Genomic DNA, 57,199 nt, shown 5'->3' with positions numbered 1-57,199 from the left:
TTGCGCTTGAGGTTACCCTGCGCCACCGCGGTCACCACTTCGGCAATGCCGCGCACCTGGTTGGTGAGGTTGGTCGCCATCAGGTTCACATTGTCGGTGAGGTCTTTCCAGGTGCCGGCAACGCCTTCCACCCGCGCCTGGCCCCCGAGCTTGCCCTCGGTACCCACTTCGCGCGCCACGCGCGTCACTTCGCCGGCAAAGGAGTTGAGCTGGTCCACCATGGTGTTGATGGTGGATTTAAGCTCGAGGATCTCGCCCTTCACGTCCACGGTGATCTTCTTGGACAAGTCACCCGAGGCCACGGCGGTCGTCACCTCAGCGATATTGCGCACCTGACCGGTGAGGTTCGCCGCCATCAGGTTCACGTTGTCGGTCAAATCCTTCCAGGTGCCACCAACGCCGCGCACCTGCGCCTGCCCACCGAGCTTGCCTTCGGTGCCCACTTCACGCGCCACGCGGGTCACTTCCGAGGCAAAGGAATTGAGCTGGTCCACCATGGTATTGATGGTGTCCTTGAGCTCGAGGATTTCCCCGCGCACCGCCACGGTGATCTTCTTGGACAAGTCACCCGAGGCCACGGCGGTGGTCACTTCGGCGATGTTACGCACCTGGCCTGTGAGGTTGGCGGCCATAGCGTTCACATTATCGGTCAGGTCCTTCCAGGTGCCGGCAACGCCGCGCACCTGCGCCTGGCCGCCCAGCTTGCCATCGGTGCCCACTTCGCGCGCCACGCGCGTCACTTCCGAAGCAAAGGAGTTGAGCTGGTCCACCATCGTATTGATGGTGTTCTTGAGCTCGAGGATTTCGCCCTTCACGTCCACCGTGATCTTTTTGCTGAGGTCACCCGAAGCCACAGCGGTGGTCACTTCCGCGATGTTGCGCACCTGGCCGGTCAGGTTCTGCGCCATCGAGTTCACATTGTCGGTCAGATCCTTCCAGGTGCCGGCCACGCCCTCCACATGGGCCTGGCCCCCGAGCTTGCCTTCGGTACCCACTTCGCGCGCCACGCGCGTCACTTCACCGGCGAAGGAATTGAGCTGGTCCACCATGGTGTTGATGGTGTCCTTGAGCTCGAGGATTTCGCCCTTCACATCCACGGTGATCTTTTTGCTGAGGTCGCCGCGCGCCACGGCGGTGGTCACCTCGGCGATATTGCGCACCTGACCGGTCAGGTTCGCCGCCATCAGGTTCACATTGTCGGTCAGATCCTTCCAGGTGCCGCCGACGCCCTTCACATCGGCCTGGCCGCCGAGCTTGCCTTCGGTGCCCACTTCGCGCGCCACGCGCGTCACTTCCCCGGCAAAGGAATTGAGCTGGTCCACCATGGTGTTGATGGTCGACTTCAGCTCGAGGATTTCGCCCTTCACGTCCACGGTGATCTTTTTGGAAAGGTCACCAGAGGCCACGGCGGTGGTCACCTCAGCGATATTGCGCACCTGACCGGTCAGGTTCGCCGCCATCAAATTCACATTGTCGGTGAGATCCTTCCAGGTGCCGCCAACGCCGCGCACCTGCGCCTGGCCGCCCAGCTTGCCCTCGGTACCCACTTCGCGCGCCACGCGCGTCACTTCCGAAGCAAAGGAGTTGAGCTGGTCCACCATGGTGTTGATGGTGGATTTGAGCTCGAGGATTTCCCCCTTCACGTCCACGGTAATCTTTTTGGACAAATCGCCCGAGGCCACGGCGGTGGTCACTTCGGCGATGTTGCGCACCTGACCAGTCAAATTTTCGGCCATCAGGTTCACATTGTCGGTGAGGTCCTTCCAGGTGCCGCCGACGCCTTCCACCCGCGCCTGACCGCCCAGCTTGCCTTCGGTGCCCACTTCGCGCGCCACGCGCGTTACTTCCGAAGCAAAGGCGTTGAGCTGGTCCACCATGGTATTGATGGTGTTCTTGAGCTCGAGCACCTCGCCCTTCACCTCCACGGTGATCTTGCGGCTCAAGTCGCCATTGGCGACGGCCGTGGTCACTTCGGCAATGTTGCGCACCTGGCTGGTCAAGTTGGCCGCCATGGAGTTCACATTGTCGGTGAGGTCCTTCCAGGTGCCGGCCACGCCCTTGACCTGCGCCTGGCCGCCAAGCTTGCCCTCGGTGCCCACTTCACGCGCCACGCGCGTCACTTCCGAGGCAAAGCTGTTAAGCTGATCGACCATGGTGTTGACCACCTTGCCGATGCGCAGGAACTCGCCGCGCAGCGGACGGCCATCGATCTCTTCCATCATCGATTGGCTGAGATCGCCCTTGGCCACCGCCCCGATCACGCGCGCCACTTCCGCCGTGGGCTGCACCATGTCTTCGATCAGCTCGTTCACCGAGCGCACGCTGGCTTCCCAGCTGCCGCTGGCATTGCGCACATGCGCGCGCTCGCCGATGCGCCCATCCTTGCCCACCACGCGCCCCAGACGGGCAAATTCATCGGTCAGCGCCTCGTTGAGCTCAACGATTTCGTTGAAGCTCTGGGCGATCTCGAAGTCGATGCCGTCGAAATCTCCGTCGAGCCGTACCGAAAAATCGCCGCGCCGGAAGGCGCGCAGGGCGTTGAGGATATGACGGCGATCGAGCTGTTGGGTGGGGGCGGTCATGGTCAAGGCAGTGTGCTCCTCATCGCGGCCAGTCAGCCTCTTGCGGGCGGCCAAAACTCTTCTAGCGCAAGCGCAAACAGATGGCATGGATTTGTTAAAAGCGAAACGAAACTCGCTGTGAGGGTTGATCCATGCGTTGACCGCTCCTACACCCCTGTGTAATGAGCCCGCCCGCGCCATCTGAGTCTGACTTTGTCGAGATGATCGAGAGCTGTCTGGACTCCGTCTGGTCGCTCGAGCTCTTGCTGCTGCTGTATTCCCAGCCCGAGCGCAGCTGGACGACGACAAGCCTCGTGACCGAGCTGCGCAGCAGCGAACTTGTCGTGGCCCAATCGGTGCGGGGCCTGGTTGAGGCGGGGCTGGTGGTGCAACTCGAGCCAGGCAAGCTGCGCTTTTCAGCAGCCTCGCCCGACGTCGCCGGCTTTGTGGCACGGCTCGAGCGCGACTATCGCGCGCGCCCCAACTATATTCGCCGAATAATCGTTGGTCGATCCAACGCCAAACTGCAATCCTTTTCCGACGCGTTCCTGCTCAGAAAGCCATCCAAGTGAACGAGGCTATTCCGGTTGCCATTTACGTGCTGTGCATGCTGGCCAGCGCCGCCTGCACCGGGCTGCTGTTGCGCGGGTTCTGGCGCAGCCGCACGCCCCTGCTGTTCTGGGCCGGAATCTGCTTTCTGTTCCTGACTCTCAACAGCGTGATCGTCCTGTTTGACCTCTTGATCTTCCCGCTATACGACCTGCGGGCTTGGCGGCATGCCGCTTCGCTGGCCGCGGTCAGCGTGTTGATCTTCGGTCTGGTCTGGGAATCGGAGTAGGCGATGTTCGACTTCGTTTCCGGCCTGATCACGATGGGCTTTGTGGTTTCCGGGCTGTTTTTCCTGCGCTTCTGGGTGCGCACCCGCCAATTGCTGTTTGCAGCCTTTGCGGCGGCGTTCTGGCTGCTGGCGGCCAACCAGGCGCTGCTGGCGCTGTCCGGCTTGCCGGCCGAAGAACGCAGCTGGCTTTACCTGCTGCGCCTGTCAGCCTTTGTGCTCATCATCATCGCCATCGTCCTCAAGAACCGACGCTAGGCCGGCATCACCCCGCGCTAGGGCCGGTGGAGCGATCGACTGGCGCAACGCCAGCGGGCAATCCATTTTCATGCGCACCGGCCGCTCCGCCTTGATGACGGCCGCATCAAACAGCGCCCCAACCGCCCAGCGCGCCATCTCGTCATGGGGCAGCACCACGCTCGAAAGCGGCGGCTGCAGATAGCGCACCAGATCCTCGTCGTCGTAACCCATCACCGAAAGATCATCGGGCACGCGAAGGCCGCGATTGCGGATAGCGTCGCAAGCACCCACCGCCATCCGGTCATTAAAGCAAAACAAGGCAGTGGGCGGCTCGGGCAGCGCCAATAGCTGCGCGGTGAGATCGCGCCCGCCCGTCACGGTAAATCCGCCCGCAAGGATAAGGTCTGGGTCCACCGGCACATCCCAGCTCGCCAGGGCCCGGCGATAGCCGAGCTCCCGGTCCCGCGCCGCTTCCATCCAGCTTTCCCCCGCCAGATGCGCAATGCGGCGATGCCCGGCCTTGAGCAGGGCTTCGGTGGCCGCAAAGGCGCCCGCCACATCGCCCGGCAACACGGCAGGAAACCTTCGCTCGTCATCGTGGCAGTTCAACAAAATGGTCGGGATAGCTTTCAGCCGCTCGGGCGGGGTCACCCCCTGGGTCACCAGGGCTGCATAAACCACCCCCTGCAATTGCGTCGCTGCCAAGAGATCAAGTGCCGCTTCTTCCAGCGCCTCGTCGCGCCGGGTACAAAACACTGCGACGATGCAATCATGCAGCGCCGCCTCGTCGCGCGCCCCTTCGATGAACTGGGCGGCAAAGGGGGTCGTCGTCACATCGTCGATCAGCAGCCCGATCACCCGGGCCCCGGTTGGTGAGCGGTGCAGGCGCTGCGTCTTGCGGTAGCCCAGCGCATCGGCGGCTTCCAGCACCCGCTGCCGGGTGGCCGCCCCGACCCGGGCATTCTCCACCTCATTGAGCACGAGCGACACGGTGGCTTGCGAAACCCCGGCGTGATTGGCGATGTCGGTCATTGTCGCGCGCTTGCCCATCGCCTTCTCCTTGCCTCAAGCTCCCCCGCACCCAATCTAGGGGTGCGATGGTGCGGCTTGCTTAGCCTCTTGCCGGCGAACTCCGCCAGCGCTAGAGCTGATAATAATATTATCAAACCCCGAGCTGATATTAGCGCAGCCCGGCCGGAGTGCACAACATGACGCAAGCAGCGGTTGAAGCGGGCGAAGGACTGCGGGCAGTTCTGTCGCTTGATGGTGAGTGGAGCTTCACGCACGAGAGCGACGGGCGAACGCGCACCGCTGATGTGCCCAACCCATGGCAGGCCGAGTTCGCCGATCTGCGCTATGCCTCGGGGCGAGCCATTTATGGCCGCAGCTTTTCCGTCCCCGCTGATTGGGACGGCGGCACCCTGGTGCTCTGCTTTGGCGCCGTGAGCTATTTGGCCGAAGTCAGCCTCAATGGCACGCCGCTGGGCAGCCATGAAGGCGGCTACCTGCCCTTTGAGATCGTGCTCCCGCCGGGCACAAGGGGCGAGAACCAGCTCGAGGTCGCGGTCACCCTGCCCTCGGGCGACCGGCGCAACTACCCGGACTTTCCGTTTTCCGAAATCCCTCACGGCAAGCAAAGCTGGTACGGCCCCTCGGGCGGCATCTGGCAGTCAGTCACGCTGGAGCGGCGCGGGGTCGCCCATCTCACCGGCTGCGCCATCACCCCTGATCCAGATACCGGCGCGGTGCTCGCGCGGCTGACCCTGTCCGCCCCGGCACAAGTCGCCCTTTCCGTGCTGGCGAACGATGGCACCGTAGTCGCAACTGCAACGGGCGACGCCACGGCCGGGCAAAGCGAGTTCAGCCTTGCCGTCACGGACCCGCTGCTTTGGTCGCCGGAGCACCCCCATCTCTACCGCCTGCAAGTCGAGCTCAGCAGCCCGGTGGGCGTCAGCGACCGCACCGAGCACAGCTTTGGCTTTCGCAAAGTCGAGTCGCGCGACGGCAAGCTGTTCCTTAATGGGGAGCCGCTTTATATGCGCGGCGCGCTCGACCAGGATTATTATCCCGAAGGCATCTGCACCCCGCCTTCGCTCGAATTCATCGAGGACCATTTCCGCAAATCCAAGGAGCTAGGCCTCAATCTGCTGCGCTGCCACATCAAGGTGCCCGACCCGCGCTACTATGAAGTTGCGGACCGGATGGGCATGCTGATCTGGACCGAAATCCCCAATGTTGCGACCCTGACCCTGGCTTCGGCCGAGCGGCTGCGCCAGACGATGAAGGGCATTCTCGAGCGCGACGGCAACCACCCCTCCATCATCTGCTGGACCATCATCAACGAAGACTGGGGCACGCGGCTGGTGGAAAACGCCGACCACCGCGCCTGGCTCAAGGAAACCTTCGACTGGCTTAAGGCGCTCGATCCCACCCGCCTTGTGGTCGACAACTCGCCCTGCATTCCCAATTTCCACGTCAAGACCGACCTCAACGATTATCATTACTACCGCTCCGTGCCCGAGCGCCGCGCCGAATGGGAGCGCCTGACCGAGGAATTCGCTGGGGGCGCCGACTGGACCTTCTCGCCCCATGGCGATGCCGAGCGCACCGGCGACGAGCCGTTGATCGTGTCCGAATTTGGCGTCTGGGGCCTGCCGCACCCGCAGCAGGTCGCCAATCCCGATGGCTCGGAGCCCTGGTGGATGGAAACCGGCTTTGGCTGGGGCGACAGCTCGGCCTATCCGCATGGGCTGCAGAACCGGTTCGCCGCCTATCATCTCGACGAGGTGTTCGGCAGCTTTGATGCCTTTATCGAAAAGGTGCAGTGGTACCAGTTCGACAATCTCAAATACCAGATCGAGGCGATGCGGGCCCGCCAGCCCATCCAGGGCTATGTGATCACCGAGATCACCGATGTGCATTGGGAAGCCAATGGGCTCCTCGACATCCGGCGCAATCCGCGCGTGTTCCACGAGCGCTTCCCCCAGATCAACGCCGATCTCGTGATCGTGCCCAATATCCTCCATTATTCCGGCTGGGCCGGCGAAAAGTTCAGCTTCGGCCTTTCCATCGCCACCGGGGGCACCCGCCTGCCGGCCGGCGCGATCCTCCACTGGTCGCTCGCCGATGGCCCCTCGGGCACCATCCCCGTCCCCCAGGCGGACGCACTGGAAGTGATCGATCTCACCCCAACCGAGCTGCAACTGCCGGGCTATGACAGCAACCGGATCGCGACGCTGTCTTTCGCCTTGCGCATTGGCGAGCAGGAACTGGCGCGCAACAGCGTCGACCTTTCGGTCTTCACCCCGCGCCAATCCCAGCGCGAGCTGCGCCTTCATACTCGGGACGGCAGTCTTGCTGCTTTCCTGCAGGGCCTTGGCTACAGCATCGTATCGGCCGCCCATGCCGATGTGACCGTTGTTTCCATGCTCGACGCCCAGGACATCGAGGCAATGCGCTTTGGCGCGCGTTATCTGGTGCTAGCCCATCCCAAGCTGCAGGAAAAAAAGAACCTGCGCGCCGATGCCCCCCGGCGCGAACCGCCCAACATGCCGGTTGAGGACGAACAGCCGGGCCTGCATATGGGCTTTGAAACCCAGCTGCCCAATATCGCGCTCCATCCGCGCCAGGGCACGATCTGGCGGGGCGACTGGATCGCCAATTTCAGCTGGATCAAGCGCAATGGTGCCTTTGCGGCCTTGCCCGGCGGCCCCATGCTGGACATCGCCTATGACCGGGTCGTCCCCCGCCATGTGCTCGGGGGCATGCGCGACTGGGAATATGACGGCCTCGTGCATGCCGGGCTGGTCGTGGGCTGGGTGCATAAGCCAGCGGCCACCATCATCGAGCGCCGGATCGGGCGCGGCGCGCTGGTTGCCACCACCTTCCGGGTGATGCAGGACCCGCCCGGCGTTGATCCGGTGGCCGCAACCCTGCTCGATGGCATGCTCGCCACCATCGCCCAGCTGGAGCTAAACTAAGCACAAACAAGGGGCCGCTATCGCCGCGGCCCCAGCCCTCAGCCCGCGAGCATGCTGCCCGTGCTCATGCGGCGCTGATGCCAGGACAGTGCTTCTTCCAGCAGATGGGGCGTATGCCCGCCTCGGGCGCAGGCGCGCGTGAAATAATCCTCGAGCTGCGCCCGGTAGTCGGGGTGCACGCAATTGTCGATGATGGCGCGGGCCCGCTCGCGCGGCGCCAGGTCTCGCAGATCGGCGAGGCCACATTCCGTGATGACGATATCGACGTCATGCTCGCTGTGATCCACATGGCTCACCATCGGCACCACCGAAGAGATCGTGCCGCCCTTGGCCATGGATCGCGTCACAAAGATCGACAGATAGGCATTGCGCGCAAAATCCCCCGAGCCGCCGATGCCATTCATCATCTGGGTGCCGTTCACATGGGTCGAGTTCACATTGCCATAAAGGTCGAACTCGAGCGCGGTGTTGATCGCGATGATCCCGAGCCGCCGCACCACTTCGGGGTGGTTGCTCATTTCCTGGGGCCGCAGCACCAGCCGATCGCGATAGCGGTCAAGATTGGTGAAGACGCGCCCGGCACATTCCGCCGTCAGGGTGATCGACGAGGCCGAGGCAAACACCAGCTTGCCGGTATCAAACAGATCAAAGGTGGAATCCTGCAGCACCTCGGAATACATCTTGAGGTGATGGAACGGCCCATCGCCCAGCCCCGCCAGCACCGCATTGGCGATGGTGCCGATCCCCGCCTGCAGCGGCTGCAATGACAGATCAAGCCGTCCGGCGGCCACTTCGCTTTCCAGCAAGCCGATAAGCTTATCCGCGATGGCGTTGGTATCGGCATCGGGCCGTTCATTGTTGGAGGCGCTGTCGGCAGTATGGGTCAAGACAATCGCCACGATCTTGTCGGGATCGACCGGCACATAAGGCAGGCCCACCCGGCTGTCGACTGCAACGATCGGAATCGGCAGGCGCGTGGGGCGCTTGGAGGGGAAATAGATGTCGTGCAGCCCTTCCAGCGCCAGGGGCTGGGCGAGGTTGATCTCGACGATGAGCTTTTTAGCCAGAACGGCAAAGCTGGCCGAATTGCCCACCGAGGTACTGGGCACGATGCCCCCGGCCTCGGTGATCGCTGCCGCCTCCACAATGGCGTAGTCCATCACCCCAAGTTGCCCCGAGCGCAGATGCTCCACCGTTTCGCTCAAGTGCTGGTCGATAAACATCACCTCGCCCCGGTTGATGGCGGCGCGCAGCGTCGTATCCACCTGAAACGGCATGCGGCGCGCCAAAACGCCCGCTTCGGTCAACACCCGGTCGACGTCATGGCCCAGCGAAGCCCCGGTAATGAGGGTGATCTTGAACGGATCAAGCGCTGCCCGTTCCGCCATGGCCAGCGGCACCGCCTTGGCGTCCCCGGCGCGCGTGAACCCGCTCATGCCCACCAGCATGCCATCCGCCAGCCGGTCGGCCGCTTCGCGCGCCGTGCAAATGCGCTCGAGCAGTTCGGGGCGGCGGATCCGGGCGGCGAGTTCGGCTTGGTTCAACACATCAGCACCAGGGTAGTTGGGGGAAAAGCGGGCGCGCGGCCCGGGCGTGATTTGCCGATGGTTGCCCTAGCGGGACATAAACACCGGGATCACCGCTTCACTCAGCAACACCCGGGTGACGCCGCCCAGCAGGCGCTCGCGCATGCGCGAATGGCTATAAGCCCCGGCAACAATCAGTTGGGCGCGCAGCTTTTCCGCCTCGTTCTGGATCGCTTCGGCGGCATTGCGCCAGCCGGCGATCTCCCGGAGCTCCACCGCCACCCCATGCCGGCTGAGATAGCGGGCAATATCGCCGCCCTCGACCACGCCGCTGGCTTCACCCGGCTCATCGGTGACCATGGCGACGACGACCCGCCCCGCCAGTTTCAGCAGCGGCAGCGCATCCTTGACCGCTCGCGATGATTCACGTGTGTCTTTCCACGCCACCAGCACCATATCGAGCGGGCTCGCGGCAGCTTTCATCGGCGGCAGCCACAAGCAGCCGGTGCCCGATTCAAACAACACGGCTTCCTCAATCTGGGGATCCTGCGCTCCTTTCCCGTAGGGCCTGGTGCCAACGAAAAGGTCGGCGGTCTGCGCTTCGGCCGCCATTTGACTGCCCACCGTCCCGGCAAAACCCGAAACAACGCGCAGCTCGGTGGGCAATCCCATCTTGTCGAGACGATCTTCGAGTGCTGCCTGCCGCTCGCGCGTGAGCCGCTCGGCCTCGTTGATCATTTCCTGCAACATCAAGCCCAGTGACGCTTCGGGCCCGGCAAAAATCTCGGGCCGCATATGCACAAGGAGCCCCGTCAGGTGCGCCTCGAAGCTGCGGGCAATTGTTTCGGCGGTGGTCAGGCGAAACTCGTCCTCGGGGGACCCGGTGAGTTGAACCACAATATCCTTCATCTGCCACTCCCGTTGCCGGCCAGCTCACAGGGCCATCACACCAGACTAGCAAGGCCAAGGCGGGGCGACCTTGACCTCGGTCAAGTCGGCGGGCCACCTCCGTTGCCACGCGGAGCCTTGCTCAAACCATCAAGGCCCGCTAGCGGGTATGCCGATGCAATTGATTCCCGACTTCGACCTGCGACCCTGCAACACCTTTGGCCTGTCAGCCAAGGCGCGCTTTGGCACGACGATCAACACGCCCGAAGACATCCCGGCGCTGCTGGATGCGGCCGAGCGGCTAAACCTGCCGCTCCGCATCCTGGGCCAGGGCAGCAATGTGGTGCTGCGCCCCGTTTTCGAGGGGATCGTGGCGCAGATGGCGATCAAGGGCCGCCAGATCCTGCAAGATACACCCGAGCAAACGATCATCGAAGCCGGCGCCGGGGAAAACTGGCACGACTTCGTCAGCTACACCGTCGCCAACGGCATGCCCGGGCTCGAGAACCTGGCGCTTATTCCCGGCACGGTGGGCGCGGCTCCGGTGCAAAATATCGGCGCCTACGGGCTCGAGTTGGCCGACCGCTTCGCCTCGCTTTCCGCCTATGACACGCACGAGCAGTGCTTCGTGCGATTGGCCCTCGAGGATTGCGCGTTCAGCTACCGGCAAAGCCTGTTCAAGCGCGAGCCCAACCGCTTCATCGTTGCCGCCGTGCGCTTCGCCCTGCCTCGTCCTTGGACACCCAATCTGCGCTATGCCGGATTGTCGGAATTGCCGGCGGACGCCAGCCCCCAGGCGGTCATGGACCGGGTGGTCGAGCTGCGCCGCTCCAAGCTCCCCGACTGGACCCAAACCGGCAATGCCGGCTCGTTCTTTCATAACCCGGTGGTTGATGCCACGACAGTCGATCGTATTCGCGCCTCCTATCCCGGCGCACCCGCTTATGCGCAGCCCGATGGGCGCAGCAAGCTATCGGCGGGCTGGCTGATCGAGCAGAGCGGGTTCAAGGGCCTGCGCATTGGCGGCGCCGGCGTGTCCGAGCGGCACGCCCTCGTCGTGGTCAATCATGGCGGCGCAACCTATGCCGATATCGCCGAGATCAGCGATCGCGTCCGCACGGGCGTCGAAGCGCAATTCGGCGTTATCCTCGTGCAGGAGCCCGAAACCATATGAGCGTCACCATCTACCACAATCCCGATTGCGGTACCTCGCGCAACACCCTTGCCATGATCCTCCAAAGCGGCGTCGAGCCGAACGTGGTGGAATATCTCAAAACCCCACCCGGCCGCGCCACGATCCGCGAACTCGTCGCCGATGCCGGCCTGACGCTGCGCGAGGCGCTGCGCCAGAAGGGCACGCCCTTTGACGCGATGGGACTGGGGGACCCTTCGGTCGATGAGGAGGCCATGCTGGACGCCGTCGCGGCGCACCCGATCCTGCTCAACCGGCCCTTTGTGGTGACTGCCAAAGGCACCCGCCTGTGCCGCCCCTCCGAGCTCGTGCTCGAGATCCTGGAAAACCCCGCGATCGGCCCGTTCACCAAGGAAGATGGCGAAGTGGTGGTCGATGCCGAGGGCCGCCGCGTGGTTTGATCGCGCAGCGCCGGGTTTTGCCCGGCGCCGCAAACTTCAGTTCAGTGCCGCCTGGTAGATCGCCAGCACATCTTCGATGCTCATCGCGCGCGGATTGTTGTCCATCAGCCGGCGAATGGCATGGGCTTCGACGGCCCAGTCGGGCAAGGCCGCGCCCTCAGCACCATGCGCGCCAAGGCCCATCTCGACCCCCAGCTGCCGGCAGAACTGCATTGCCCCGGCCAGCACCGCTCCAGGGCGTTCTGCGGGCGGCAGCCCCAGCATCTCCATGATCTCGGCGGTCTTGTCGGGCCGCGCGGGCTGGTTGAAGGCCAGCACATGCGGAAAGATGATCGCATTGGCGAGGCCGTGGGGCAGCTTGAGCCGCGTGCCCAGTGGATAGGCCAGCGCATGGCCGGCCGCCGTGTTCACGGGCCCAAGGCAAATGCCGCCATAATAGGAGGCGAGCATCATCCCCGCCCGCGCTTCGGTGTCCGAACCATTGGCCACGGCCCGCGCCAGAAAGCGCCCGACCAGTTCGATCCCCAGCCGCGCATAGCCATCGATCAGCGGATGGGCCTTGATATTGGTGAAGGCCTCAACGCAATGGGCCAGCGCATCCACGCCCGTCGCCGCCGTCACCGCCGAAGGCACCGAATAGGTCAGCTCCGGATCGAGAATGGCAAGGTCGGCCAGCATGAACTGGCTTTCGATCGCGAGCTTGGCGAGGGTCTCGGGATTGGTCACGAGCGCGCGGATCCCCGCTTCCGAGCCGGTGCCCGAAGTGGTCGGCACCTGGGCCAGTGCCGTGCGCCGTCCCTTGACCTTGCCCGGCCCCACCACATCAAGAATGGTGTCCGTGCTGTCCCACAGGACGGCCACGAGCTTGGCGACATCCATCACCGAGCCGCCGCCCAACCCGATCACCAGATCGGGCTTGAAGGCGCGCGCCGCCGCCAGCACCCGTTCCACCGCCGGCAGGTCCGGCTCGGGCGGCAGGTCGACAAACAGTTCAACCGCGCCGGCAAGGCCGATGCGCTCGACAAAGCCCTGGGTCGGCGGCATTGCCACAACGAAGACGCGGCTGAACGCGCCGGCCCATTCGCCGAGCTTGCTGATCGCGCCGGCGCCGATTTCCAGCCGCGCCGGCTGCAGCAAGGTAATCGGCCGTGCCATGGAAAGAGTGGCTTCAGCCATTGTCCTGCGCCTCAAGTTCGGCCATCTGGCCCCAAACAGTTTCGAGCTGAGCGGCGTCAAGTTCCACCAGCGGCGGGCGCACCCGCGTCCAGCCGGGATGACCGCGCCGCTTGGCCAGCATCGCCTTGATGGTGGGCAGTTGCACATAGGCATTGGAGAGGTTGCGCCAGGCCTCGATCCGGCTCTGCGCCTGGGCCACCTGCTCGGCTTGCGCCGGATCGTGCCAGCCATCGAAAACGACGCGCAGATGCGCCCCGATCAGATTGGACGAAGAGGTGATGCACCCCGCCCCGCCCGACTGCAGCAGCGGCAGCATGAAGGGATCGGCGCCAGAGAGCACCGAAAAATTCTCGAAGGCGCCAGCGAAAGCCTGCATGCTCTCAAGCTTGCCCGAGCTGTCCTTGATGCCGACGATCAAGCCCGGGAACGCCTCGCGCAACCGGCCGACCAATTCGAGTGACAACCCCACCTGAGCGATAGGGGGAATGTGATACAGCACGACGCGCAGCGCATCGCTGCCCACGGCCTCGATCACCTCGGCGTAAAAGCGAAACAGGCCCTCGTCGCTCACGCCCTTGTAGTAAAAGGGCGGCAGCACCACGACAGCCTTGACCCCGGCATCCACCGCATGGCGCACGAGGGTCACGGTATCGGGCACATTGGTCTGCGAAGTGCCGGGCAGCAGGCGCTGCGGATCGATGCCGCTGCTGATTACCTGCTCGAGCAGCGCCTGGCGCTGGGCAATGGAAAAGCTGTTAGCTTCCCCCGTCGTGCCCAATAGTGCGATGCCGTCGCAACCCTCATCGAGCAGCGCATCGCAGTGGGCGGCAAACGCAGCGTGGTCAGGCGTGCCATCCGCCGCCACCGGCGTGGCCGAAGCGCAGAACACCCCATGGATGGGCAGGTTCAGGGCCGTATTCATGTGTTTTTTCCTGCAACGAGGCGACGCGCATAGGCGATCGCGGCATTCATATTGGTGTGGTTGGCCTTGCCGGTGCCGGCAATGTCGAAGGCCGTGCCATGGTCAACCGAAGTGCGATCGATCGGCAGGCCGAGCGAGACATTGACCGCGGTATCGAAGGCCACGAGCTTGATGGGGATATGCCCCTGGTCGTGATACTGGGCGATCACGAGGTCGAACCCACCATTGTAGGCGCGGTGATAAACCGTATCGGCTGAGATCGGCCCCTGCACCTCGATGCCTTCGGCACGGGCCATGGCGACGGCGGGGGCCACCTGCACATCATCCTCGGTGCCAAACAAACCGCCTTCCCCGCAATGGGGATTGATGCCGGCCACGGCAATGCGCGGCTTGGCGTAGCCGATGCGCTTGAGATGCTCGTTGCCGGCACGGATGGTCGCGAGGATCCGCTCGGGCGTCGCCCGGTCGATCGCTGTTTTGAGCGACACATGGGTGGAGACATGGATAACCTTGAGCCGCTCGGAAGCGAGCAGCATGAAGGCCGACTTTTGCCCCGTCAGCGCCGCGAGCATGCCGGTATGACCATCATAGTGATGCCCGGCCAGGTTGAGCGCTTCCTTGTTGATGGGCGCGGTCACGATGCAGCCGATGCGGCCGGCTTCGGAATCGCGCACTGCCTTTTCGATGAAGCGGAAAGCGGCGTCGCCGCCGCGCGGATCGAGCTTGCCCCAGGGCAGCGGCCCGCCTTCGATAGGCAGGTCTTCCACTACGCCATCAAGATCGAGCGTTACGCCGGTGGCGGCCAGCGCCAGTTCCAGCGTCGCCCGGTCGCCATAGATGCGGGTGCGCGCCCGGTCCTCGGGGCTCATCTCGCTGAGCGCACGCACGCTGATCTCGGGTCCGACCCCGGCGGGGTCGCCCATGGTAATGCCGATTACATCGCTCATGCAGCGCCTCCATCGATCCAGCCCTGGGGCAGCCGGACATATTTGATTGCCCGCCGGAAATAAGTGTAGGCGACATGGATCGCCCCGCCCTCGCCCTCCAGCAGATAGGGATAGGACAATTCCTTGTTGCGGCCGTCTTCCGAATTGTTGGACAGGCACGTGCCGGGGCTGTCATCGATGACGCGACGAAGGGGCCAGGTCAGCCCGCCATCGCTCGAAACGCAGAGGCTCAGCGGCGCGCGCGGCACGCCCCAGATCGGCTGGCAGCCGCCCGTGGCGTCGGGCCGATCGTCGCCCGCTTCGATCTCGTCATAAAGCGAGACGCGCCGATCGCTTGAAGTGGCCGCAGAAGCGGGATTGCACACCATGGCCAGCCGTCCATCGCGCAGGCGCACCACATTGATCGAGGAATTGTTGTTGGGCACATCGGTCGGCGCGGGGGCCGACCAGGTGAGGCCGCCATCAAGGCTTTCCGAGCGGTGCACGAAGTCCGACTGCCGGCGGCGATAAAAGGCCACCATATGCTCGCCATCGAGCGGCACGATGGTCATATGCACCGAGCCGATGGAGCCGGGCACTTCGGTCAGCTGCCAGCTCTCGCCATCGTCATGGCTGACGGCGACGCCCGCGGTATCATGGCTGCCGTTCCAGCGCTGGCCGGGGCGCGGGATGCAGCGGAACACCGGCATCATCCAGGCACCATCGGCGCGGCGCACAAAGCGGGCGCGCACAAACGTACCCAGGGGCAGATCGACCAGCCGCGGCTCGCCACCGGCAAGGAGGCCATTTTCGAGCGTGATCAGGCGGGCCCGCAGCAGGCACTCGTCCTGGTTGCCGGCGGGCTGGGCGGTGTGGAACAGCTGCCACTGGCCGCGCTCGTTACGCGTCAGCACCGGGTTTTGCTCGGAGCGCTCGGGATCATTGCTCAGCTGCACCGGCTCGGACCAGCGCTCGGCGCCGGGCGCCAGCGTGCAGCCGAACACGGAGATGTCGGACTTACCCTCGAGCGTGCCGCCGAACCACAGGCAAGCCAGCGTGCCATCCTCCAGGCGCTCGATGAAGGCGGCATGGTTCTGCACCATGGGCGAAGGCAGATAGGCCTCCAGCAAGCCGTCCTGCCCGGGCAGGATCTCCCCCGTCATGCGAGCGGCGATTTGGTCTGGAGTCATGTCTCTCCCCACGGTTTTGGTTGCCGCAAACTCGGCGGGACGATCCATGTTGTCAAGTTATTATTGCCACATTTCACACGGTCAAGCCAGAGGATAACGGAGATAGATGATTACAATCAGGGGGTTAGTTGAAAGAACGGAATGCCGCAGCGGCACTCGCCCAAATTCGTTTGACAACTGCATGACAGCGCTAGATAGTGCCGGCCAACGGCAAGCCGACTGCTATCGGCACGTCCGGAGGAACGAGCGGGAGCGCTTCGCAGCGGCGTTCATCCATCCGCAAGCTGCCTTAGGGAGGTAGAATTGATCTTCAAACGCATTCTGGTCGGCGTTCTGCTGGCTTCCACCGCGATTGCCCCGGCAATGGCGCAGTCCGATACCGATATCACCGTGGTCTTGAGCGAAGAGCTCGACCTGGTGGATCCCTGCATGGCCACCCGGTCCAATATCGGCCGCGTCGTGCTCCAGAACATCAGCGAAACCCTGACCGAGCTCGATGTGCGCGGCGACAAGGGCCTGATGCCGCGCCTGGCGGAATCGTGGGAAGACAAGGGCGACGGCACCTGGCAGTTCAAGCTGCGTCAGGGTGTGTCCTTCTCGGATGGCACCAGCTTTGACGCTGCCGACGTCAAGCACTCCTTTGACCGCGTGTTCAGCGACCAGTTGACCTGCGAAAGCGCGCGCTATTTCGCCGACACCGACCTGACCTTCACCGTGGTCGATGACCACACCATCGACGTCAAGGCCGAGCCGGCGCAGCCCATTCTGCCGCTGCTGATGTCGCTCGTGACCATCGTGCCCTCCGAAACGCCGATGGAATTTGTGCGTGAGCCGATCGGCACCGGCCCCTATGCCATGACCGACTGGACCGCCGGCCAGCAGATCGTGCTGACCCGCCGCGACGATTACTGGGGCGAGGCTCCGGCCGTGACCTCGGCCACCTATGTATTCCGCTCCGAGCCCGCCGTGCGCGCGGCCATGGTGGAAACCGGCGAAGCCGATATCGCGCCCCAGATCACCGAAGTGGAAGCCACCAACCCGGCGACCGACTTCACCTATCCCAATTCGGAAACCGTCTACCTGCGCATCGACCAGACCGTCGAGCCCATGGGTGACCTGCGCGTCCGCAAGGCACTCAACGCCGCCATCGACCGCGAAGCCTTTATCGGCACCGTGCTCGCCGCCGGCACTGAACTCGCGACCGCCATGGTCCCGCCGACGACGCTCGGCTGGAACGCCGATCTCGAGCTCCCCGCCTATGACCCCGAACAGGCCAAGGCCTGGCTCGCCGAAGCCGAAGCCGAAGGCGTCAACGTCAAGGCCCCGGTGGAAGTGATCGCGCGCACCGAGAACTTCCCCCATGTCACCGAAGTCGGCGAAGCCCTGGTGCAGATGCTCAACGAAGTGGGCTTCAATGCCAGCCTGCGCATGGTGGAAGTGGCCGAGCACGAGCAGTACTACTCCAAGCCCTATCCCGAAGGCCGTCCTGCCCAGCTGGTTGTCGCCCAGCACGACAATTCGCGCGGCGACCCGGTATTCTCGATGTACTTCAAGTACCACAGCAACGGCACCCAGTCGGGCGTCAGCGACCCCAAGGTCGATGAGCTGATCGAAAAGGCCACGGCTGCGACCGGCGATGAACGCGCTGCCCTCTGGTCCGAGCTCTTTGCCTATGTGCATGACGAGATCGTCGCCGACGCCCTCCTCTTCCACATGGTTGGCCATAGCCGCGTCAGTGAGCGTCTCGACTTCACGCCCACCATCGCCACCAACCAGCAGCTGCAGCTCTCGGAAATCGGCTTCAAGTAAGCCGCCCCGATTACCAAACTTCGCGATGCCGGGTCCAAACCCCGGCATCGTCTTTCGCTTCCAACCGGATGATCGGCCATGACCAAACTGATCTCGCAGCGCGCCATCGCCAGCTTGCTGTCGCTCCTGGGCCTGCTCGTGCTGGTCTTTTTCCTGTCCCGCCTCACCGGTGATCCGGCGGCCCTGTTCCTGCCCATCGATGCGACCGAGGAAATGAAGGCGCAGTTCCGCGCCATCAATGGCCTGGACCTGCCGCTGATGGAACAGTTCGGCCGCTATGTGTGGGATTTCCTGCATCTCGATTTCGGCGAAAGCCTGCGCAAGGCGCGGCCGGCCATCGATGTGGTGCTGGAAGCCTATGCCTGGACCTTGCCGCTGGCGCTGATCACCATGGCGCTCGTCGTCGTGGCCTCCATTATCCTTGGCGCCCTGGCCGCCTTCAATGTCGGCGGGTTCTTTGACCGGCTGGTGTCCATCATCTCGCTGATCGGCGCTTCGGCCCCCGATTTCTGGATTGCCATCGTCGCTATCGTCATCTTCTCGATCAACCTGGCCTGGCTGCCCACTTCGGGCGTCGGCACGCCCTTGCACTGGATCTTGCCCATTGCCGTGCTGTTTGTGCGCCCCTTCGGGCTCATCGTGCAGGTGGTGCGCGGCTCCATGCTCGCGGCGCTGAGCGCCCCCTATGTCAAGACGGCCAAGGCCAAGGGCGTGCGCAACCTGCCCATCATTTTCGTGCATACCCTGCGCAATGCCATGCTGCCCGTGATCACCGTGATCGGCGACCAGGCCGCGGCCATGCTCAACGGCGCGGTGATCGTTGAAACCATTTTCGGCTTCCCCGGCATTGGCAAGCTCATGATCGACTCCATCCTGCAGCGCGATTTCAATGTCGTGCTCGCCGCCATCATGGTCACCGCGATCGCCATTTTCCTCATGAACATCCTGATCGACATCGCCTATGGCCTGCTCGATCCGCGCATTCGGCACTGAGGAGGCGCGCCATGTCGGACCTGTCTACCGTCACTCCCGCCCCCAGCGAAAAACAGCGCCACTGGCCGCTGCTCTCCATGCTTTGGCGCGACAAGCTGGCCTTTGTGTCGGCCATCGTGCTGCTGATCATCATCCTTTTTGCCGTGTTCGGCCCCATGCTGCTGGGCGATCTCGCCTCGAGCCAAAACCTGCGCGGCCGCAACAGCCCGCCCTTTGACCTCGCGCGCGGCTGGGCCTTTGTGCTGGGCGGCGATAGCCTTGGCCGTCCCATGCTCGCGCGCCTCGTTGTCGCGGCGCGCTCGACCATGCTGGTCGCCGCCGGCACCGTGGCCGTCGCCATGCTGGTGGGCGCCGTGCTGGGCTTGCTCGCCGGCTATCTCGGCAAGCATGTCTCGCAGGCCATCATGCGCCTCGCCGACGTCATCATGAGCTTCCCTTCGCTGCTGATCGCAGTGATCGTGCTTTACGTGCTGGGGCCCTCCATCCCCAACATGATCCTGGTTCTGGCCATCACCCGCATCCCCATCTATCTGCGCACCACCCGCGCCGAAGTGCTCGAAGTGCGCCAGCGTATGTTCGTGCAGGCCGCCGTGGTGATGGGCGCTTCGAACCGCCGCATTATCCTCCGCCATATCCTGCCCGTCGTTGCGCCCACGCTGGTCACCATCGCGACGCTCGATTTCGCCTTTGTGATGCTGGCCGAATCCTCGCTGTCGTTCCTCGGCATCGGCATTCAGCCGCCCGACATCACCTGGGGCCTGATGGTGTCGCAGGGCCGCCCCTATCTGACCTCGGCCTGGTGGCTGGCCTTCTGGCCGGGCCTGCTGATCGTCATCACCACTCTTGCCCTCAATCTCTTGTCCAACTGGATGCGCGTCGCGCTCGATCCCGCCCAGCGCTGGCGCCTTGAAGCGCGGAGCACCACCGATGCCTGAGGCCCTGCTTTCGGTTCACAACCTGTCGGTTGATTTCCACACCGCTCGCGGCACCGTCCACGCCGTGCGCAATGTGTCCTGGTCAGTCAATCGCGGCGAAACCCTCGCCATCCTCGGGGAAAGCGGCTCGGGCAAGTCGGTGTCCGCCTCGGCCGTACTCAACATCCTCGATATGCCCCCCGCCCATATCACCTCGGGCGAGATCCTCTTTGAGGGCAAGAACCTGCTGACGATGAGCAACGAGCAGCGCCGCGCCATCAATGGCAAGCGCATCGCCATGATCTTCCAGGACCCGCTGGGCCATCTCAACCCGGTTTACCCGGTGGGCTGGCAGATCGGCGAGGTGATGACCGCCCATGGCCGCTCACCCGCCGAAGCGCGCGCCCGCACGCTCGATCTCCTCACCCGCGTCGGCATTCCCGAACCCGAAAACGCCGTGCGCAAATACCCCCATCAGTTCTCGGGCGGCCAGCGCCAGCGCCTGATGATCGCCATGGCTTTGGCGCTCAAGCCCGATATCCTGATCGCCGACGAGCCCACCACCGCGCTCGACGTCACCATCCAGGCTGACGTGCTGGCCTTGCTCAAGGAGTTGCAGGCCGAAACCGGCATGGGCCTCGTGCTCATCACCCATGACCTTGGGGTCGTCGCCGAAATTGCCGACCGTGTCGTCGTCATGAACAGCGGCCAGATCGTCGAGGCCGGCACGGTCCACGATGTCTACCACAACCCCCAGCACGCCTATACGCGCAAGCTGATCGGCTCGGCGCCCGGCAAGGGCGAGATCCGCCTGCTTGACGCGCAAGCGCCGGTGCTGCTCGAAGCGCGCGACCTCTGCAAGACCTATGGGCAATATACCGCCCTCAAGGGCGTGTCCCTCACCCTGCGGCGCGGGCAAAGCCTGGCCGTGGTGGGCGAAAGTGGCTCGGGCAAATCCACCCTCGCCCGCTCGATCCTGCGCCTCGAGACCGCCGATAGCGGAGCGGCGTTCTGGAAGGGGCAGGACCTGCTCAAGCTCAGCCCGCGCGAGCTGCTCGGCGTGCGCCGGCAGATCCAGATGGTGTTCCAGGACCCCACCCAGTCGCTCAATCCGCGCATGTCGGTTTACCAGCTGATTTCCGAGGGCTGGGACATCCACAAGCTCATGCCCGACCGCAAGCAGCGTCAGGCGCGCGTGCGTGAACTGCTGGAGCAAGTCGGCCTCAGCGCCGAACACGCCACCCGCTATCCCCATCAGTTCTCGGGCGGCCAGCGCCAGCGCATCGCCATTGCCCGGGCCCTTGCGCTTGAGCCCGAACTCATCATCTGCGACGAGGCGGTTTCGGCGCTCGACGTCTCCATCCAGGCCCAGGTGATTGCGCTGCTCAACAGCCTGCGCGAACGGCTGGGAATTTCATTCCTCTTCATCGCCCATGATCTGGGAGTCGTGCGCGACTTCGCCGATACGGTGATTGTGATGAAGGCCGGCGAGATCGTCGAGCGCGGCCCCACCGAGCAGATCTTCACGGCGCCAACGCACCCCTATACCCAGCGCCTCCTGGCCGCGGCACTCGATCCTGACCCTGAAGTGCAGGCGCAGCGCCGCGTCGCCGCCACCGGCCTGGCATGACCCGGCTGGTTGTGCTCGCCGACGATCTGACTGGGGCGCTCGATGCCAGCGCCCCCTTCGCCATGCATGGCCTCTCGACCGCCGTGGCGCTCGCGCCGGCCGGATTGACCGAGGCGCTGGCCAGCGGCGCCGAGATCGTGGGCGTATCCACCAATAGCCGCGAGATCGACCCGCTCGCCGCCACGGCCGCCGTCCACGAAGCGCTTGCCGAACTGCCCCGGGGGCTGCCGATCTTCAAAAAGGTCGACTCTCGCCTCAAGGGCAATATCCCCGCCGAGCTCGACGCCATCACTTATACCAGCGCCCTCGTGATCCCCGCGATCCCCGCCTTTGGCCGCTGGGTGCGCGACGGGCAATTGGGCGGCTTTGGCATCAGCGATCCCATCAGCGTCGCGAGCCGCCTCGGCGGCCATGCCGGCAGGGCAGCCATCCCCCACGCCGTCACCCAGGCCGATATCGCCGCAGCGCTCGCCAGCGGCGAGCATGATCTGCTGGTGGGCGCCCGTGGCCTCGCCGAGGCGCTGGCCCAGAGCTGGTCCACCGCAAACGAGCCGCACCTCGCCGCAGCGGCACCGGCGTCAACGATCTACGTCATCGGCTCCACCGATCCCATCACCCTGGCGCAGATCGAAGCCCTGCGGGCACGCCGGCCCGACCTGGTTTATCTCGCCGCCCCGCTCGGAATCGCGCCAGCGCAATTGCCTCTCGCCGCGCCCCTCACCCTGTTGCAGGCGACGCCTGGCGCCGAGCCGGCAGAACCGCCCCGCGTCGCCGCAAATCTGGCCGCGTCCCTTGCCCGGCTGGCCCCCGCACCCGGCACCCGCCTCGTGCTTTCCGGCGGCGCCACCGCCCATGCCATTCTCGAGGCCATGGGCATTGGCGTGCTGTTCCTTGACGGCGAAGCCTTGCCCGGTCTGCCCCTTGCCCGGGGCGGGGGCTTCACGATAATCACCAAATCGGGGGGCTTTGGCGACAGCGACACGCTGCTGCGTCTGCTTGCCTCCCCGGTTGCGGGGCAAGGGGAGTGACACGAACAGCTATGTCCGATGGTCTCCAGGCACGGCGCAGCCTTTCCGACGCGGTTTTCGACCGCATGTTGCGGGCCATCAAATCAGGTGCCTATGGCGTCGATGAGCGCCTGCCCACCGAGCATACGCTGGCGGCCGAATTCCAGGTTTCGCGGCCTGTCGTGCGCGACGCCCTGCAGCGCCTGCGCGATCAGGGGCTGATCTATTCACGCCGTGGCGCCGGCAGCTTTGTGCGCGACCATGGCCTGCGCGAGCCGCTGGGCTTTGGGCAGATGGAGAACCTCTCCGATCTGCAGCACTGCTATGATTTCCGCCTCACCATCGAGCCCGAAGGGGCGGCCATGGCGGCAACGCGCCGCACCGATGCGGCGCTTGCGGAAATCCGGGGCGCGCTTGATCTGTTGCGCGACGCCACGAACCGGCAGGCCCACCGCGCCGATGCCGATTTCATGTTCCACCTGGCCATCGCCAAGGCCTCGGGCAATCCCTATTTCTCCACCGCCATGCAGGCGCTGGAAGAACATATCGCCGTGGGCATGCGCTTTCATGGCATGTCGTTGCGCAGCACCAGCGATGGGCTCGCGCATGTATTCACCGAACACACCGCCATTTACGACGCCATTCGCGCAGGCGATGCCGAGGGCGCGCGCCAGATGATGAAAACCCACCTCTCCGGCTCGCGCGATCGCTTGTTCGAGCCACGCCGCTAGCTACTGCGCCTCGACCATCGCGTCGGTGACCTGGCGGCCGGTATGGCGCGGCGTGATCAGCTTGCTGAGGTCAAAGCCCTGCCGGCGTGCTTCCGCGAGATAATCCTCGAGCACCGCCTCGGGCAGTTGCGGCTCACGCGCCAGCACCCAAAGATTGTTGCGGTCCGGGCCGCCCACCAGCGCCACCTGGTAGTCGGGATCGAGCTTGAGCACCCAGTAATCCCCGCTGGTGAACGGCAGCCAGCGGATAAACCCCGGCAGAAACGTCACCTTGAGCTTGGCCTTGCTGTCATCGACCGGTGTGGCTTCCCCCAGAGCCTGGCTGGGCTTGTCTTCCGCATCAAAGCAGCGATTGTCCACCCGCACCTTGCCCCCATCGGTCAGCGAATAGGTCGCGGTGATGTCGGTGGCAGTCTCGTCCTCCCATTTGAGCGGCAGCCGGCAGATCTCATACCAGCGGCCGAGATAGCGATTGAGATCGAGCTTGGGGATCGTGGTTACAGCACTCATGGGACACTCCTTGCCGGTCCAACGCCACCCCGCCGGCAACGTTCCCCCTGCGACAAACCGGCCACTTTGCGGCCCTTGGCGCGCCAAACCGTTGCCGCAAAACCTCACCTCTCCCCCATCTGCCCCCAAAGAGCACACGATCGTTTGAGGGGTCTGCCCTTTGCGCTGCGTCAACAGTACTGACCTTTCTTCCCTCCGGGTCAGCCCCGGCAAAACCACAAAGAACCAAGGATGGTCCAATGACGAGCCCCGTATTGAGCAGGCGCAGCTTTCTGGCCGGAGGTGCAGCCCTTGCCGGGCTGGGACTGGCGGGATGCACCAGTTCTGCCACGGGCCTCGTTGCCGCCTCGGCAATCAGCGCCCCCAATGCGCCGCCCACGGCCAAGCCCCTGCCCACCAGCGTGCCGCCCGATGTCCAGGCTATGTATGGCGCCATCACCGATGATCTTTATCCCGTTCGCGCGTCGCGCATGGAACTGGTGCCAGCCGTTTATTGGCGCCAGGAGGTAGACGATCCCACCGGGGAAAAGCCCGGCACGGTGATTGTCGATACCACCGATCGCTTCCTTTACCATGTGGGGGAAAACGGTCGCGCCACCCGTTATGGCGTGGGCATCGGTGCTGCAGGCTTTGAATGGTCCGGGCGTGCCCATATCGCCTATAAGCGCGCCTGGCCGCGCTGGACGCCGCCGTCCGAAATGATCGATCGCCACCCCGAACTCGAGCAATACCGCCGCGGCATGGAGCCGGGACCGGACAATCCCCTCGGCGCCCGCGCGCTTTATATTCACCAGGGCAACCGGGACACGATCTACCGCATCCACGGCAACCAGGACGAAACCACGATCGGCAAGGCCGTATCCAGCGGCTGCGTCCGCATGCTGCCTCAGGACATCATCCATCTCTATGATCATGTTCGAAGCGGCGCCCCGCTCGTTGTCGCCTGATCCCCGCAGCATGGGGCTGCCGCCTGGTGCAGCCCCTTAGCCGGCGGTCTGGTCGGCCCGGAGCGCCGCTTCCCAGCGGCGCTCCTCCAACTGCTCGAGGAGGTCGGGAACCCGGCTGGCGGGAATGGGCCGGGAAAACAGATAGCCCTGGCCAAGATCGCAGCCGCGCTCGTGCAGAAATTCGGCCTGCTCGCGCCGCTCGATCCCCTCGGCCACCGTGGTGATGCCCATGCTGCGCGACATTTCCAGCACCGCATTGATCACCGCCGTGTCGCGCCGCTCGCTCGAGCCGATCAGCTCCACAAAGGAGCGGTCGATCTTGAGCACATCCACCTTGAACTGCTGCAAATGCGTCAGCGAGGCATAGCCCGTGCCGAAATCGTCGAGCGCAATGGTGACACCCGCCTGCTGCAGCTTTTCAAGCGTGCTCACATGCCCGCCCATCTGGCTGATCAGCACGGATTCGGTGACTTCGAGTTCGAGCACACTTCCCGGCAGTCCCGCATTGTCGAGCCGCAAGAGCACCCGTTCCGCGAGCCCCCGCTGGCGCAGATCCGCCGCCGACAGGTTGAGCGCCACCCGGCCAACCTCCAGCCCACCTTCACGCCACGCCACGCAATCGGCCAGCACCCGGTCGAGCATGCGATCGGTGATCTCGACCGAGAGCTGGGCATCATCGAATGCGGCGGCAATGCTGGCCGGCGGCTGCAACCCGGATTGGTCATGCCAGCGCAGCAGCGCCTCAAAACCGGTCACCTGCCCCGAGCGCAGGCACAGCTTGGGCTGGTAGAACGGCACGATAGCGTCGGTATCGAGCGCCTTGCGTGCATTGGCCAGCGCCCTGGCTCGCGCTTCGGAGGCCTGCAGCATCTGCGGCTGGAAGCCGCGGATCGTTCCGGGCAAATCCGCCTTGGCGGCATAAAGCGCCAGATCCGCCGCCCGCAGCAGCTCGCCCGCGCTTTGCGCATCCCGGGGAAACACCGCGCCTCCCGCGCAATAGCTGACCGCGATCTGCAGCCCGTCAATGGCAACGGGCTGGTCAAGCGGGCCAAGCCGCTGCCGCGCCACTTCCATGCGCAGATCCTCGGCCGCAAGGCCCGGCGAGATGACCGCAAATTCATCGCCCCCCAGCCGCGCGACGGTTACCCCCTCAGGCGCTGCGGCCACCAGCCGGCTGGCGATCTCCTTGAGCAGCCGATCGCCCGCGGCATGGCCCATCGTGTCGTTGAGCGTCTTGAAGTTGTTGAGGTCAAACACCAGCAAGCCCACGATCTCGCCGGTGCCACGCGCCCGCTCCAGCGCTGCATCGAGCCTTTGGGCATACAGCGCCCTGTTGGGCAGCCCCGTCAGCGGATCATGGAACGCCGCCCATTGCAGCTCGGTCTCGGCCTGCTTGCGCGCGGTGATATCGAGCATCGAGCCAACGAACCGCACGGGCTTGCCAGAAGCATCGGGCACCAGCACCCGGCGCGAGGAGACCCAGATATAATCCCCATTCACCGTGCGGAACCGGTATTCCTGGGTATTCTGCCCTTGCCCGTCCCGCCCGAGCGGCTTTTCCATCCCCACCAGCGCACCGCGATCCTCGGGATGCACCTTGTCGGCCCACCAGGCGATAGTAGTGCCTTGCGCCAGTTCGGGATAACCCAGAACCTTGCCCGCAATCCCGGTCCAGGTGGTGCGATCGCGCTCTACGTCATAATCCCAGATGATGTCGTTGGTCGCTTCGGACGCCAGCCGATAGCGCTCTTCGCTGCGGCGCAGCGCCATTTCGGCCGCCACCTGATCGTTTATATCCTCGAGCGAGCCATACCAGCGCAGCACCGTGCCGGCTTCGTCGCGCAGCGGCCGGGCCCGGGCCCGAAACCAGCGATAGCTGCCATCGCGAAACCGCACGCGATAGCGCACATCGGCAATGCTCCCGTCGCCAGTGCGAACCGCCCGCGCCCACAGTGCGCGCACCGGCTCGCGGTCATCGGGATGCATGGCATTGAGCCAACCCTCGGTAATACTTTGCTCGCGCGACACCGCCACGCACTCCCACCAGCGCGGCCCCATCTCGAGCACCCGTCCATTGGCATCGGACAGCCACTGAATCTGGGAATTGAGCTCGATATAGGCACGGTGATGGGCTTCGCTGCCCCGCAGCGCCTCGAGCGCCGAGGCCAGCCGCTTGCCATCGGCAGCCGTGACATCCGCCAGGCGCCGGTGATGAAACACCAGCGTCAGCGCCGAAGCCAGCAGCAGCAGGCTCCCTCCAACCAGCACCCCTCCGACACCCGCCAGCTTCAGCTCCGGCCGGGCCGGCAGCCCCGTCAATGGGGCCAACTCGAGGCCCGCACTGGCAACAAAATGGAGAAACAAAACCCCCAGCGCCAGGGCCGCACCCGCGGGCCAGGCCAGCGTCGCCTGGGCAAAGCGCTGCAGCAGCGGGCCCGCAAGCGCGGTGATCGCGATGCCCCCGATCACCGCCATCGCCAGCAAACCGTAATCAATCCGCACGATCTCGGCGCCATGCAGCGCTGTCATGTCAAAGAAATGGGCGATCGCCAGTCCCGCGCCGATCAGCACGCCCGCCAGGAGACCACGTGCCCGCTGCGGATTGGCAAAACCAACAATCCAGCCCAGCGTCGTCAGCACCAAGCAGAGCCCGACCGAAACCAGCGCCTCGCGCGGATTGAAATGCAATCCTGCCTGCGGCAGAAACCCGAGCATTGCAGTGAAATGGGTGGTCCACACCCCTGTGCCGGTGACCACGCCCGCCGCAAACAGCCATAAAACGCGGCCCTGCCCCTTCTCCCCGATGGCCCGCTGGGCCAGGCCGACAGCAGTGAAACTGCTCAGGATGCAAATAATGGCCGCGAGCGCGACATAGGCCGGATCATGATTGTCGACGATACCGGAATAGACGCGCAACATTGAGCTGAACTGGCCCCTCAAGCACTCCCTTCTAGTGCAAAGCCATTGCAAAACCCTGAATCCAACATGTCGACTTCGGCGGCAACTTGGATCGGCGGGCAGACAACTATAGGTACTTCAATGGGATAACTAAACTGTCACGCCTTTGTTACTGCGAGCAGCGCTCGGGCGCGCGCAATAACTGGCGCGTCGATCATGCGGCCATCCAGCGCAAAGGCTCCACTCTCCTGTTGGGCGGCCGCGACGACGCGCTGGGCCCAGGCCAGCTCCTCGGCACTCGGGGCAAAACCCGCATTGAGCAAGCGCACGACACCCGGATGCACGCAGGTGGCGCCATCAAAGCCATGCTCGCGCGCTTCGCGCGCCGCCGCGCTTATCCCCTCATGGTCGGTGTAATCGGCGACGCTGCGCAGCATCCCCCAGGACAGCAATCCCTGCGCCTTGGCGGCGTAATGCACCAGCAGCTTTGGCAATCGCAGCACGTCGGGCGTGGGCTGGCCGCCCAGCGCCAGCGCCAGATCCTCCCCGCCCGTCGCCAGCGCCAGCAGCCGGGGCGCGCGCGCAATAGCCCGTGCCTCAAGCACAGCGCCGGGGTCTTCCAGAATGGCCACGAGGCTCATGGGGCTGCGCCCGAGTTCACGCTCCGTCAGCTCGAGCGCTTCACCCAGCCGCTCCAGATCTGCCGCGCGCTCCACCTTGGGGACCAAGAGGCCCACTGCTCCGGCCCTGCACGCTGCGAGTGCATCTTCGATGCTTGCGGCATTGATGCGCACGAACACCTGCGCGCCCGCCTGCCCGACGCTGGGCACGCTCGCCTCGAGCCCTTCGCGGGCGGCAAGCTTGTGCTCGGGCGGTACGGCATCCTCGAGATCAAGGATGATGGCATCCGCTTGGCGCTGATGCGCCTTGGCGATGAAGCGCTCGGCATGGGCCGGCACATAGAGCAGCGAGCGGATCACGGCGCCACCGCTGCAGCAATCGCCGCCTCGTCCAGCCCCGCTTCGCGCAGGATTTCGGTGCTGTGCTCGCCAAGGCCTGGCGCCGGCCGCCGCCACACGCCCGGCGTGCCGGAGAGGCGCGGCACGATATCGTGCATGGGCAAATGGCCGAACTGCTCGTCCTCCACTTCGACGATGATTTCGCGCTCGGCAAAATGCGGATCGGCCATGGCATCGGCTATGTTGAAGATGGGCCCCACGGTCGCGCCGGACTGGCGCATGACCGCGAGCGCTTCTTCGCTCGGGCGCTGGGCAAACCAGGCACCCACCGCCTCGTCCACCAGGGCGCGGTGCTTGACCCGCTCGGAATTGTTGGCAAAGCGCGGATCCTCGTTCATATCGGCCCGCCCGATGATCTCGAAAATTCGCCGCGCCACCGCCGGGGTCGAGCCCGACAGCGCCAGATACTTGCCGTCGGCGCATTGGTAGACATTGCGGGGCGATGCGGTGTTGGAGGCGCTCCCCACCCGCTGCTTGATCTTGCCCGTCACCGCATGAATGGCCGCTTCCGGACCGAGCACCGAAAACATCGGCTCAAGGAGACTAAGGTCGATGACCTGCCCCCGCGCCGTTCCCGCCTGGCGCGCATAAAGCGCCAGGGTCGTGGCCGAAGCCCCATAGATGCCAGCGATCATGTCGGCCAATGCCAGCGGCGGCAGCACCGGCTCGCGGTCGGGAAAGCCCGTTCGGTCGGCAAAGCCACTCATGGCTTCCACGATGGTGCCAAAGCCGGGGAACTGCGCATAAGGCCCGGTCTGCCCGAACCCGGAAATGCGCACCACGATCAGGTCGGGATTGCGCTCCAGCAGCGCCTGGGGCGCCAGCCCCATCTTTTCCAGCGTTCCTGGCCGGTAGTTTTCGATCAGCACATCGGCCGTTTCGATCAATTTCCACAATGCCGCCATTGCCGGCGCGTGCCGCAAATTGAGCGCCACCGAGCGCTTGTTGCGCCCATAGGTCTTCCAGAACAGCGAATGCCCGTCATCACGCCAGTCGCGCAGCGGGTCCCCTTCTGGCGGCTCGATCTTGACCACATCGGCACCAAAATCGGCCAGTTGCAGGCTGAGCATATTGCCCGCCATCAACCGCGACAGATCCAGCACCCGGATGCCATCGAGCGGCCCGGTTGCAGTTGGGTCAAAGGCCTTTTGCGCATGCGTCATCAATTCAACCAATCTAACTGAGCCCTTTGCCGGATCGTCGCTTCCCGCTCCCTGTGGAGGGGGAGCAGCTACCGAACTCGCGGCTCCTGCCCTTCCCTCCCCTTGAGGGGAGGGATCAAGGGTGGGGTCGCCGAGCCGACCACCGATGCTCGTCCAACCCTGTCCTAAAGGGAAGGGAGGTCCAAGCACCCACCCGCGTGCGTGCTGCCCTGAACTTACCGCAACCGCAGCCCGGTCTTGGTATCGAACACAAACAGCTTGCCCGGATCGATCACCAGCTGCACCACTTCGCCCGGCGTCAGCAGGGGATGGTCGCGCACCACCACCGAAACGTCTTCCTCGCCCACCCGCGCCAGCACTTCCTGCGCGTCGCCAGTGGGCTCCACCACCAGTACCTCGGCCGGAACCCCGCTCGCGCCCAGTGTGATATGCTGGGGCCGCACGCCATAGGTGATCGCAGTGCCCGCCGGCACGTCGAGTGCGGTGCCGAGCGGCATCGACTGGCCGCCCTTGATCGCGATCTCGGTGCCGCCGGTGTAAGTCGCCTCAAGCAGGTTGATCTCGGGCGAGCCGATAAAGCCCGCGACAAAGAGGTTGGCCGGGTTGTTGTAGAGTTCGAGCGGCGCGCCGGCCTGCTCGATCCGCCCGCCATTGAGCACCACGATCTTGTCGGCCATGGTCATGGCTTCGGTCTGGTCGTGGGTCACATAAACCATGGTCTTGCCCAGCCGCTGATGCAGCCGCTTGATTTCGCCGCGCATTTTGACGCGCAGCTTGGCATCGAGATTGGAGAGTGGCTCATCAAAAAGGAAAGCGCGGGGGTCGCGCACAATGGCCCGGCCCATCGCCACGCGCTGGCGCTGCCCGCCTGACAGCTCGCGCGGCAAGCGGTCGAGCAGGTTTTCCAGCCCCAAAATCTCGGCGGCAGCGGCGACGCGGCTCTTGATCTCGGCCTTGGAGGTGCCCGCCAGGCGCAGCGAAAAACTCATATTGTCCGCCACCTTCATATGCGGATAAAGCGCATAGCTCTGGAACACCATGGCGATGTCGCGTTCCTTGGCCGGCATATTGTTGACGATCTTGCCGCCAATGGTGATCTGGCCCGCCGTGATATCCTCCAGCCCCGCAATCATGCGCAGCAGGGTGGATTTGCCGCAGCCGGACGGGCCCACGAGCACGACGAATTCGCCATCCGCCATTTCAAGCGAGATGTCATTGAGCACGGTGACATCGCCATAGCGCTTGCCGACATGCTTGAGTTCGATTTCCGACATGCGGTCTCTCCTTTGAGATTCCCCTGGCCCGGCGCTCACTGGGAGCGCACGGGCCAAAGCCTTGGCAGGATTAAACCCCAGCCACGGGGCAGACACCTCCCCCACCCGGGGAGGGTTTGGGGTTCCTTACCCCTCGACGATCTCGAAACGGCCCACGCTCATCCGCCCGGCCGAAGCCAGCCGCAGCCCCGCCATGCCGTAGGCATAGTCAGCATCGGTTGCGGTCACGAGCTGCTGCCCGTCCACGGCAAGGCTGAGCTGGTCGCCCCGCACGGTGAATGCGATGTCGTAGCTCTTGCCCGTTTCCGCCTTGAACGGTGCCCGCGCCAGCACCGTGCTGCCGAAATCCTCCTTGAGGATCACGACCTCATCCCCCTCGAGACCCGCCGCATAGAACCGGCCGGTGCCCTGCACCCGCGCGCTCACCAGCTGCGAGATGCCCGACAGGCGCTGGATATCGGCCTTCACCGTCACGTCGCGGCTATAATAATGGCCGGTCCACATATCGGCATCACCGGCCGTATGGCCCTGGATGCGGCCAAAGCTCTTGGTCCAGTGCCCCCTATTATAGGTGAAGCGCGAAATGGCACCCCATTCCTGCACTTCAGTTTCCGGCTCGATCACGGTGTGACCCGCACCACCAACGCTGAAATCGGCGAGGAACAGGCGACCCAGGAATTTGAGCCGGCCGAAATACTCGATGGAAATGCCGATCTCGTCGATCGCCTCGACCCCCTCGGGCACCGCAAAGCTGTAATCCTGCCAACCGGTGGCCGATGGCACATCCCAAGCGCCCACTTCCTCGATCGCCCCGCTCATGGTGCGGCGCACATAAGGCACCACCCGCAGATTGCCGTCGCCATTCCAGGGGTCGAGCCAAAGCTTGAAGCTGACGGTCTGGCCGTTATCCACCACGGGCGAGAACATCGGGCGATAGCGCTCATCGTCGAAATCCGTGCGCCGATAAAAAGGCTTCCAGAATACGCGTCCGCCCTGCCCGCGCTCGAGGCGATCGAGCTGGATTTCAAGCGAACCGCGCGAGCCCTCGACGTGACGCTCAGCGGAATGCTTGACCGAGATCTGGTTGGTGCCATCGCTGCGGAAGCCATGGGTCGAGCCGGGCAGGTCGAAGTCAAAGCGCAACCCGCGCCGCGTCATGTCCTCGATCCAAAGCTGGGGCACTTCGCGGCCGGCCAGCTGCAGCGCCAGCACGGTCAGCTCGCGGGCAAAGCTCGGGATATCGACAATGTTGATTGTGCCCACAATGCCCGAGGCAACAATGAAATCGTTGATAGGCTTGCGATACTTGTCCCAGCCCTCATGCAGGCCCTGGAAGGTCGCAACGATCGCCGCCGCATTACCCGCATTGCAGTCGGTGTCCCAGCCCGCCATGGTCGCGATCTCGGCCGTGCGCGGCAGGTCGCCCTTCCCGTAAAGGATGGCCATGATCGTCACGCCGGCATTGGGGATGATGTGGCAAACGCCCGGATAGCGGTCATAGCCCCATTCGGCTTCCAGCATCTCGCGACAGGCGCGCCAGTTGTCCGGGTTGGCGCGGTGAAAACCGATCACCGCCTGGCACACCCGCGCATAAGTGGATGCCGGATCAATCGTTGCCAGCGCCGTCTCGATGATCTCGTCGATGCTCTTGGCCTCGAACGCCGCCGCAATCGCTGCCGCGCAGAACCGCGCCCCATTGAGCCCGTCGCCATCATGGGCCACCGATGCAGCCATGGCCGACATTTCGGCCGCCCGCTGCGGATTGCCCGGATTCACCCAGCCCCAGCTATCGATAAAGATCTGCCCGCCGATCTGCTCGGCCACCGTCGTGCCGTTCTGGGCGATCGAGCCCGATTGCGGCGCAGGGATGCCGGCCCGCAAATTGCGATAAGCGGTGTGCTCGGTGGACACGCCAAACCCGCCCCACCAATACATGCCATGCTCTTCGGCGGCATAATTGAGCCAGGTCTTGCCCACATCCGCGGCCGTTGCCTTGAGCCCGTAATCGCGCAGCGCCCGGATGAAATACACCGGGCCATTGGTGTCGTCGTCGGCGGCGAAATTCTTGAAATCGCGCAGATATTGCGTCACCTCGCCATAGGTCTTCTGGATGCGCTCATAGCTCCAGATCGTGGGCTCGACGGGCGCGCCCAGGCGCACGCCGATGGCCTTGCCGATAAAGCCGGCATAGATCTTTTCGAGGATTTGGGTTTCGGACAGCATGCTTGAACTTTCGAATACTGAAGAGACTGGATGAGATGCTCAACCGCGGCGCGCGACGAGCTGGACAGAGTTCACATCAGGCCAAACCCAGTTCCGCCCTGGCCACCCAGCGCGCCTCCATTGCTTTTCGGTCCGCCGCCAGCATGTCCTCGACCACGGCGGTGAACGCATCGGCCGCCGCGAACAGGTCGAGCCGGTTGGCCAGGTCGAGCTGCGCGCGGTCCTCAGCCGCAACCACCTCTTCGCCGTGCATGGCCCCCAGGATCGCCCCGGCCATCACCCCGATGGAATCGGTGTCGCGGCCCGAATTGATCCCGTCCTCGATCGAGGGGCGGAACGCGCCGTTGTTGAGCAGGCAAAAGCCCAGCGCCAGCGGCAGCTCTTCGATTGCCTGCAGCCGCGAGGGGCGATAGGCATCGCTCAGCCGCCCGACCTTGGCGGCGCTGTGGTTGACGTCGTCGCCCATCACCGAATAGCGCGCGATCGCCCCATGGAACGCTTCGCACACCGCCGCATGGTCAGCCCCGCTGCCGCGCAGCTGGCGCGCCAAGGCGGCAATATCGATGATGGCATCGCGCGTGCCATCCTTGGCCAGTCCGATCACGGTATCTACGATCGCATCGATCGTCGTGCCCGGCACGAAGGCGGCCGCCACTGCGGCTGCCACGACGCCCGCTGCCTCCAGCCCATAGCTTTCCTGGTGCCCGGCGGCAAAGGCGATCGCCTCGTCATAGGCGCCCTTGGGATCGGCGGCATTGGCGACCCCGATCGGGGCGATATACATCGCGGCCCCGCAGTTCACCATGTTCCCGATGCCGCCTTGGCGTGGATCGCAATTGGACAGCTGATGGCGCTGGAAAATCCACTTTTCGGGATAAAACAGCCGGTCGATCAGCATGGCTTCGCGCTGCAACTCGGGCACCCAGCGTGGGGTCCAGGCAATCTGGCGCACCATGCCGTCGGCCATGTCCCAGGCATCGAGATGCCGGCGCTCCTCGGCATAAATCTGCATCACCGCCAGGGTCATCAGCGTATCGTCGGTGACGATCCCGTCCCCCCGCACCCGGTGATTGCGCTGCTCGGGCGGCAAATCCATCTTGTGCCAGCGCGTCATCACCGAAGTGACCCGTCCATAGCGTTCGCGGATCTGCGCGGCCGAAAGCTTTTCCACCGGCGCCCCGAGCGCGTCGCCCAGCGCCACGCCATGCAACATGCCGCGAATACGCGATTGGAGGGATTTGGTCATTTGTTTGGGCACTTTCAGTTGAAGTCTTCTACGAGGCCGGGGCGGCGCCTCCCTCCCTCTTGAGGGGAGGGATCGAGGGTGGGGGTTCGGGCCAATCCGAAGGCCAGGAAGGTTGCGGGAGCAGCAGAGCCCCCGCCCCAACCCCTCCCCCTTGAGAGGAGGAGGGCTCAAGTTGCGCCGGGCTTACTGGCCCAGCACCGTCGCGGCATATTCAGCCATGCGCTGGCCGCCCGCGGCATTGTATTCCGCCACAAACTGGTCCCATTCATCGAGGCTCGCTTCGCCGGTGATGAACTTGGCGACCCAGCCGCGATAAACCTGCTCGGCCGCGTCCACATCGGCGGCATATTCAGCTGGCCAGACAAAGGCGTTGTCCGGGGTGAAATTGCCCTTGATCGTGTCGAGCGCCGTCTGCGCCGTGGGCGAGAGCAGCGGGGTCGCGGGCGTCCAGTTCGCGGCATTGAAGAAGCGCGCATACCAGGTCGAGATCTGATCGGTGAAGGTCACCGTGCCGTCAGCGCCTACAGTATGGTGCACATCGGCAAAGCCCATGCGGTCGATATCCTGACCTTCCTTGCTCGCCATGAAATCGAGCACGGCAAAGGCTTCTTCCTTGTGCTCGGACAGGGACGAGATCGCCCAGCCGCGCGCTTCCTTGGACACGTCAACCGCTGCAAGGCCCTTGCCCCCCGGGCCTTCCGGTACTGGCAGCACGGTCAGCGTGATCTCCTCGCCCGGATGGGCCTGGCGCATCTTGCCCGAATAGATGTCGATCACCTCTGGCGAAGAGCCAAAGATCACCCCGGCCCGGCCGGTATAGAACTTGTCTTCCTTCACATCGAAAGTGTTGGTGACATATTCCTTGTCGTAAAGACCCTTGCTGGCAAGGCGCGCATAGAATTCGAGCTTGGCGCGCTCGGCATCGGTGACGCGCGAATTAACCCAGGTGCCATCGGCATTTTTCATCCAGGTGGCGCTGACGCCAAAGGCCTGGTTGAAGATGGAATCAAGTTCGCCCGTATTGCCGAACCCCGTCAGGCCCAGCGTATTGCCCGGCGTGCCGTCGCCATCGAGATCGGCATCGTGGATGGCCTGGAACAGCGCTTCATAGCCTTCGACCGTGGTCGGGGGTTCCATGCCCAGCTCATCGAGCCAGTCCTGGCGCATCACCGGCTGGGGCGCGCGCGAAGGGTACACGTAGAGCAGATAAGGGTAGTTCGCGAGGCGCTCCACATTGTGCGGCCACAGCGCATCCTTGATGAACTCGGACTTTTCGATCCAGGGCGTGAGGTCCTCGAGCACTCCCTGCTCGGCCATCTTCTGGTCGCCACCCTGGAAATACATGATGTCCGGGATATCGCCCGATAGCAGCATCACGCCCAGCGCATCGGCATAGCCCGAGCCCGGCAGGTCGACGATCTGGATATCGACATCAACGCCGCGCTCCTTGAGCGCCGCTTCGATCGCCTCGATCTCCTTGACGTCATCGGGATTGCTGTTGAGCAGATCCTTGCTCACAAGGCGCAGCGTGGTTTGCGCCATTGCCGGCGCAGCCAGCGCCCCCAGCATTGCCATGGCCGTCGAGGCCAGCAGTAGTTTCTTCAGCATCAGACATTTCCTCCTTGGATTGTCGTTTCTTTCGTCATTGGCCGCAATTTTGCGGTTCTTGTGGAAAGGTTCGAAAAACGGGATCTCGGAGCCTGGCCTCCCTCCCCCTTGAGGGGAGGGCGGGGGTTGGGGTCCATCGGCGATCCCCCCAAGATTGTGTCGCCCCAATCATCCCTTGAGCGCTCCCGACATCGTCCCCTTGGTGAAGAATTTGAGGATCAGCGGATAGATCGCGAGAATGGGCAGGATGGTGATGAGGATCATCCCCGCCTTGAGCGCGCGGATATTGATCTGCGCCAGCCCGATATTGTTGGCGGCATTGTTGGCCCCCACGATGGCGAGCTTGTCGCCCTCGATGACGAACTGGCGCAGCACCACCTGCAGCGGCCATTTGGTCTGGTCGTTGAGATAGATCATCGCCCGGAAAAACTCGTTCCAGTGCAGCACGAGATAAAACAGGGCAATCGTCGCCAGCGCCGGCTTGGCCAGCGGCAGCACCACCATGAAGAAGGTCTGGAACGGATTGGCGCCGTCGAGCTCGGCTGCTTCCAAAAGCTCCTGCGGGATCTCCTCGAAGAAGCGGATCAGGATGATGAGGTACCAGGCGCTGATCGCCTTATACATGATCACCGACCAGGGCGTGTTGAGCAGGCCCATGCGTTTCATCAGGAAATAGTCGGGAATGATCCCGGGCTCGAACACGATGGTGACGAGCACGAGCAGGAAAATGATCCGCCGTCCGGGCAGGCCCGGCCGCGACATACCCCAGGCCATCAAGGCGGTGCCGAAGACGCCGATGCACACACTGGTGGCGGTCATCCACACCGAGTTGAAAATGCCGCGCTGCACATTGGGATGCTGCAGCAGCAGCATCCACACATCGGGCGAAAACCCGTCGGGGATGATCGAGAGGCCCGAAAAACCGGCAACCTTGCTGGGCTCGGACAATGACAGGGCCAAAAGGTTCAGCAGCGGCTGCAGGGTGAACACCACCAGCAGCAGGAGCGTTGACACGATCAGCACATATTCGACCCGCTCGAGCGGCGTCCGGCGCGATTGACCAAACATCACCACACTCCCTTGCCGGTAAGGCGCTTGCTGACGAGATGCGAGGTCAACACCAGGATCATGCCGATCACCGCCTTGAACAGGCCGGCGGCCGTCGCCAGCGCATATTCACCGGTCGAAAGGCCCATGCGGTAGACATAGGTGTCGATGATATCGATGGTGGAAGCGTTGACCGCGTTCTGGAAATTGATGACCTGGTTGAGGTCGGCCGACAGGAACATGCCCATATTGAGGATGAACAGCGTCGCGATCGTCGGCACGATCCCCGGAATGGTCACATGCCAGATCTTTTGCCAGCGATTGGCGCCATCCATCTCGGCGGCCTCATATAGCTGCGGGTCAATGGCAAAGATCGCCGCGAGATATAGGAGGCTATCCCAACCCGCCGAACGCCAGATTTCCGAGATCACCAGCACCCAGCGGATCGTGCCGGTATTGGTCAGGTAATTGGTGGTGCCAAAGCCCATGGACTGCTGGACCTGGTTGACGGCACCATCGGTGGGCGACAGCAGCGCGATGAACACGCCCGCGATCACCACCCAGCTCAAGAAGTGCGGCAGGTAGATCGCCGATTGGATCGCCCCGCGCAGCTTGCCATTGCGCACTTCATTGAGCAGCAACGCCACCATGATCGGCACCGGGAACACAAAGAGGATCTTCATGCCCGAAATGATCAGCGTGTTGAGCAGCACCTGATGGAAGATGGGCGAGGAAAACAGCACGCCAAAATTCTTGAGCCCGACCCAGATATTGGGCGGGATGATGCGCACCTGCTCGAAAGCCATCTTGGCTTCCCAGATCGGCACGTAATGCCAAACGAAAAAGAACAGCAGGCCCGGCGCCATCATGGCGTAATAGGGCCACCATTGGCGCAGGCCGAAGCGGAAGCGCTCAAGCCTGTTCATACCCTGTTCAGCAACATGGCGCGATTGCGGCCCCGCCTGCGGCAAAACGCCTGCAGCGTGTCCGTTCACGGGAACGTTCCCACTCGCCACTGCGGCGCCGAGCTGCTCTTCCGATGAGCCAACCATCAACCAGATACTCCTTAGCTCGCGGCGCGTCGCTGCGCGGCCTGCGCCGACAGTTCGGCAATCGAGCCGCGCTCAACCAGCCGGCACGGCATGTAAATGCGCCGGTGGTCCGGCTTGTGTTCGATTTCGTCAAAGAGCCCGTCCACGGCGCGCTCGCCGATATCGCGCCCCGGCTTGGCCACCGTGGTCAGACCCGGCCAGGCGAACTCGCCCGAGGGAATGCCGTCAAAACCCATGATTGAAACGTCGCGGGGGCATTCGAGCCCGGCATCGCGCACCGCCATCATCGCGCCCAACGCCATCATGTCATTGGCCGCAAACACCGCCAGATGCCCGACGCGCGGGCGCTCCAGCAGCCGCGCCATCGCCTCGCGCCCGCCCCTGACGGTATATTCCCCGTCCTCGATCGGCAGCACGGCAGGATCGACGTCCCGCTCGACGCAATGCTCATGCACCGCGCGCAAGAACCGTGCCCGCGCCAAACGCGATTTCGGGCCAAGCAGGAGGCTCGGCGCCGGATGGCCCTTTTGCACGAAATGGTCCAGCCCGAGCCGTACCGCCTGGGCAATGTCCGAACCGACGCTGGAAATATTGGGAAAGCGCTCGGCGCTCGAGCCGATGAAAACGCAAGGCAGGCCGAAGCGGTCGAGATCGTCAAAACTGTCGGCCACCGGGTTGATGATCGCCCCATCGACCCGCGCCCGGCGCAGCGCGCCCAGATGCGCCGCTTCCGCCTTGGGGTCCCAGTCGGAAGAAAAGATCAGCAGTGACGCCCCGCTGCGCGAAGCACGATCCTGCGCCCCACGCGCCACATCGCCCCAGAACGGGTTGGTGATATCGGGGATCACGAGGCCCAACAGGCCGCTGCGGCCCGAGCGCATGCCCACCGCGAGGTGATTGCGCTCATAACCAACGGCGGCGGCGGCCCGGATCACCCGGTCACGGGTTTCCTCGGTGATATTGGACGAGCCCGTCAGCGCGCGGGCCGCGGTGCTCTTGGACACCCCGGCGCGCTCGGCAACATCAACAATGGTTGGTCGGCGATCGCGGCTGTTGCGCATGAACCATCCCTTGCAGCCGGTCCGCCCTGCCACACCGCGGGAACGTTACCGCGAATACCAGCAATGTCAATGCTGCAACCCTCGACAGCGCGCCGCAGCCACCCCAAACCAGGGGATTACTTATTTTCGAGACTAACTGCGCCTCACCGCGGCGTATGCACGACATCAAGGAAGATAGGATCGAACTGCCCCACATCCTGCAGGCGCTTCCAGTCGATCACCCGCACGCGCTTGGTATCCCAGGACACTAAATCCTGGCGCCGCAGCTCCTGGAGCGTGCGGTTCACATGCACATTGGAAAGCCCCAGCGCATCAGCGAGCTCCTGCTGCGTGATCTCGAAGGGAAAGCTCATATCCTCGGCCAGCCCCACGGCCTGGGCGCGCACATAATGCTCGCAGAACAGATGCGCCATATGCGCAATCGCGGTCAGCCGCCCCATCGCCACCAGCCATTGCCGGTGGATCGCCCCATCCAGCAAGGTCGAGAGCCACAGCAGCCGCGTTAGGTGCGGATAGTCCTCGGTGATCTGCCGCAAGGCATCATGGGGGAACTCAACGGCCGCCACGGCGGACATCGCACTGACATCATGATCCAGCTTGGATAGCAGGAAGGCATGCAGATCCACGAAATCGCCCGCGATGTGAAAGGCCGTGATCTGCTGCTGGCCGCTTTCCACCGTGTTTTGCCGGGCAGCCATGCCCTGGATCAGCAACAGGCTCTTGTTCGGGCTGCTGCCATAGCGCGCCATCAACTCGCCCGGGGCGAAATGAACAGTCTGGCCGGCCGCCGCCGAAAGCGCATCCCGTTCTGCTTGTCCTAGGGTGTCACGCACCCGCAGGCGGCGAAAAAATCTATCAAGACGCTGATCGTCCATGGTGGGCCTTGGTACCGGACCTTCGCGCACAAACGTGCGCGGGTCGCTGTAGTTGCTTCTTTTCTTGCCAATCGCTGTTCGCGAACCAGGTTTGTGGCGCGGCCTGGAGCCACTTCAAACTGCGGCCACACGCCCCGGACCCAGAGGAGGATGCGCCCGCAAAGTGCCGGCACCCACGCCCGTCCTTGTCCCCCCGCCGATATGGTCGTTGTGCTTGCGGCCTTGGCGCTGGCAGGCAAACGCGCCATGTCAGCTTTAATGCCGCTAAGTCGCTGATCCGCGCACTATCGTATGTTAGTCAAAGCCAGAATGCGGAGCCAACCCGATCTCGCCAAGTCACCGAAGCTGCCGGCAAGATGATCCGCCCAGCGAGCACTGACAGCTTGCTCTTGCCGACCGGAACGGCGCTGGAAGTGCAGCATCAGGCTTGGCGGTGCAAACATGTAGGCCATCTGGAGCTTTTACCGACTTGGTTTCACCTGACCTTCATCTTTCTAGCTGACCTTTGCCGCATAAAGGACCAAGCCAGCGATGAACATGAAGTTGTACCTGTCCCTGCTCACCAGCGCCGTGATGATTGTCTGCTCCACCTTGGGTGCAGTGGCGCTTGATGTACCAACAGCTCAGCCCATCCTGACCGTATCCGGCAACATCACCCAGACCAATCAGGACGGGGTGGCGGTGTTTGACCGCACGATGCTCGAGGCGCTTGGCAACGCCGCCATTGTGACCCGGACGCCCTGGTTTGACGGGGTGAGTACCTATGAAGGCGTGCCGCTCGAGGCGCTGATGGATGCCGTGGGCGCCGAGGGGCACACCGTCACTGCCATTGCGCTCAACGACTATGTCACCACGATCCCACTCTCGGATTTTGCCGATTTCGGACCCATTCTGGCGCTGCGCCACAACGGGCAATACATGACGGTGCGGGAAAAGGGCCCGCTCTTTATCATCTATCCCTTCGACGAAAACCCGGACCTGCGCACCTCGACCTATTATGGGCGGGCCGCCTGGCAGGTCAAACAGTTGATCGTGGAGTAACCAGAGCTGTGCAGGCCGCGTCGGTCAAGTTCATGCAGCGCGCCTTGGCAGTCATCGTGTGCTGCCTTGTGGTCGCGACCTGCTACACCTCGCTGGTGATTGCCCAGCGCCAGACCGCATTGCAAAACCTGTCGCGCTACAATGTTGCCTGGACTGTCAGCCAGTCCCTTTCCGAGTTCACCCGGCTCGAGCAGAGCCTGGCCCTTTACGCGCTCGACGCCACGCCAGAGCGGCTGGCCGAAGCCATGCTGCGGCTCGACATCATGTTCAGCCGGGTCGAGATGTATGAGGCTGGCCCGGCTTCCAGTGAAAACTCGCGCACGCTGCGCATCTTTATCGAGGCCGATCCGGCCAATCAGGAAACCGTTCATGCTGTGCGGGGCGCGCTTGAAACGGTCGATGGCCTGCTCGCCTCCGAACCCCATACGCGGGCCAAACTGCTCGAGGGGCTTGCGGCCCTTGCCCCGTTGGACGCCCGCCTGACCGCTCTTGCCTCCGCGGCCGGGGCCTATGGCGCCGCACGCACTGCCGCCGATCGGGCCGAACTGCAGCGCCTGCACTGGATCTTCACTGGCCTCGCCTGGGGCCTGATCCTGTGCGGTGTCGCCTTGACGCTGCTGCTGTTCCGCAACAATCGGCTGTTGCAACGCGCCTACCAGGATGTCAGCACGCTCGCCGCTCAGTTGGGGGCAACCTCCAAGACCCTGCGGGCGCAGAATGACCGGTTCGATGCTGCCCTTAACAACATGTCCCATGCGATCTGCACCTTCGACGCCGATGGCAAGCTCGTCGTGTTCAACCAGCGATTTGCCGAACTTTGCGGCCTGCCGCAGAACCTGGAGCCTGGTGTCACCGCCACCCAGATGGAGGAAAGGGCGGCCGAGCAAGGCGCGGACACCGCCTATTACAGCATCCTGGCCCGCCAGCTCCCGATGATCTGGAACCGCACCGGCAAGGTGTTCACCTCCGAGCTACCCGATGGCCGCGCCTATGCGGTTTCCCATACCCCGCTGCCGGATGGCGGATGGCTCGCAACCTATGAGGACATCAGCGAGCGCCGCCGCGCCGAGCTGCGCATCGCGCATATGGCCCACCACGATGCCCTGACCAATCTGCCCAACCGCGTGCAGTTCAGGCTTCAGCTGGACCAGATGTTGCTGCGCTCGCGCAAGCATGACCTCAGCTTTTGTGTGTTCCTGCTCGATCTCGATGGCTTCAAGGACGTCAATGACACCTTCGGCCATCACCTGGGCGATCAACTCCTCAAAGTCGTGGCCCAGCGCCTGCAGCAGGGCAGCACGACTTACCACGCCGTGGCGCGGCTGGGCGGCGACGAGTTCGCTACCGCCTGCTGGATTGAAGGCGATGCCGAACAGCAGCGCCGGATCGGCGAGCGGCTGATTGCCGATCTGTCCCGGCCCTATTTTCTGGAGGGGCGCGAACTGTCCGTCGGCGCCAGCATCGGGGTGGCGCAGTTCTGCCCCAAGACGCCAGTGGAAACCGAGGAATTGCTGCGCCATGCCGATCTGGCGCTTTATGTCGCCAAGGCCGATGGCAAGGGCCGGGTGCGGTTTTTCGAGCCGGAGCTCGACCAGCAACTGCAAACCCGCAAGACGCTGGAAGCCGATCTGCGCAAGGCGCTGGATCGGGGCGAGATGGAAGTGCATTACCAGCCCGTTCTCGTGGCTGAAACGCGCCAGGTGTGCCGCTACGAGGCGCTGCTGCGTTGGCGTCCGGGTGGGGATCGGCTCGTGCCGCCTTCGACCTTCATTCCGCTCGCCGAGGCGACGGGCCTGATCAACGAGATCGGCGCCTGGGTGCTGCAGCAGGCCTGCGCCGAAGCGGCCTGCTGGCCCGGAGATCTGGGCCTGGCGGTCAATTTGTCTGCCGTTCAGTTCAAGAGTGGCGAGCTGGTCAGGACCATCGGCGACGCCCTCGCCGCATCGGGGCTGGACGCGCACCGGCTGGAGCTGGAAATCACCGAATCCGTGCTGCTCCAGGGCGACGAGCAAACCCTGTCCGCGCTGATGCGCCTCAAGGACATTGGCGTGCGCATCGCGATGGACGACTTCGGCACCGGCTATTCCTCGCTCAGCAATCTGCGTCGCTTCCCCTTTGACACCATCAAGATCGACAAGTCGTTCGTGGCCGATCTGACCAATCGCGATGACGCCGTTTCCGTGGTGCGACTGATCATTCAGCTCGGTGAAGTGCTGGGAATGCAGACCACCGCCGAAGGCGTGGAAACCGAGGAACAGTTCCACCTGCTCCAACAAGCCGGCTGCACCAATGTGCAGGGCTTCCTGTTCGATCGCGCCAAGCCGGCGAGCGAGATAGCCCATCACATCGCCGCAACTCACGCGACCTCCGCAGAAGTCGATTCTGCAGCCAATCCACTTGCGGAACGTAAATCGGCCTGAAACTGCCCCCATCTCCCCCCCGCGACGCTGTGATCTTGTGGCGCCAGCGCGCCCGCAAGTATAGCAAGGGCGCAGCTAAGGGACTGAGTTGATGCGTTTTCTGCCTGCAATCGCGCTTGCATCCGCGCTGGTGACGAGCGTCGTTCCCGCGGGCGCTCAAAGTTGGAGCTTGCTGGATCGGGCCCTTGCCGACGCCGTGCAGACCTTCGCCAAGGCGCAAGGCGCACTTGGCTCATCCAGCATGGGCGTGCCGACCACGGCTTACGCGCAGGCCTTGCGGCAGTTGCGCTTTGTCCCGTCCAGCGGATCGGGGGAGGTGCAGGTGGCCTTTCAGGCGCAGGGCGAAGGCGATAAAGCCTGCACCCGCTTTGCCGCCTATGTGATCCCGAACCCGGCCGCCGACACTATAACCATCAATCTCTGCCCGCAGTTCTTTGACTCCGGCACCGATGCCCTGCGCCAAACCACTATCCTGCATGAAATGGTGCATGTGGTCGCCGGGCCCGGCGAGTGCATGGCCATGGCCTATACCGCTCAGCTGCAGTTCCTCGCCACTGGCGCGTTTCAGCCGGTCACCAATTACTGGCGCCAAAGCGGCTGCGGGTCCTCGGCCTATGGGCTGCCGGGATAACGCCCCGCTAGGAGCGCTTGTCCCGCCGCCGCATTGCGCCGAGCGCGAGTGAAGCCGGCACTGCCAGGGCCAGGGCGCCCAGGGAATGCTGCCGCCGTGGGCGCAGCTGCGCAGCAGCGGCCCGGTAACCGGCCTGCCATTCCGGGCTTTTGCCTGAAATATCGTCGGTGGGTTCCCCGCCCTCGTCGCGGGACTTGCCTACCGTGTCGGCTGCGGTGGCATTACGGTGACCGAGCGGATCGCTGCTGCCCACGGTGGAATCGCGCCGCGTCTGCCGCTCGGCCTCCGCATTAAGCTCGGCACCCACGATCAGCATGGTGACCGAGATCCACATCCAGGTCAGCAGGGCAATGAGCCCGCCCAGCGAGCCGTAGGTCTTGTCGAAATTGGCGAAGTTCGCCGCATACCAGGAGAACAGCAGCGACACGACGATGATCCCGACCACGGCAAGGAGAGCGCCCGGGGTAACCCAGCGCCATTTCGGCTGCTGCCGGCTCGGGCCGAAGCGATAAAGAACGGCAATACCCAACAGCAAGACCACGGCGAGCAGCAGGTAGGAGCCGATCTTGAGCACCCATTCCAGCCCACTCCCCAGCCCGAGGAAATTCAGCACCGCTGGCACCACCACGGCCACGCCAATCATCACCACCGCGCCAACGACACCGGCCAGGGTAAACACGAGGGCGGTGGCGTTCAGAACAAAGAAATTGCGCTTTTCGCGCTCGTCATAGGCGATGTTCATTGCCTCAAACAGCGTCTTGACCCCCGAACTGGCGCTCCAAAGCGCAATGGCGATCGAGATGATAAGGGCAAAGCTCAGCGTCGATTCCTGGCTCGAGGTCAGGCGCTTGAGTTGTTCATCGATGATGGCCATGCCTCCTTCGGGCACCACCGCGGACAGTGCCCTGACATGCTCGGTCACCGTGGCCGGGTCGGTGAACAGGCCATAAAGGGACACAAAGGCCGTGAGGGTGGGGAAGATCGCCAGCAGCAGGTAATAGGTTACCGCCGCCGCGATCAGGGTCACCCGATCATCATTGATCTCGGCATAGGTGCGCCACAGGATGTCCTTCCAGCCCTTTGCCGGTACCTCCGTTGGCGCATCCGCCTCACGACCATGATCCTGCTCGGCACTGCGGTTTTGGACTGTTGCCATCTGCTTTGTTCCCTTGCCTTGGGAGGGGCAACGACAAAGCGCCAGCGTGGTTGCAGGCCACCAGCCTGCGAGACCCAGCAAACAGCAGGCCCCGCTCCAAAAAGGAGCGAGGCCCGCTTTGCCCGCTTGTGCCCGTGAGCTTAGTTGGGGTCGACCACGAAAAGGGTCAGGCCCGTATCTCCCTGGGTCACGGTCACCACATCGACCGGCCCGACCCCGGACTGCGCCAGGGCTGCCCCGAGGGCCTCGTTGGCGGCAACCGCGTTGCGCAACTCCTCGGCTGCCGGGATCGGCAGACCGGCGGAGCCGCAGCCTTCCAGCAGCACCAGCGAGGCATCGCCCGAACCGGCGGCAAGAACATCGGCAGGCTCGGCCGCATCGCCTGCGGCGACCGCTTCGGCAGCCCCGGAACACCCCACGGTGCGAAGCGGAAGGGCAAAGGCTTCGACTTCAGCCGTCAGCACCTGAGCGGATGCTGTTGCGGCCAACGGAGCGCCGCCCGGCAGCGCGCCGGCCTGGTCTTGGGCGCCCGTTGCACCATCACTGCTGCCGTCGGAGCCAGCCGTGTCCTCATCGCCGGAAGCTCCGCCGCCCGTCGCGCCATTGTTGGCCCCCCCGGCAGCATCATCGGGCGCCGCACTGCCGGTATCCGTGTCCGGACCACCCGCATCGCCGCTGGCATCATCGCCATTGCCACCTGCTCCATCACCGGCGCCATCGCTGCCTGCCTCGTCCGCAGGAGCCGACCCGCCAGCCCCCGTGACGCCTCCTGCGGCGCCATCACCGCTGTCGGCAAGCTGGGCCTGCGTATCAACCAGGAGCCGCACCTGCCCGGCGCCGCCGGCGCGAACCGCGACCACGGCTTCGGGCGCAATCCCGGCATCGGCCAGCGCCTGCGTGAGGGCGAGCTTGGCTTGAACCTCAGCGAGGGCCTCATCGTCATCACTGCCGCCAAGCGTTGCCAGCACATCGGCCTGTGCCGCCTCACCCAGCAAGGCATCAAGATCGAGGATGGTGATCTCGCCGCCGCCCGCTCCGCTCGCATCGCCCTCCGTGCCCAAAATGCGCAGCACGGCATCCACACGCTGCTGCTCATCGGGAAGCAGCGACAAGTCCAGCGCCGCCAATTCCTCTTCAGTGAGGGCGGCGACGTCGAGATCGGCAAGGTCTCCGCTCGCGGCGCCCTCCCCGCCAGCCTGCCCGTCACGGGGCAGGATGGCGACATCGGCGGCGAGCTCACCCGAGCCGGCGCCCAGCTCGGCATCGACCACATCGATGCCAGCCGCGTCCACTTCCGCCACCAGGGCCTCGGGGGCCCCGCGCACCAACACTTCGGTCAAGCCATCGGCCCCGACCTCGATCGCGAGCACATCTTCCAGCGCCACGCCTTCGCGTTCCAGCACCGAGCTCAGCACCGCGCTGTCTTCAAGAACCGCGAGCAAATCCGCCCGACCCTCGGGATTGTCGCCGATGGCAATCTCGATCTCCGCCAGCGCCGCCTCGGACAGCACCTCGTCCACCCGGACCAGCGCGATGCGGCGATCATCGATGCTGGCATCAAGGTCGATCTCGGCCAATCCTGGATCGGCGATCAGCTCGATCAGCGCCTCGGCCCGCGCCGTTGGGCTGCCCAGCGCCAGCAGCCTGGTGCCACCGGTTACCGTTTGCGTGGGATCGATTGTCGCTGTTTGCTGGGCTCCGACCTGCACATCGGCATCTACTGCCGCGCCGGAGCGGGAACCCGAGCCGAGATTGACATCGGCGCTGACCGGAGCGCCCTGGATCACGTTGACATCGGTGTCGAGCACATTGGCGCGGGGGCTGCCGTCGCCGCCCAGCACCGTGCCGGACACCACTTCGCTGTCGCCGGCCTCGACGCCGACATCCACGGCCGCGTCCCCGCCTATCTCGGCATCGACGCCCAGACCATCATCACCACCAACATCGACGTCGGCATCGACCGCCGTATCGCCACCAAGGCCCACATCGGCATTGATGCCATTATCGCCGCCAAGCCCCACGCCGGCATCCAGCCCGCCATCGCCGCCGCCCACCCCGACATTGAGGCCATCATCGCCCCCCACCGAGATGTCGACACCGCCACTGCCAATATCGGCATCAAGCAGCTGGGCAGAAGCGGGGGATACTGCCAAGGCAGCCGTCAAGGCAAGAACAGAAATGCTGGATCGAAGGAACATAGACATCTCCTAAGCCGAAATGATTAGTTCCGATCAACGGAAGGAGGAGGGGGCGGTTTCTTGCCTTTGCCCCGACTTTACTTGGCGTCCTTGCCGACCCGAAAAGCAATTGATGTCAATTTTACTGACCAGCGCTCCCCCGCCTGGTCACAACGCCTCGGGAGAGGCATGCAAAGGGTAAGCAAACCGTCAACGCGCTGGCTGAAAGGTGACCTCAAGCGCCACATAAAGGCCCCCCACCCGCCGGTTCAACGGTGTATAGGGGAGCATTCCGCCCTTCATCCGTGCCTTTGCCGAAGGAAAATCCATGAGCGCCATTCGCCGCCGCACCGCCATTTTGCTCCCCACCCTTGGTCTTCTTGGCGCGGTCCTGCTGTCCGCCTGCAGCCCCTTTGGCAACACTGCCGGCTCCGCCGGGACCCTGTCGCCCGGCCTGTCCGCCCGCATGGACCAGCCAGGCGCCAGCCTCGACCGGGCCCAGGCCATCGGCATCATCAATGCCTATCGGGCCACCAATGGCCTGCCGGCCCTGGCGCTCGATACTGGCCTGAGCGGCACTGCCCAGGCGCTCGTCAACCAGTATGCATCCACCGGCACGCCGCCCAAGACGCCCAATGGCGTCAAGGCGCTCAAGCTCAGCGCCGGTTACGCCACCTTCGCCGAAACCTTCTCGGGCTGGCGCAACAACCCCGCCGATGCGGCTGGCCTGCGTGCCAATGCCGGCAAGGCCGGCGTCGCCGTGGCCTTCAATCCGACCTCCAATTACGGCATCTACTGGGTGCTTATTCTTGCCGACTGAGCCGACACTGATCGACGCGCGGGGGCTCAAATGCCCCCTGCCGGTGCTGCAAACCGAAAAACGGCTGGCCCAACTGCCAGCCGGCACCCGGCTCGTCGTGCTGGCCACCGACCCGATGGCGCGCATCGACATCCCGCTTTACTGCCGCCAGAACGGCCATGACTGCACGGTGACCGACGCCGGCGATCACCTGCGCTTCGACTTGGTGCGCCGCTAAAGGTTCGGGCGCGGCCGTGGCATGGGTACCGGGCCGGTGGCGGTTGCCGCCATACCGGGCCGCAGCTCCGCCTCGATCCCTACGACATCGCTGGCGATCGGGAAGGCCGGCGCGTGATCGGGACGCGGACGCGGCAATTCGATCCCCACGCGCACCCGGCCCAGATTGGTCGCCACATAGGACTGCGCCGGGATTGCATCATTGAGATAGCTCGGCTGCCCCTTGAGGCCCATGGGGAAGGCCGCTTCCTGCGCCTTCACATATTCCGGTGCTTGCTGGCCGCAGATGCGCGCGCGCATATCGACGGGCGCGGCGCTTGGATTGTTGGCCAGCGCCAGCAGCGACTGCCCGGCCGGCCGGGCCGCGCCCGACAGGCCGCGCAACACCAATTCGGCCGCCCGCTCATTGCGATCGCGCGCCGATGAGCCGCCCAGCACCACCGCCAGGAGCCGCCGCCCGTCGCGCTCGACGGTCACCACCATGTTGAGCCCCGAAGCACAAACATAGCCAGTCTTCATGCCGGTAGTGCCGGCAAACTTGGTCAGCAGGGCATTATTGCTTTCGAGCTTGGCCTTGCCCAGCTGCACAAATTCGGTGCCGAACATCTCGGCATATTGCGGGAAGTTCTGCCGCAAATACAGCGACAGCACCGCCAGATCGCGCGCCGAAGTTTGCTGGGCCGGGTCATGCAGCCCGTGCGGATTGGCAAAGCGAGTTGCCGATAGCCCCATCCGCGCCGCCGTCTCGTTCATCTTGGCGACAAACTGGGCTTCGGTGCCCCCCACGGTTTCGGCGATCCCCATGGCGATGTCATTGGCCGACTTGACGATCATGATATAAAGCGCGTCCTGCAGGCTCAGCGCGCTATCCACCGGCAGCCCAGACTTGCTGGGCGCCTGGTTGATCGCATTGCGCGACAGCACCACCGGCGTCTGCAGCGTCACGGTGCCCTTCTGGATTTCCTCGAAAGCCACATAAGCGGTCATCAGCTTGGTAAGCGACGCTGGGTGCCAGGGCTGGCCGGCATCTTCCTCATACAGCACCGCAAGATTGTCCATATCCACGAGCAGCATGGGGTTGGCCTGGACCACTGCAGCACCCGCCCACAGGCAGTTAAGGACAATGGCAATGATCGCTGAGCGCAAGGATCGAGCTGACGGCACGAGAGCGAGCTCCGGGACTGATAAGGGGCGCGCGTTCTTAACAGCCACCTTGCCCAAGCTCAATGCACGGGCCCTCCCACCCACGGGCTTTTGAACCCCCAACCTCCTGACATCCCTTGACGAGGGGTCGCGGCACAACCGCAATTTCCACCTGGAGAACGCCCATGACCACCATTGTTACCGTCCTCACCCCCGGCTTTGCCGATTGGGAAACAGCCCTGTTGAACGCGGCCAGTGCCGGCCATCTCGGCATCACCACCCGCTACGCCGCCCCCGGTGGGATCCCGCTGGCCTCCGCCGGCGGCCTGCAGGTCACGCCTGACCTGCCTGTCGACAATATCGATCCCGCCGGCATTGATGCCCTTGTCATCTGCGGTGGCGCGGCTTGGTCGCAACCCGGAGCACCCGACCTTACCCGCCTGCTGCAAGCGACGGCGGCAGCCGGCAAGGTGGTCGGCGGCATCTGCGATGGCACCCTGCCCCTTGCCCGCGCCGGCCTGCTCGACACCATCCCCCATACCAGCAACAGCACCGACAACCTCGCCCCTACCGGTTATGGCGGCGCCCGTTTCTACCGGGACCAGCCCCGGGCCGTCCGCGCCGGTGCCATCATCACCGCCCCCGGCACCGCCCCGGTCAGTTTCATGGCCGAGATGCTCGAGGCCCTGGGCTATGGCAGCGACGATCTGCGGTTTTACTATGGGCTGTTTGCCGCCGAGCACCCGCCGGCACAAACTGCACCCTAGGCACTGAAAGGAACCATCTCTATATTGAGGGCCAACCAACCCCGCAGGTCGCCCATGTCGCTCCAGGACACCGCCAATCGCTCCAACTGCACCGCCATGTCCGATGTGCTCAACCGCATCGGCGACAAGTGGAGCGTGATGGTGGTGGGCATTCTCGCCCGCCATGACACCATCCGCTTCAACGAACTCAAGCGCTCGATCAATGGCGTGTCGCAGCGAATGCTGACCCTCACCCTGCGCAATCTCGAGCGCGATGGCCTGGTCACCCGCACCATCTATCCCGAGGTGCCGCCCCGGGTTGAATATGGCCTGACCGAACTGGGCAAGACGCTGACCAACCCCATTCAGGCGCTGTGGGACTGGTCGGCCGAGCATCATGGCGCCATCATCGATGCCCGCACGGTCTACGATCAGCGTGCCATCGCCGTTGAGGCCGAGCAGCCGCGCAAGATCGCTTAGGCCAGGGGGTAGCTGAATGCCCTCGCCCTCGCCCTGGACCCGACCGTCCCTCGCTGGGCAGTTGCAGGACCTGGGCCTCGGGCCCGGCGATGCCGTGCTGGTGCACGCGGCGCTGCGCCTGGTCGGCCCTATTCTGGGCGGCCCCGACGCGCTGATCGACGCCTTCACCGATGTGCTCGGCCCCGAGGGCACGCTGCTGGGTTATTGCGACTGGCAAAGCGAGGAAGACGCCTTTGCCGATCCCGCGCTCCGCCCGCATGTGCCGCCTTTCGATCCGGCGCGCTCGCGCTCGATCCGCGACAACGGCGCCTTTCCCGAATTGCTGCGCACCACCCCCGGGGCCCGGCGCAGCGGCAATCCCGGCGCCTCCTGCGCCGCCCTGGGTGGGCAGGCCGACTGGTTCACCGCCGATCATGCCCTCGATTATGGCTATGGCCCGCAATCCCCGCTGGGCAAGCTGGTCGAGGCGGGCGGCAAAACGCTGATGCTCGGCGCCCCGCTCGACACCATGACCCTCCTCCACCATGCCGAGCACCTGGCCGATATTCCGGGCAAGCCGGTTAAGCGCTTCGAAGTCCCCCTGCTTATAGATGGCGCCACTCACTGGCGCTGGTGCGAGGAGTTTGACACTGCCAACGCCCCTCCTGGGCTCCCCGAAGATTATTTCGCCACCGTGGTGCGCGATTATCTCGCCACTGGCGCCGGGCAAACGGGCCGGGTCGGCAATGCGGATTGCGTCCTCGTTGCCGCGCCCGAGATCCTTGCCTTCGCCGTTCACTGGCTCGAACAGCATTACCGCGGGGTGGGAAACTGATCGTGTCCGCGCTAAAAACCTGCGCACGCACCCTATCGCACCCAGTTGCGGCGCAAAGCGCCTTGCGCTAGACACAGCCCGTGCCCCTCTGGCGGAATGGTAGACGCAGAGGACTCAAAATCCTCCGCCGCGAGGCGTGCCGGTTCGAGTCCGGCGGGGGGCACCACTCCAGGCTAGGGATGACGAGCGGGACGCTGCTCAGCAGCTGGCGCAAAGAAAACAAGAACTGTGGGAGAGGGCGCGTCGGTAGGCTGCTGTTGAAGATCCGCGATGGCAGTTGCTGGTCAGGCTTGCCGCTCAGCGGGACGAAGCGGAGAAGGTCGCATCGTTTGTTCGGCGGGCTGCAGAGAGCAAACCTAATAACGGTCAAACGAGAGTAGGCGACCGCACGCTAGAGCACTGGCTAGAATGGCTGGAGTTCACGCTGGAGCAGCGCAGCGTCAATGATCTAGAGTGGCTGTTCTCCAGGATTAGCGCTGTTGGGCCTGGCGACGGTGACGACGACTGACGTGCCACCTCACCACCCTCCACTTGCCGCCTCCTCCTCCGTCGAGATAGCGTGAGGAATGAGCCTCAAAATCACTATAGACCTAAACGAACCCAACCGCCTGCTCGACTGCCAGGTGCGCGTTATCTCCATCGAGGAGCACCACCTCGGCATTCTAGAACTGGACACGGATCAGGGTTTTCTCCCAATCTCGGTCAACCGGAGCGCCGCGGCGACTCTGATCACAGCGCTGGCCGAGTTCATGGCCGCCACAGAGGTGGACCAAGAAATTCCCATCGCCAACGACGATGATCCGGTGGATTGATGAAGCGCTTCACGCTTTTTGATCGCGGTGTCTGGCGACGGTAGTCTAGGACTTAGGCACTATCTTTCCCAGCCTTAAACGCCCAGCCAATCTTAAGGCGTGACCGCAACGTCCATATCACCCAGAACCACCACGCCAGGAACAAGATATAAATCGCGTAGGATGCGGTGATGTACCCCATCGCTACGCCGTCGGCATTCAACATATAAACTGATACCGCCCATGTCGTAGCATACGCAAGGGCAAGAGCTCCGGCGGTTGCGCACTGCGCGGCGAGAAGGGGTAGCCTCCATGCTGACGAGAGGCTCTGAGAAACAGCCCAATAAAGCTGGGGCGCTAAGTAAATGAAGGTCGTAAGGACGCCATCTGGCCAACTCAACATGTAGCTAGCGCCGGCGAACTTCAAAGCGGCCCACAGTGCAGCTGGCGGCAAACTTCCAAGAGTGAATAGCGTAAGAAAAGCCACTACAAACTACCGTTGAGTTTTGAGTGTGTTTAGCCATCGGCGACGACGCGAGGCCTGAGGCAGGCGCTTCCATTTACTAGCCCGATTGAATTACCGGCGGGGACAAGGTGCTGTCCGCTACGTAAGAACCCTACTCCGTTCCGGACGCATTGAAACGGGCAGAAATGCTCTGCGCTCTATTGGCCTTGAGCGCATGGTCATCAGCCTGCAGGAACCCTCGCTTTCGCGTGAAGAATAGGGCCCCACGGCCCAGATATCCTTCTGGCGCCATTGTTGGCGGCGGCCTCGCCGGCCGCTACACGGCAACGAAGGTGTTTGCCTTGTGCGCGGCGCCCACCCTGATCGATTACTGAAATGTGCGGCCGCTTCACCAACGAGATGACTTGGGCGGATCTCCACGCCCTTTGCCGGCTCAGCGACGTGCTTTACCCCGTGCCGCCGTCCAACATGCAGCCGCCCTACAACATCGCGCCGACGCAGGATGTGCAGTTCGTGCATCACGACAAGGCCGGTGGTGGTTGGTGTCGTTTGGGGCCAAGGAAGTGCCCAAGGCCACGATGTTCAATGCCCGCCTCGAGACAATGGACACCTCGTCCGGGTTCCGTGAACCGTTCGAAAAGCGCCGCTGCCTGATCCCTGCCGATGCTTACATCGAGTGGACCACAAACCCTGTGGACGGCAAGAAAGACCCGTGGCGGCTCTATCTGCCGGAGCACCGCGGCTTCAGCTTCGCTCGTCAATGAGGGCGTTGTCGAGGGAATTTCATGGTTTGCTGATGGATCGAAAGACTGAGTTGATCACCTGGACATAGACCAAGGCACCAAGGCCAATGATGGCCGCCACGGTTAGGCCGCCGCCCTGGCCTCGTCGCGGAACCACCTGAGGCGAAGACGGTAGGAGCCCTACCCCCACATTTGATGGCAGGACTGGGAGGCAAGGAACACCAGCCCGTTAGAACTGTTGTTTCGATGCGGAACGGCTCGTTCAAGAGTAGCTCTTACGGGTCGAGGGCTCCCGGCCCGAGGTAGTTCGCAGCACTATCTCGGGTCGGTTGTTTTCGAGAACTGCTCTGTAAACGGCGGCGGAACAGCGCCCAAAGAAAAGCCCCACCGAAGCGCGGCTCAAGTAGCTGTTGTTTGACTAGGAGGCCTTAGAACAGCTGGCTACCGGCGTCCGTGCCGATCAGAGTGATCGTGCCGCCGTCGCCGAGCGTTAGAATGGTGTTGCCCTCGGCGAAAGTGCGGGTAGAGGTCTGACCACCAAGGTCGACGCGATCACCGTCACTGAAGTTGAAGCCTTCGATGCGGTCGCTGCCGCCGCCCTGTGCGAACACGAAGCGATCTGCTCCAAGACCGCCATTCATGGTGTCGTTTCCGACACCGCCGACCAGCGTGTCATCGCCTTGGCCTCCGTGGAGAAAGTCATTCCCCTGTCCTCCATGGAGGTAGTCATTGCTGAAATTTCCGAAAAGCGCATCATCACTCATGTTGCCGAACAGGGCGTCAGTGTCCTGTCCACCGTAAAGCGTGTCTCGATCCTGCCCGCCGTAAATGGTATCTTCGCCTTCCTGGCCAAAAACCAGGTCTTCCCCTGGATTGCCATAGAGAAGGTCATCACCACCTCCGCCATACAGCGTGTCCCCGCCATCCCCTCCCGAGTAAACGTCGGCACCGAAGGATCCCTGGAACTGATCAGTGGCTACAGTGCCAAATGTGCGGTCGCTTCTCCCGTACAGATTGATTATGCCCTCAGCGTCCCAGTTGTCCAACTCCATCTGCGGCCCCAAATAAGGATACATCAGGGCTTGAGGGTCGTCGGGATGTCCAAGCCCTAGCGCGTGGCCAATTTCATGCATCGCAACTGCAAAGAAGTTTGTGCCAAAGCCCGCATCGCGCGGATCAGTTGACCAGTTTTCCGCCGAGTCGAAGGCTATCTCAGCCTTGCTCATTCGCCCGTCTTGAAAGAAGGAGTATCTTGTTTCACCCAGCGTCCCCCCTCTACCGTCCATGCTGTCCCAGCCCAGACGGATGTTTGTGAAGCTGCTGTCGCTAACTTCGACTAAGTCAATATTAGCAAGGCTCTCCCAGCGGTCGAATGCCGCGCGCACCAGCGACTGAAACGCGCCGCCAAGTTGCGCATCGAACATATAAAAGGCTCCAGCAGCTGCTGCTGCGAAGCTCCAGGTGACTTGGCCACCTGAGGTTCCAAGACTTGGATTTCCCCATTTGGCACCCGTGAAAACAAAACCGCTCATGAGGTAACTCCAGCAATTCGTATCTACACCATAAACACCTTCCGCATAAATGGTTTGCACTTCACCTACAACTTCGCGATGCGGCCCGGAAGTTCATTTGGAGAAACGTTCTTAAACTGCTGATCGATCATGTCTTCGGCCAGTAAGCCAGAACCCCCGCGCTGCTCGGCATTCAGATACCGGTCGACTGCAGCGAGTCGAGGATGGCCAGTGTGAGCGGAATGTCCTGGTGAATGACGTAGCCCACATCCTCGCGCCGCTTGATCCAGAACAGCTCAAGGTACGACCATCCCCGCCCGTTCCATGTGCCGATCCATCGTCATATCGGAGATGATGCCCTTCTCGGCGAGGCCTTCACGGGCGACGGTGCGCCATTTGTCGGCAGAAAGCCTCGCCTCTTCAAGACTAACATTAGATGCGGACCCCAGTCCCATTTCGCGGCGACGGCCATGAAATGTGATGCGCAGCACCCATATGCTCCGCCCGTCGTCCCGCCGCCGTCTGAGTGCTTCCCGCAAAGCAGGCCCTCTAGAACGGGACGCCGCCAGCAACCCTCCATTTAAAGCAAATCATCTTCAACTGCTTGCCTGGTAAGGTTAAAAATCGGTTTCTTGCGCCGAGCCCTGGTTAATACTTCCTTTTATTTTTGCTTCTGAGTAGCTGTTTAGCACCGGCGACCTTTGTCACGGAGTGGGTGAATCCCAGCACTTGTTGAGTAACTCGAGGAACAGAAACATGCGTAGTCTTCTTATTGCCGCCGCTCTGCTTGCAATGGGCGCTGGCGCGGCTCAGGCCGGAAATATTGCTTTGCAGTCACAGTCCGGCCTCGCCAACCGAAACAATGTTGTCCAGGAAGCAGACTCCGGCGACAACGTCACCGGCACGATCCAGAGCGGTGCGCGCAACAATGCCAGCGCCAGTCAATTGGCGATCGCGGGCGTCAATCTGGCCGGCACCCGCCAGACTGGCTCGTTCAACAATGCTCGCACCAGCCAGACCGCCATTGGCGGCCTCAACGACGCTGGAACAACCCAGCTTGGCGTTTTCAACCGTTCCCAGACCAGCCAGCTGGCGGCCTTTGGTGGCTTGAACCAATCGGGCACGAGCCAGGACGGCGCCTTCAATCTCTCATCGACCAGCCAGATCGCACTCGGCGATGGCGCGAACTACTCCTCCACCAGCCAAGCTGGCCTGGGCAATGTCTCGTCTGTCAGCCAGCTGTCCTATTGATGACAACAATGACACGGCGGAACAGCCGCCGTGTTTCTGCGCTCCCGGTCCGCTCTAGAACTGGCCGGTGAAAGACACGGTGGGCGTAAAGCTCCACATCGAGCCAAAGCTCAAGCGATTGCCCGTCTGGGCGGCGCCATCATAGGTCAACGCCCCGTCGTCCGAACCAGCATAGGAATTGGTAGCCGAACTAACCGAACCATCGCGCGACACGGTGGCGACCCGGGACAGATAATCGATCGTGCCGCCAAAGGTTATCTGCCGATTTGGCGCGAGAGCAACGGTAACAGCGGGCGCGACTTTCGCCGACCAGGCCATGCCGTCCGCCTCCAGATCGATACGGTTTGCATTGTTTACTGTGGTCAAGGGCACGACTGCGGCCGAACCACGAGCGATAGAATAGCCTTCCCGCCCCTCGTAGCGATCCTCGACATGATAGGCGCCGCCCTCCAGCCCCAGTGAGAAGGTCACTTCGTCCGAAATGGGCTGGTTGAGATTAACACCGATAACACCACCCCAGTAACGGGAGGTCAGCCGCTCGTTGCGCAGCATCGAATATTCGGGGAAGGTCGTCGCGCTCGGGCTCGCTTCAGGAATATCGACCCGGGTCGTGGTGTGGATTGATTGCCGCAGCAGCCGATAGCTCGGCCCCACATAACCCTGCATGGAGGCCGCGCCGGTCACCGTCGACAGAGCCAGGGTAAGATCAACCCCCGAATAGGTCAGCTTGCGATCAACGCTGGTGCTGATAGCAAGGCCCGTAAGGTCACCTGCACCAAAAAATACCCCGCCATCTGTCGCTGCCACCGCGCCATAAGCCGCAGCACCGTTGATTTCCCCCTGCTGCGTTGCCACGCCCCCTAGCGCGAAGCTGTTGTTGTCGCGGGCAATGCTGACGCCGTAGTCATTGACCGCCCCCGCAGCATTGAAGGGCGCGTTCACACTCAGC

General features: G+C 63.8%; 49 protein-coding genes, 1 tRNA gene and 1 pseudogene (2 of these 51 cut by a window edge). 25 read left to right on the top strand and 26 right to left on the bottom strand.

From position 1 onward, the window contains the following. On the bottom strand, window positions 1–2,582 hold the 5' end (the start) of the coding sequence (locus AC3YMN_RS09045) for a HAMP domain-containing protein (protein WP_489889810.1). The gene continues 3,094 nt to the left of window position 1, outside the view; the window shows 2,582 of its 5,676 coding nt (coding positions 1–2,582); the start codon lies at window positions 2,580–2,582; its stop codon lies beyond the left edge, outside the window. A gap of 200 nt (window positions 2,583–2,782) precedes the next feature. On the opposite strand from AC3YMN_RS09045, the gene AC3YMN_RS09040 reads away from it, so the two are divergent. Genes AC3YMN_RS09040 through AC3YMN_RS09030 form a run of 3 tightly spaced genes read left to right on the top strand, consistent with a single transcriptional unit; the run spans window position 2,783 to window position 3,654 of the window. Further along, window positions 2,783–3,133, top strand: a complete 351-nt coding sequence (locus AC3YMN_RS09040) for a hypothetical protein (protein WP_489889752.1) — start codon at window positions 2,783–2,785, stop codon at window positions 3,131–3,133. Continuing rightward, complete coding sequence (locus AC3YMN_RS09035) at window positions 3,130–3,399, top strand: DUF5985 family protein (RefSeq protein ID WP_489889751.1); 270 nt, start codon at window positions 3,130–3,132, stop codon at window positions 3,397–3,399. The genes AC3YMN_RS09040 and AC3YMN_RS09035 overlap by 4 nt, the downstream gene beginning before the upstream one ends. A 3-nt stretch (window positions 3,400–3,402) precedes the next feature. Further along, window positions 3,403–3,654, top strand: a complete 252-nt coding sequence (locus tag AC3YMN_RS09030; RefSeq protein ID WP_172125649.1) for a DUF5985 family protein — start codon at window positions 3,403–3,405, stop codon at window positions 3,652–3,654. Here AC3YMN_RS09030 and AC3YMN_RS09025 read toward each other — a convergent pair. Next, window positions 3,604–4,686 carry a LacI family DNA-binding transcriptional regulator gene (locus tag AC3YMN_RS09025; protein WP_489889750.1) on the bottom strand — a complete coding sequence of 361 codons (1,083 nt, stop codon included), beginning with the start codon at window positions 4,684–4,686 and terminating at the stop codon, window positions 3,604–3,606. The genes AC3YMN_RS09030 and AC3YMN_RS09025 overlap by 51 nt on opposite strands. A gap of 158 nt (window positions 4,687–4,844) precedes the next feature. Here AC3YMN_RS09025 and AC3YMN_RS09020 point away from each other — a divergent pair, with 158 nt between their 5' ends. Beyond that, window positions 4,845–7,616 carry a glycoside hydrolase family 2 protein gene (locus tag AC3YMN_RS09020; RefSeq protein ID WP_489889749.1) on the top strand — a complete coding sequence of 924 codons (2,772 nt, stop codon included), beginning with the start codon at window positions 4,845–4,847 and terminating at the stop codon, window positions 7,614–7,616. A 38-nt stretch (window positions 7,617–7,654) separates the two neighbouring features. Here the strand turns inward: AC3YMN_RS09020 and scpC are convergent, their stop codons facing one another. Then, window positions 7,655–9,160, bottom strand: a complete 1,506-nt coding sequence (gene scpC, locus AC3YMN_RS09015) for a succinyl-CoA:acetate CoA-transferase ScpC (RefSeq protein WP_489889748.1) — start codon at window positions 9,158–9,160, stop codon at window positions 7,655–7,657. Window positions 9,161–9,229: 69 nt separating this feature from the next. Next, a complete protein-coding gene (locus tag AC3YMN_RS09010; RefSeq protein WP_489889747.1) occupies window positions 9,230–10,051 on the bottom strand; it encodes a universal stress protein in 822 nt (273 codons plus the stop codon). A gap of 154 nt (window positions 10,052–10,205) precedes the next feature. Between AC3YMN_RS09010 and murB the strand changes: the two genes are divergently transcribed. Beyond that, entirely contained in the window at window positions 10,206–11,204 is a 999-nt protein-coding gene (murB, locus tag AC3YMN_RS09005) for a UDP-N-acetylmuramate dehydrogenase (RefSeq protein ID WP_489889746.1), read from the top strand. Then, the gene (gene arsC / locus AC3YMN_RS09000) at window positions 11,201–11,623 is read left to right on the top strand and encodes an arsenate reductase (glutaredoxin) (RefSeq protein WP_489889745.1); all 423 of its coding nucleotides are present in this window, start codon (window positions 11,201–11,203) and stop codon (window positions 11,621–11,623) included. The genes murB and arsC overlap by 4 nt, the downstream gene beginning before the upstream one ends. Window positions 11,624–11,659: 36 nt before the next feature. Here arsC and AC3YMN_RS08995 read toward each other — a convergent pair whose 3' ends face one another. The 4 genes from AC3YMN_RS08995 to AC3YMN_RS08980 are packed head-to-tail and all read right to left on the bottom strand — an operon-like array spanning window position 11,660 to window position 15,837. Next, the gene (locus AC3YMN_RS08995) at window positions 11,660–12,799 is read right to left on the bottom strand and encodes an iron-containing alcohol dehydrogenase (RefSeq protein WP_489889744.1); all 1,140 of its coding nucleotides are present in this window, start codon (window positions 12,797–12,799) and stop codon (window positions 11,660–11,662) included. Further along, window positions 12,792–13,721, bottom strand: coding sequence for a dihydrodipicolinate synthase family protein (locus AC3YMN_RS08990; protein ID WP_489889743.1), 930 nt, complete (start codon window positions 13,719–13,721; stop codon window positions 12,792–12,794). Before AC3YMN_RS08990 ends, AC3YMN_RS08995 begins: the two co-directional genes overlap by 8 nt. Next, window positions 13,718–14,668 (bottom strand): 4-hydroxythreonine-4-phosphate dehydrogenase PdxA, encoded by a 951-nt coding sequence (gene pdxA / locus AC3YMN_RS08985; protein WP_127754628.1) that lies wholly within the window; start codon window positions 14,666–14,668, stop codon window positions 13,718–13,720. Before pdxA ends, AC3YMN_RS08990 begins: the two co-directional genes overlap by 4 nt. Beyond that, window positions 14,665–15,837, bottom strand: a complete 1,173-nt coding sequence (locus AC3YMN_RS08980; RefSeq protein WP_489889742.1) for a sialidase family protein — start codon at window positions 15,835–15,837, stop codon at window positions 14,665–14,667. The genes pdxA and AC3YMN_RS08980 overlap by 4 nt, the downstream gene beginning before the upstream one ends. 363 nt (window positions 15,838–16,200) lie before the next feature. On the opposite strand from AC3YMN_RS08980, the gene AC3YMN_RS08975 reads away from it, so the two are divergent. From AC3YMN_RS08975 to AC3YMN_RS08950, 6 genes are all read left to right on the top strand, one after another. Continuing rightward, a complete protein-coding gene (locus tag AC3YMN_RS08975) occupies window positions 16,201–17,646 on the top strand; it encodes an ABC transporter substrate-binding protein (RefSeq protein WP_489889809.1) in 1,446 nt (481 codons plus the stop codon). Window positions 17,647–17,724: 78 nt separating this feature from the next. Continuing rightward, window positions 17,725–18,639: an ABC transporter permease gene (locus AC3YMN_RS08970; protein WP_489889741.1), complete on the top strand. Its 915-nt coding sequence runs from the start codon at window positions 17,725–17,727 to the stop codon at window positions 18,637–18,639. Between the two features lie 11 nt (window positions 18,640–18,650). Next, complete coding sequence (locus tag AC3YMN_RS08965; RefSeq protein WP_489889740.1) at window positions 18,651–19,574, top strand: ABC transporter permease; 924 nt, start codon at window positions 18,651–18,653, stop codon at window positions 19,572–19,574. After that, on the top strand, window positions 19,567–21,183 hold the full coding sequence (locus tag AC3YMN_RS08960; RefSeq protein WP_489889739.1) for an ABC transporter ATP-binding protein: 1,617 nt from the start codon (window positions 19,567–19,569) through the stop codon (window positions 21,181–21,183). Before AC3YMN_RS08965 ends, AC3YMN_RS08960 begins: the two co-directional genes overlap by 8 nt. Then, window positions 21,180–22,211 (top strand): four-carbon acid sugar kinase family protein, encoded by a 1,032-nt coding sequence (locus tag AC3YMN_RS08955; RefSeq protein WP_489889738.1) that lies wholly within the window; start codon window positions 21,180–21,182, stop codon window positions 22,209–22,211. The genes AC3YMN_RS08960 and AC3YMN_RS08955 overlap by 4 nt, the downstream gene beginning before the upstream one ends. An 11-nt stretch (window positions 22,212–22,222) precedes the next feature. Continuing rightward, on the top strand, window positions 22,223–22,921 hold the full coding sequence (locus tag AC3YMN_RS08950; protein WP_127754634.1) for a FadR/GntR family transcriptional regulator: 699 nt from the start codon (window positions 22,223–22,225) through the stop codon (window positions 22,919–22,921). On the opposite strand, the gene AC3YMN_RS08945 is transcribed toward AC3YMN_RS08950, so the two are convergent. Beyond that, on the bottom strand, window positions 22,922–23,431 hold the full coding sequence (locus tag AC3YMN_RS08945) for a lipocalin family protein (protein WP_489889737.1): 510 nt from the start codon (window positions 23,429–23,431) through the stop codon (window positions 22,922–22,924). A 239-nt stretch (window positions 23,432–23,670) separates the two neighbouring features. Here AC3YMN_RS08945 and AC3YMN_RS08940 point away from each other — a divergent pair, with 239 nt between their 5' ends. Continuing rightward, window positions 23,671–24,378, top strand: a complete 708-nt coding sequence (locus AC3YMN_RS08940) for a L,D-transpeptidase (RefSeq protein ID WP_489889736.1) — start codon at window positions 23,671–23,673, stop codon at window positions 24,376–24,378. A 36-nt stretch (window positions 24,379–24,414) separates the two neighbouring features. Here the strand turns inward: AC3YMN_RS08940 and AC3YMN_RS08935 are convergent, their stop codons facing one another. The 11 genes from AC3YMN_RS08935 to AC3YMN_RS08885 form a co-directional block, all read right to left on the bottom strand. Further along, on the bottom strand, window positions 24,415–27,318 hold the full coding sequence (locus AC3YMN_RS08935; RefSeq protein ID WP_489889735.1) for a bifunctional diguanylate cyclase/phosphodiesterase: 2,904 nt from the start codon (window positions 27,316–27,318) through the stop codon (window positions 24,415–24,417). A gap of 116 nt (window positions 27,319–27,434) precedes the next feature. After that, complete coding sequence (locus tag AC3YMN_RS08930; RefSeq protein ID WP_489889734.1) at window positions 27,435–28,256, bottom strand: HpcH/HpaI aldolase/citrate lyase family protein; 822 nt, start codon at window positions 28,254–28,256, stop codon at window positions 27,435–27,437. Next, complete coding sequence (locus tag AC3YMN_RS08925; protein WP_489889733.1) at window positions 28,253–29,458, bottom strand: CaiB/BaiF CoA transferase family protein; 1,206 nt, start codon at window positions 29,456–29,458, stop codon at window positions 28,253–28,255. The genes AC3YMN_RS08930 and AC3YMN_RS08925 overlap by 4 nt, the downstream gene beginning before the upstream one ends. A gap of 215 nt (window positions 29,459–29,673) precedes the next feature. Then, window positions 29,674–30,732: an ABC transporter ATP-binding protein gene (locus AC3YMN_RS08920; protein WP_173088282.1), complete on the bottom strand. Its 1,059-nt coding sequence runs from the start codon at window positions 30,730–30,732 to the stop codon at window positions 29,674–29,676. 126 nt (window positions 30,733–30,858) lie between these two features. After that, window positions 30,859–32,955 carry an ADP-ribosylglycohydrolase family protein gene (locus tag AC3YMN_RS08915; RefSeq protein ID WP_489889732.1) on the bottom strand — a complete coding sequence of 699 codons (2,097 nt, stop codon included), beginning with the start codon at window positions 32,953–32,955 and terminating at the stop codon, window positions 30,859–30,861. A gap of 76 nt (window positions 32,956–33,031) precedes the next feature. Further along, window positions 33,032–34,201, bottom strand: a complete 1,170-nt coding sequence (locus AC3YMN_RS08910) for an ADP-ribosylglycohydrolase family protein (protein ID WP_489889731.1) — start codon at window positions 34,199–34,201, stop codon at window positions 33,032–33,034. 183 nt (window positions 34,202–34,384) lie between these two features. Continuing rightward, window positions 34,385–35,809, bottom strand: a complete 1,425-nt coding sequence (locus AC3YMN_RS08905) for an extracellular solute-binding protein (RefSeq protein ID WP_489889730.1) — start codon at window positions 35,807–35,809, stop codon at window positions 34,385–34,387. A gap of 168 nt (window positions 35,810–35,977) precedes the next feature. Beyond that, the gene (locus tag AC3YMN_RS08900) at window positions 35,978–36,877 is read right to left on the bottom strand and encodes a carbohydrate ABC transporter permease (protein ID WP_127754643.1); all 900 of its coding nucleotides are present in this window, start codon (window positions 36,875–36,877) and stop codon (window positions 35,978–35,980) included. Then, window positions 36,877–37,782: an ABC transporter permease gene (locus AC3YMN_RS08895; protein ID WP_489889729.1), complete on the bottom strand. Its 906-nt coding sequence runs from the start codon at window positions 37,780–37,782 to the stop codon at window positions 36,877–36,879. The genes AC3YMN_RS08900 and AC3YMN_RS08895 overlap by 1 nt, the downstream gene beginning before the upstream one ends. A gap of 140 nt (window positions 37,783–37,922) precedes the next feature. Beyond that, complete coding sequence (locus tag AC3YMN_RS08890; protein WP_127754644.1) at window positions 37,923–38,969, bottom strand: LacI family DNA-binding transcriptional regulator; 1,047 nt, start codon at window positions 38,967–38,969, stop codon at window positions 37,923–37,925. 143 nt (window positions 38,970–39,112) lie between these two features. Further along, window positions 39,113–39,844, bottom strand: a complete 732-nt coding sequence (locus AC3YMN_RS08885; protein WP_127754645.1) for a Crp/Fnr family transcriptional regulator — start codon at window positions 39,842–39,844, stop codon at window positions 39,113–39,115. 537 nt (window positions 39,845–40,381) lie between these two features. Here AC3YMN_RS08885 and AC3YMN_RS08880 point away from each other — a divergent pair. The 3 genes from AC3YMN_RS08880 (at window position 40,382) to AC3YMN_RS08870 (ending at window position 43,936) form a co-directional block, all read left to right on the top strand. Then, window positions 40,382–40,885, top strand: a complete 504-nt coding sequence (locus tag AC3YMN_RS08880; protein ID WP_489889808.1) for a putative pterin-binding protein — start codon at window positions 40,382–40,384, stop codon at window positions 40,883–40,885. Window positions 40,886–40,893: 8 nt separating this feature from the next. Next, window positions 40,894–43,305: a putative bifunctional diguanylate cyclase/phosphodiesterase gene (locus AC3YMN_RS08875; protein ID WP_489889728.1), complete on the top strand. Its 2,412-nt coding sequence runs from the start codon at window positions 40,894–40,896 to the stop codon at window positions 43,303–43,305. A gap of 91 nt (window positions 43,306–43,396) precedes the next feature. Beyond that, window positions 43,397–43,936 (top strand): hypothetical protein, encoded by a 540-nt coding sequence (locus AC3YMN_RS08870; protein WP_489889727.1) that lies wholly within the window; start codon window positions 43,397–43,399, stop codon window positions 43,934–43,936. Between the two features lie 7 nt (window positions 43,937–43,943). On the opposite strand, the gene AC3YMN_RS08865 is transcribed toward AC3YMN_RS08870, so the two are convergent. Next, window positions 43,944–45,092, bottom strand: coding sequence for a YihY/virulence factor BrkB family protein (locus AC3YMN_RS08865; protein ID WP_489889726.1), 1,149 nt, complete (start codon window positions 45,090–45,092; stop codon window positions 43,944–43,946). A gap of 140 nt (window positions 45,093–45,232) precedes the next feature. After that, window positions 45,233–47,290: a hypothetical protein gene (locus tag AC3YMN_RS08860; RefSeq protein WP_489889725.1), complete on the bottom strand. Its 2,058-nt coding sequence runs from the start codon at window positions 47,288–47,290 to the stop codon at window positions 45,233–45,235. 307 nt (window positions 47,291–47,597) lie between these two features. Here AC3YMN_RS08860 and AC3YMN_RS08855 point away from each other — a divergent pair, with 307 nt between their 5' ends. Further along, window positions 47,598–48,089 carry a CAP domain-containing protein gene (locus tag AC3YMN_RS08855; protein ID WP_489889724.1) on the top strand — a complete coding sequence of 164 codons (492 nt, stop codon included), beginning with the start codon at window positions 47,598–47,600 and terminating at the stop codon, window positions 48,087–48,089. After that, a complete protein-coding gene (locus AC3YMN_RS08850) occupies window positions 48,079–48,306 on the top strand; it encodes a sulfurtransferase TusA family protein (protein ID WP_489889723.1) in 228 nt (75 codons plus the stop codon). Before AC3YMN_RS08855 ends, AC3YMN_RS08850 begins: the two co-directional genes overlap by 11 nt. Here AC3YMN_RS08850 and AC3YMN_RS08845 read toward each other — a convergent pair. Beyond that, complete coding sequence (locus AC3YMN_RS08845) at window positions 48,303–49,469, bottom strand: D-alanyl-D-alanine carboxypeptidase family protein (RefSeq protein ID WP_489889722.1); 1,167 nt, start codon at window positions 49,467–49,469, stop codon at window positions 48,303–48,305. The genes AC3YMN_RS08850 and AC3YMN_RS08845 overlap by 4 nt on opposite strands. A gap of 164 nt (window positions 49,470–49,633) precedes the next feature. Between AC3YMN_RS08845 and AC3YMN_RS08840 the strand changes: the two genes are divergently transcribed. From AC3YMN_RS08840 to AC3YMN_RS08815, 6 genes are all read left to right on the top strand, one after another. Next, window positions 49,634–50,215 carry a DJ-1/PfpI family protein gene (locus tag AC3YMN_RS08840; RefSeq protein ID WP_489889721.1) on the top strand — a complete coding sequence of 194 codons (582 nt, stop codon included), beginning with the start codon at window positions 49,634–49,636 and terminating at the stop codon, window positions 50,213–50,215. A 54-nt stretch (window positions 50,216–50,269) separates the two neighbouring features. Next, window positions 50,270–50,674 (top strand): winged helix-turn-helix transcriptional regulator, encoded by a 405-nt coding sequence (locus AC3YMN_RS08835; RefSeq protein WP_489889720.1) that lies wholly within the window; start codon window positions 50,270–50,272, stop codon window positions 50,672–50,674. A gap of 16 nt (window positions 50,675–50,690) precedes the next feature. Then, a complete protein-coding gene (aac(3), locus tag AC3YMN_RS08830; protein WP_489889719.1) occupies window positions 50,691–51,488 on the top strand; it encodes an aminoglycoside 3-N-acetyltransferase in 798 nt (265 codons plus the stop codon). A gap of 82 nt (window positions 51,489–51,570) precedes the next feature. After that, window positions 51,571–51,654: transfer RNA gene (locus tag AC3YMN_RS08825), tRNA-Leu, on the top strand. Window positions 51,655–52,054: 400 nt separating this feature from the next. Then, a complete protein-coding gene (locus tag AC3YMN_RS08820) occupies window positions 52,055–52,300 on the top strand; it encodes a hypothetical protein (protein WP_489889718.1) in 246 nt (81 codons plus the stop codon). A gap of 822 nt (window positions 52,301–53,122) precedes the next feature. Then, the gene (locus AC3YMN_RS08815; RefSeq protein WP_489889717.1) at window positions 53,123–53,509 is read left to right on the top strand and encodes an SOS response-associated peptidase family protein; all 387 of its coding nucleotides are present in this window, start codon (window positions 53,123–53,125) and stop codon (window positions 53,507–53,509) included. A 407-nt stretch (window positions 53,510–53,916) separates the two neighbouring features. Here the strand turns inward: AC3YMN_RS08815 and AC3YMN_RS08810 are convergent, their stop codons facing one another. After that, complete coding sequence (locus AC3YMN_RS08810) at window positions 53,917–55,020, bottom strand: matrixin family metalloprotease (protein WP_489889716.1); 1,104 nt, start codon at window positions 55,018–55,020, stop codon at window positions 53,917–53,919. A gap of 347 nt (window positions 55,021–55,367) precedes the next feature. Next, window positions 55,368–55,538 (bottom strand): annotated as a pseudogene (locus AC3YMN_RS08805) (Arm DNA-binding domain-containing protein); the annotation flags it as partial. A gap of 217 nt (window positions 55,539–55,755) precedes the next feature. Here AC3YMN_RS08805 and AC3YMN_RS08800 point away from each other — a divergent pair. Then, window positions 55,756–56,250 carry a hypothetical protein gene (locus AC3YMN_RS08800; protein ID WP_489889715.1) on the top strand — a complete coding sequence of 165 codons (495 nt, stop codon included), beginning with the start codon at window positions 55,756–55,758 and terminating at the stop codon, window positions 56,248–56,250. 54 nt (window positions 56,251–56,304) lie between these two features. Here the strand turns inward: AC3YMN_RS08800 and AC3YMN_RS08795 are convergent, their stop codons facing one another. Next, window positions 56,305–57,199, bottom strand: partial view of a hypothetical protein gene (locus tag AC3YMN_RS08795; RefSeq protein WP_489889714.1) — the 3' portion only. It continues 455 nt past the right edge of the window; only the last 895 of its 1,350 coding nucleotides appear in the window; the start codon falls outside the window, past its right edge — the gene reads right to left on this strand; its stop codon occupies window positions 56,305–56,307.

It is taken from the genome of Devosia sp. Z11_6 (genome assembly GCF_058133665.1).
This window is presented reverse-complemented; position numbering and strand designations above follow the sequence as displayed.

What these genes read in the sequence shown, in the direction of transcription:
- pdxA (WP_127754628.1), bottom strand. Translation starts at nt 14,668, where the DNA reads ATGAGCGATGTAATCGGCATTACCATGGGCGACCCCGCCGGGGTCGGA.
- AC3YMN_RS08995 (WP_489889744.1), bottom strand. Translation starts at nt 12,799, where the DNA reads ATGGCTGAAGCCACTCTTTCCATGGCACGGCCGATTACCTTGCTGCAG.
- AC3YMN_RS08835 (WP_489889720.1), top strand. Translation starts at nt 50,270, where the DNA reads ATGTCGCTCCAGGACACCGCCAATCGCTCCAACTGCACCGCCATGTCC.
- AC3YMN_RS08900 (WP_127754643.1), bottom strand. Translation starts at nt 36,877, where the DNA reads ATGTTTGGTCAATCGCGCCGGACGCCGCTCGAGCGGGTCGAATATGTG.
- AC3YMN_RS08870 (WP_489889727.1), top strand. Translation starts at nt 43,397, where the DNA reads ATGCGTTTTCTGCCTGCAATCGCGCTTGCATCCGCGCTGGTGACGAGC.
- AC3YMN_RS08940 (WP_489889736.1), top strand. Translation starts at nt 23,671, where the DNA reads ATGACGAGCCCCGTATTGAGCAGGCGCAGCTTTCTGGCCGGAGGTGCA.
- AC3YMN_RS08865 (WP_489889726.1), bottom strand. Translation starts at nt 45,092, where the DNA reads ATGGCAACAGTCCAAAACCGCAGTGCCGAGCAGGATCATGGTCGTGAG.
- AC3YMN_RS08885 (WP_127754645.1), bottom strand. Translation starts at nt 39,844, where the DNA reads ATGGACGATCAGCGTCTTGATAGATTTTTTCGCCGCCTGCGGGTGCGT.
- AC3YMN_RS08895 (WP_489889729.1), bottom strand. Translation starts at nt 37,782, where the DNA reads ATGAACAGGCTTGAGCGCTTCCGCTTCGGCCTGCGCCAATGGTGGCCC.
- AC3YMN_RS09030 (WP_172125649.1), top strand. Translation starts at nt 3,403, where the DNA reads ATGTTCGACTTCGTTTCCGGCCTGATCACGATGGGCTTTGTGGTTTCC.
- AC3YMN_RS08975 (WP_489889809.1), top strand. Translation starts at nt 16,201, where the DNA reads ATGGCGCAGTCCGATACCGATATCACCGTGGTCTTGAGCGAAGAGCTC.
- AC3YMN_RS08950 (WP_127754634.1), top strand. Translation starts at nt 22,223, where the DNA reads ATGTCCGATGGTCTCCAGGCACGGCGCAGCCTTTCCGACGCGGTTTTC.
- AC3YMN_RS08980 (WP_489889742.1), bottom strand. Translation starts at nt 15,837, where the DNA reads ATGACTCCAGACCAAATCGCCGCTCGCATGACGGGGGAGATCCTGCCC.
- AC3YMN_RS08920 (WP_173088282.1), bottom strand. Translation starts at nt 30,732, where the DNA reads ATGTCGGAAATCGAACTCAAGCATGTCGGCAAGCGCTATGGCGATGTC.
- AC3YMN_RS08910 (WP_489889731.1), bottom strand. Translation starts at nt 34,201, where the DNA reads ATGACCAAATCCCTCCAATCGCGTATTCGCGGCATGTTGCATGGCGTG.
- AC3YMN_RS08840 (WP_489889721.1), top strand. Translation starts at nt 49,634, where the DNA reads ATGACCACCATTGTTACCGTCCTCACCCCCGGCTTTGCCGATTGGGAA.
- AC3YMN_RS08965 (WP_489889740.1), top strand. Translation starts at nt 18,651, where the DNA reads ATGTCGGACCTGTCTACCGTCACTCCCGCCCCCAGCGAAAAACAGCGC.
- AC3YMN_RS09020 (WP_489889749.1), top strand. Translation starts at nt 4,845, where the DNA reads ATGACGCAAGCAGCGGTTGAAGCGGGCGAAGGACTGCGGGCAGTTCTG.
- AC3YMN_RS08860 (WP_489889725.1), bottom strand. Translation starts at nt 47,290, where the DNA reads ATGTTCCTTCGATCCAGCATTTCTGTTCTTGCCTTGACGGCTGCCTTG.
- AC3YMN_RS08905 (WP_489889730.1), bottom strand. Translation starts at nt 35,809, where the DNA reads ATGCTGAAGAAACTACTGCTGGCCTCGACGGCCATGGCAATGCTGGGG.
- AC3YMN_RS08915 (WP_489889732.1), bottom strand. Translation starts at nt 32,955, where the DNA reads ATGCTGTCCGAAACCCAAATCCTCGAAAAGATCTATGCCGGCTTTATC.
- AC3YMN_RS08955 (WP_489889738.1), top strand. Translation starts at nt 21,180, where the DNA reads ATGACCCGGCTGGTTGTGCTCGCCGACGATCTGACTGGGGCGCTCGAT.
- AC3YMN_RS09040 (WP_489889752.1), top strand. Translation starts at nt 2,783, where the DNA reads ATGATCGAGAGCTGTCTGGACTCCGTCTGGTCGCTCGAGCTCTTGCTG.
- murB (WP_489889746.1), top strand. Translation starts at nt 10,206, where the DNA reads ATGCAATTGATTCCCGACTTCGACCTGCGACCCTGCAACACCTTTGGC.
- AC3YMN_RS08890 (WP_127754644.1), bottom strand. Translation starts at nt 38,969, where the DNA reads ATGCGCAACAGCCGCGATCGCCGACCAACCATTGTTGATGTTGCCGAG.
- AC3YMN_RS09010 (WP_489889747.1), bottom strand. Translation starts at nt 10,051, where the DNA reads ATGAAGGATATTGTGGTTCAACTCACCGGGTCCCCCGAGGACGAGTTT.
- AC3YMN_RS08810 (WP_489889716.1), bottom strand. Translation starts at nt 55,020, where the DNA reads ATGAGCGGTTTTGTTTTCACGGGTGCCAAATGGGGAAATCCAAGTCTT.
- AC3YMN_RS08945 (WP_489889737.1), bottom strand. Translation starts at nt 23,431, where the DNA reads ATGAGTGCTGTAACCACGATCCCCAAGCTCGATCTCAATCGCTATCTC.
- AC3YMN_RS08820 (WP_489889718.1), top strand. Translation starts at nt 52,055, where the DNA reads ATGAGCCTCAAAATCACTATAGACCTAAACGAACCCAACCGCCTGCTC.
- AC3YMN_RS08990 (WP_489889743.1), bottom strand. Translation starts at nt 13,721, where the DNA reads ATGAATACGGCCCTGAACCTGCCCATCCATGGGGTGTTCTGCGCTTCG.
- AC3YMN_RS08855 (WP_489889724.1), top strand. Translation starts at nt 47,598, where the DNA reads ATGAGCGCCATTCGCCGCCGCACCGCCATTTTGCTCCCCACCCTTGGT.
- AC3YMN_RS08880 (WP_489889808.1), top strand. Translation starts at nt 40,382, where the DNA reads ATGAAGTTGTACCTGTCCCTGCTCACCAGCGCCGTGATGATTGTCTGC.
- AC3YMN_RS08925 (WP_489889733.1), bottom strand. Translation starts at nt 29,458, where the DNA reads ATGACGCATGCGCAAAAGGCCTTTGACCCAACTGCAACCGGGCCGCTC.
- arsC (WP_489889745.1), top strand. Translation starts at nt 11,201, where the DNA reads ATGAGCGTCACCATCTACCACAATCCCGATTGCGGTACCTCGCGCAAC.
- AC3YMN_RS08970 (WP_489889741.1), top strand. Translation starts at nt 17,725, where the DNA reads ATGACCAAACTGATCTCGCAGCGCGCCATCGCCAGCTTGCTGTCGCTC.
- AC3YMN_RS08960 (WP_489889739.1), top strand. Translation starts at nt 19,567, where the DNA reads ATGCCTGAGGCCCTGCTTTCGGTTCACAACCTGTCGGTTGATTTCCAC.
- AC3YMN_RS09025 (WP_489889750.1), bottom strand. Translation starts at nt 4,686, where the DNA reads ATGGGCAAGCGCGCGACAATGACCGACATCGCCAATCACGCCGGGGTT.
- AC3YMN_RS08800 (WP_489889715.1), top strand. Translation starts at nt 55,756, where the DNA reads ATGCGTAGTCTTCTTATTGCCGCCGCTCTGCTTGCAATGGGCGCTGGC.